Raw genomic sequence first — 45594 nt, 5'->3', positions numbered from 1 at the left:
TTAGAGAGCCCTGTTTGAAATAGTCTCTTTATTTTAAAGCCTTTATACTTACTTTTACAGATTAGGGACACGCCCTAATAGTACGCAACAACCCCACGTAAATATCAATAAAGACGCTAGCAATAACGATATTAATAATGTTCAAGCAAGCAGCCATAGAACAGATATGCAAGCTGCTAGTACCAAGCAGGACTCTACAAACATAGCTCTCCTAAACTGGTTAGGCTGTTTGTTCTTTGGATTTATTCCACCACTCATTATTATGCTAGTCAAAAAAGATGATGCTTATGTGCAAACACAAGCTAAAGAGGCGCTGAACTGGTCGATCACTTTCGTTATCGGCTATATTGGCTTATGGATTGTGGCAATGATACTTGGCTTTATTCTAGCCTTTATATTTGCGCCTTTAGCGATGATTCCAATGCTAGCGCTGGTATTATTTGGCTTCTCGCACTTAGTGTTTTGCGTAATGGGAGCAATCAAGTGCTCTTCTGGTAAAGATTTTAGAGTGCCTTTTAATATTCGTCTGATCAAGTAACATCAATTTAGTGGTGAACGTTAAAAAAGTATACTGATATAAAACAACCCCATAAGTTGCTTAACACTTATGGGGTTGTTTTATAGAGTAGGCTTTCTATTAATACTACCTAATCAAACTAACGCATTGTCACAAACTCTTCTGAGCCAGTTGGATGAATGGCAACCGTATTCTCAAAGTCCGCTTTAGTCGCTCCCATTTTGATGGCGACGGCAAAGCCCTGAATCATCTCATCGACACCAAAGCCAAGACCGTGTAGACCAATGACTTTTTCCTCATCGCCCAAGCACACCAGTTTCATCATACATTTCTGACGATGCTGGGTCACCGCGCTATACATAGAGGTAAATGTTGAGTTATAGCATTTGATATTGTCCTTGCCATAGCGCTCAACCGCGTCGATTTCAGACAATCCAATCGTACCAATAGCAGGATGGGTAAAGATAACCGTTGGTATCAACGTATAGTCCAAATGCTCATTAGGTTTGTTGTTAAACAAGCGCTCGGATAAACGGCGACCGGCGGCAATCGCTACTGGCGTCAAATCAACACTGTTTTCGATGATATCGCCTACTGCATAGATGTTCTTAACATTGGTATTTTGGAACTTATCGACTTTGATTTTGCCAATTTCGTTCGTTTCCACACCCGTCACTTGCAGGTTGATATTGTCTGTCGATGGCGCACGACCAATCGCCCAAATCAAGCAATCTGTCGTGTCTAGGCTGCCATTTTCGGTACACAAAGTCAGGCTACCATCTTCGTTTTTATTGACTTCCGTGAGCGTGGTATTGGTATGCAATTGAATACCGTCTTGCTCCATCTCTATCAGCAATGCCTCTACTACACTGTGGTCAAAGGAGCGTAGCGGTGAGTGTTGGCGTACGTATAAATGCACCTCAGCGCCCAAACTGTTTAACACGCCTGCGATTTCAACAGCGATATATCCAGCTCCCACAATCGCCACGCGTTTTGGCAAATGATTCAACGCAAAAAAGCCATCAGAGTCGATGCCGTATTCTGCGCCTTTGATATCTGGCTGAATCGGGTGACCGCCGGTGGCAATCAAAATATGGTCAGCGGTAATCAGTTCGCCATTCACTTCTACAGTATTGGTATCGACAAATTTGGCAAAGCCTTTGATCACTTCTACACCATTTTTGGCCAAGTTATTGTCATAAGAGCGATGAATATTTTCGATATATTGTTGACGGCTCTGCACCAGTTTTTGAAAGTCAAAACCTTTAACATCCACATCAAAGCCATAGTCTGGGGCATATTTATGAATAGCCTCGGCAACTTGCGCGCCATACCACATCACTTTTTTGGGAACGCAGCCCAAATTCACACAAGTGCCGCCCAATTGATTGGCTTCGATAATGGCGCATTTTTTGCCATAGCTCGCCGCACGGTTGATTGAAGCAATGCCACCGCTGCCGCCGCCAATGGCGATATAATCATAATGTTTTGTCATGGTTAAGTCTCTTTAGTCAATGCATGTTGGTGCAATTTTGCCGTCTATTATTTTTTAATTCTGTTGTTTTGAACTCTATTGTAATGGGTATCATTATTAATCTTACAAGGTTTTGCTTATGAGGATGTACCAGCTAGCATCAGAATATAAAAGCATTTAGGCGAAAATAGCCTGACATCTAATAATGCTATCTAAACCCATTTAAACCCAACTGGACCCATCTAAACTTACTTAAACAATGGCACGTCGTCTATAAAATAACAGTCCCGGAATGGATAAGCCAAGCACCAATCCTGAGGTGACAAACAACGCTTCAAACAAATACACCATCATTTGGCTAAATAACTCGTCTGAAAAACCAAAATAACCAATCTGTACCATACTGACCATCGCCTTATACGCGGCGATACCGGGCATCATACAAATGACACTAGGCGAGATAAGTGCTTTGGGTGGTAAGGTATATTTCTTAGAAAAATACACGCCCAAAAAGCTGGCAAGCATTGCCCCAAAAAAGCTGGCAACCACGAGATGTACATGCTGATAAACGAGAGCAGTCTTTAATCCGAAGCCAAAAGCAGTCATCAGCAAACAAGGCAAAATATAGCGTTTGGGTACGCTGAACATGAGCGTCCAACCAAGGGTAATAATACATGACAGCACAACAGTTTCAATGAACCACATCTCAAAACCCCCAATGCTGTATGCGTAGTAAAACCAGCGCCATCACAATACCAACGCACGCGGATAGGGTGAGCATATAGGTAAATACCGCACGCCCAACGCCAATATTGACATAGCCTTTTAAGATATCTGAGAACGAGTTAATCAAAGGAAAGCTGGGCACCAGTAGCAAGACGCTAGAGGCAACCGCAATATCGGCATTATTACCAATATCAAAATAGTAGGTCGTCGCTCCAATTAAAGAAGCAATAAAAGCCGTCACAATGACGGTGATAAAGGGATTAAAGTGATGCTTGGACAGATAAATACGGGTGAACATCGCCACCATACCTGCGATAAATGTCACGGCGGTAATCGACCAGCTGCCACCATTTAGATACGCAAACGCTGCGCAAGACGCACCAACAAACATGCTGACTAACCATGTTGGATAAACGGTCTTATCCAACTCATCAAAGGCGAGGGTCGTGCGGTCAATTAAATCGGTACTGTCTACGGTAGCTTCAGTTTTATTGACGATTTGCTGAATTTGTACCAATAAATTGACATTGATGCTTTGATTGATCGTGTCTCTGGTGGTGGTGATACAGCGCTCGTCACAGATGGTCGTAAGGGTGATGGCGTTAAAGTTCAGCGAACATTCGACGCTGTTCATCCCCAACGCAAGCCCTAAGCGTTTGGATAAGTCCACGACTACGGCAGACTCAGCGCCATACTGCATAAGGAGTAAGCCGCAGCGCACGCATAGTCGAGTAATGCGTTGCTGCTTTACGTAGCTGATAGAGGTCATGGTGAGACACGCAGGTTGGTTGGTATGGATACACTATTATAAAGGGTCTAGGTGCTGACGCGCAGACATTATCGGACATTATGTTTGATGCTACGATAAATTATAAACTTTTTCGACAAAGAGAAAGTAGAACGTACGGTAGCTGCGCGAGTGATAAATGTGATTCGAGCGTTTATTTAGGTGGAATCTATTGCAGGATGCTCTCTGAGCAGCGATTTTAATTAAAGGAATAAAGTTGTAGGCGTCAAATGGAGGCTGGCTGGGGTTTGTGATATCAAACAAATAATAGATTATAAAATTAATAGACTTTTGTTTTCTATAGTGATAATCTCTTCCTCGATAATTCAGACACATTACTTACATGGTAATTACATATTAATTGCATTTTAGTTACGTTCTCAATTATATATCGCTCTCAATTAGTGTATTGCATGACATAGATTTCGACACTGGAATTTTAAGTCTATCAATTTATTGCCTTTAGCTTAGCTATTTAACTTAATTGTATCTCTCAACTAGGACGTCTAATGACCAGTTTTCATAAAATAAAAAATGCGCTATTGCTGACTACTATTACTACTTTAGCAGGGTGTACTACGGTCGCCGATATGGCAGGGTACGATACGGCTACATTAAATACCGATGCGGCTAAAAGTTACTCTCAAGTGGTCTCTAAAGCCAGTAGTCAAGGCGCGGTAGATAATACTTCTGCTACCGCCATTCGAGTTAAAAACGTCTTTAATCGTATGAAGCCCTACGCCGTTCGCGCTAATACAACAGGCGTTCCTTTTGATTGGCAAGTCACGGTTATACGGTCACCTGAATTAAACGCTTGGGCAATGCCGGGTGGTAAGATGGCTTTTTATACCGGTATTGTAGAAAAGCTACAGTTAACAGATGCAGAGATCGCTGCGATCATGGGACACGAAATGACCCATGCGTTATCTGAGCACAGTAAAAAAGATGCTGGGCAAAAAATCCTGACTGGCTTAGCGCTGCAGTTAGGTGGTGCCGAACTACAGTCAAGAACAGGGTTAAGTGATGATGCGTTGGGTTTGATTAGTGACTATGGACTTGATAAGCCATTTTCTCGTAGTCAAGAGTCACAAGCCGATGCGGGTGGTTTACGCTTGATGGCGCAGGCAGGCTACAATCCAGAAGCTGCCGTTGCAGTATGGCAAAAAATGGAGGCTGCCAATGGTCGTAGCAACACCATAGCTACTTTAATGTCTACGCATCCAAACTCTGGGCAGCGTATCGCTAAAATTCAGGCACTTTTACCTGAGGTTACGCCCGTTTATCAAGCGGCTGCGAAAGCACCTGCTAACGCAACTAGTGGGGCAACGACTGGAGTAACGACTAGAACCATTAAACGTAAATAACTCAGTAAATGCTATCAAATCAGTGAATGTTATCAAAAAAGGTAAGTCAAAAGACTTACCTTTTTTTTGCGAAGAAATATCGAAAAGTGGTTGGTTTGGACTTTATCTGACGTCTGGATATTGGGTGTTGTACATCCAGCTAGCCTACGCTGGCTAACCAAAACGTCTATTGAACTCAGACTCACTCGTAAATAACAATATTATTACTTCGAAAAGAGAAATTATTGCTGGTATGAATGTCCAACAGAACAATAAATACAGAATACCTAGGAAAGCCTGATTTAAATAAAATTTATGTATCCCAAAACCACCTAAGAATAAAGCTAAAAGTATGGCAACGCCTTTGCTTTTTCTACTACTGTTTACCCGCACGATAGTCGTATGATTTTGAGTTGGTAAAGGTGGTGGAACAGCTCTAAAGGGTGCAGGTTTAGCAATAGGAAAGCCACAATTATTACAAGAGGCGCTTTGATTACTAATCGACTCAGAGCATTCAGGACATTGGATTGAGAACCTAATTTTAGAAGTTGGGAGCCCACAGTTGGTACAAGAGACGCTTCGATCGCTAATTTTATGCGTGCATTCAGGACAATTTATTAAAGCCATATTTATTCCTTTATTTCGCTAATAGATGGCTTATCCCTATAGTCAAAATCGACTACATTTGTTCTGTCTAATTCGCTTCTGGGCTTATTTTGATACATTACTTGTAAATAACACCAACTTGTATCCCCTAATTTCACTCAGATGGTTTATCTTACATACAATTGGCACGCTCAATAGCCTTCCACTGACTATATTCTGGGTCGTCCTTCCCAAGGTAAGCACTGTTTACTTTTATAGCTTGTTCACATATTGCTCGTTCATCACTTTTTCTGCGTGCTATGTCCCTTTCTTTTTCATCATCCGCTGCTTTATTAACTACTTTTTCGTTGTAAGGTTCTTTTGTTTTTATTGGTGGTTCCCATACTTTATATTCTTTCTCACTACCCGAAGGGGTATTCGATAATAAAACTTCCCTCGGTATTGCTTGTGCTGATATCTCTGGCTCTGGCTTGAATTGATCCAATGTTACTTTTTCAATTACTCCGTTCTTGGGAGCTTCTAGCGTTACTACTTTCTCAACTACTTCATGATGTTCTATGTTTTTTGACGCTACTCTTTTGATTGAACATATGAAATTAACAATATCTTGATCTGTCCAGTCTGGAGTTGGTGTATACCAATCTCCTAAATCTGCTACTTCTAAGGCTTTAAGATTATCTGAAGATGTTTTTCTTATCGTATTGTTCGAACAGTCAATCTGCATCTCTCCATAAGCATCACTTTCATTTCCTCTACGTGCATATTTAACATTTTCAATACCGTGAGATGCGAAGTGAGAAATGAGAAAGTACCGCCCATCTTCACTTGAACCAGAAAGTAACATTGGTATTTTTTCTAGTGGAGTATCAAATACCGATTCTTCGATTTGTGGTGACTCTTCGTGAAACTCTGACTGTCCTTCACGGTATTCTTCGACCCTCTCTGTATAGCTGTTGTAGCTACTTACAAGCCAATAACCAATAGCAACTATGATAATTAGTAAGAAGATAGTTGCTCCAGAACAGCCGCTATTTTTTTGTCTTTGACCACTACTTGCTGGAGAATTATTGTCATCTATCTGTTCTGAAGGCGTAGGGAAACCACAACTAGGACAAGCAGTACTTTGATCACTAATTCTTTTAGAACATTCAGGACAGTTAATTAAAGCCATTTTTTTCTACTTTATCTTCATGTGTAATATCATCAGCACATTTCTGCAAGGGTAAGTACTACAAAGTTGTTTAAATTGTTGGTAAATAAGATAAAGATTATAACTTATCAGTAATTTTTGAGCAACAAATGTCAAGATTTTATACTTTTTAAAATAGAGTTTTTAAAGTCTATTTTATATATCACCACCAACAAAAAAGCCACTCCCTAAAGAGTAGCCTTTTCTTAACAATTAACTAGTTTCTACTAACTCACTTCTTTCATCGTTTGCTGAAGCATCGGCTTCAAGAACTCACCAGTATACGAGCCTTTCACTTCTGCCACTTCTTCAGGCGTACCTTCCGCGATAATCAGTCCGCCACCTTTACCGCCTTCAGGGCCAAGGTCAATCACCCAATCCGCCGTTTTAATGACGTCAAGATTGTGCTCGATGACCACGATGGTATTACCTTTATCGCGTAGAGTATGCAGGATATTGAGCAGCTTATCGATATCATGAAAATGCAAACCAGTGGTTGGCTCATCCAAGATATAGAGCGTCTGTCCCGTATCGCGTTTGGCCAGCTCACGCGCCAGTTTGACACGTTGCGCTTCACCGCCTGATAGCGTTGGCGCAGACTGACCTAAACGAATATAGCTAAGACCAACATCCATCAAAGCTTGCAGACGACGATAAATCGCTGGAATGGCTGAGAAGAATTCAGTGGCATCTTCGACGGTCATATCTAGGACATCGGCAATATTTTTACCTTTATAGTGAATCTCTAAGGTCTCGCGGTTATAGCGCTTACCTTCACAGGTATCACATGGCACATACATATCAGGTAAGAAATGCATCTCAACCTTTATAAGACCATCACCTTGGCACATCTCGCAGCGTCCGCCTTTGACGTTGAAGCTAAAGCGACCCGGTTTATAACCGCGAGCACGCGCTTCTTGCGTTTGCGCAAACATTTCACGTACCGGCGTAAACACACCGGTATAAGTCGCTGGGTTTGAGCGTGGCGTACGACCAATCGGACTTTGATCGATATCGACCATTTTGTCCAAATGCTCAAGACCACTAATGCTGTCATGCTTATCAGCGATAAGCGTTGAGGCGTTGTTTAACTGGGTTGCAGCTAATGGCATAAGGGTACGGTTGATCAAAGTTGATTTGCCCGAACCTGAGACACCAGTCACACAAGTCATAATACCAACGGGAATGGTCAAATCTACATCATGCAAGTTATTACCTGAGGCACCTTTTAGCTCAATCGTCATCGGAACTTGTTTGGGCTTGGCTTTACCTTTGACTTCCATATCGATCGTTTTGGCTTTATGACGAATGGCTGGAATCTCGATTCTCTTCTTACCAGACATATATTGTCCAGTCAGCGATTCTTTGTTTGCCATAATGTCATCGACCGTACCCTGAGCGATAATATGACCGCCATGTACACCTGCACCGATACCAATATCGATGACGTGATCCGCTTGGCGAATGGCATCTTCATCATGCTCAACGACCAGTACGGTATTACCCAAATCACGCAAGCGCGTTAGAGTTTTTAGCAGACGGTCGTTGTCGCGCTGATGTAGACCAATCGATGGCTCATCAAGTACATACATCACACCCATTAGTCCTGCGCCAATTTGGCTAGCCAGACGAATACGCTGTGCTTCACCGCCCGATAGCGTTTCAGCAGAGCGGGCGAGTGATAGATAATCAAGCCCGACACTGACAAGGAAGTTTAAGCGCTCATTAATCTCTTTAAAGATTTTTTCCGCGACTTCGCCTTTGTGACCGCCAATTTTTATCGTTTTATAATAGTCAGCGGCATCACCGATAGACAGCTTGACGATTTGAGCAATGGTTTGATCATCAACACGCACGTTACGTGAAATCTCATTGAGACGCGCACCATCACAGACATTACAAGTTGTATCGGCTAAGTATTTCGCCAGCTCGTCACGCACGAGGTTACTTTGCGTCTTCGCATAACGGCGCTCTAAATAAGGCAGCACCCCTTCAAATGGCACAGTCTTGTTGGTTTTACGCCCGCGCTCATCAGTAAAGTTAAAGGTCAGCTTCTCTTTACCAGAGCCTTGCATAATCAGATCTTGCTGCTCTTTGGTCAGATCTTGCCACGGCGCATCCATGTCAATTTTAAAATGCTTGCAGACAGTGCTCAGTAAACCAAAGTAGTAGGCATGACGTTTATCCCAACCATTAATCGCGCCTTGATTCAGCGATTTTTCATGATGGGTAATCAGCTTTTCGGCAGAAAAATATTGACGTTTACCGAGACCATCACAGCTTGGGCAAGCACCATATGGGTTGTTAAAACTGAACATACGTGGCTCAAGCTCAGGCACGGCACGGTCACAGACAGGGCAAGAGTGCTTAGCTGACATGACTTGATTGTCATCGCCGCCTTCTTTTGGATTGCCATCCATAAAGTGTAGCGTCACCAGCCCTTGACCCAAACGCAGAGCGGTTTCTAAGCTTTCAGCGACGCGATTGCCTAAGTCATCACGAACTTTAAAGCGGTCAACCACCACTTCGATGGTATGTTTTTTCTTTTTATCGAGTGTCGGTAGCTCATCGGTATCGTAGACATCACCATCGACGCGCACACGAACAAAGCCTTGACCAATTAATTGCTCAAGCAACACCGTATGCTCACCTTTACGCTCACGAATCACTGGAGCTAAGATCATGATTTTGGTGTCATCTGGTAACGCCATAACCTGATCAACCATTTCGGTGACCGACTGCGCCACCATTGGTTCACCATGCTCTGGGCAAAAGGGCGTACCAATACGCGCATAGAGCAGGCGTAAATAGTCATAAATTTCGGTAATCGTCCCGACGGTAGAGCGAGGGTTATGGTTAGTCGATTTTTGCTCGATAGCAATCGCAGGGGATAAGCCTTCAATACTATCGACGTCTGGTTTCTCCATTTGTGAGAGGAACTGACGTGCATACGCCGACAAGCTCTCGACATAACGACGTTGCCCTTCGGCATATAAAGTATCGAATGCTAGTGAAGACTTACCAGAGCCGGATAAACCTGTAATCACCACGAATTTATCTCGTGGAATGTCTAAATCGATATTTTTTAGATTATGAGTGCGTGCGCCGCGAACCTTAATATACTCGTGTGCCATCGGTGTTAGGTTTCCTATTTGCTAAAAGGGGATTGAAAATATCTCAAATTAAAAGCTAAATACAGATCAATTAAATGGTTGGTTAAAAACGTGAATATTTTGTAAGTTTATAATGTGGTTATAAATAGTTTTATTATCAAAGATTTTGCTATAAATAATATTTTTGTAAAGTGTTCATACGTTGATGAAGTGAGAGCTATAGATGCCTAATTTACTGTTTTAATTTTTATTGCTGAGCGGTATGCTACTTGGCGTTCATTTTGCTGTTTTCTTATTCTACAGCCTTTGAGGTGATTGGTTTTCGTATGACTAAGCAAATCTAAATCAAATCAATGTTAAGTAGTAGTCATCTTTTGTCATGGTTTTGACCAAAATGTCGTTTTATAGAGGAGTTTGTCATCTAAGCGATCGCTCTAGCTGACGAGTAATAATGTTTATGACGCCTTACTTTATTGTCATGGCGACCGCATTATTCAAGGTGTGATTGCGCATCCGATGCAGTTGGTAACAAAATAATCGCGTAATATGAATGGCTTGGGTTGAGACGGTATAGGAGGCTGCACCAATAAGACAAAAGTCTCGGCAAGCAAACGGCGAATGTCTTATACTAGTGGGCTTAATTTGTAGCTAAAGTCTTGATAGCATCACAATAGTATAAGCAGCGCAGTAGTGATAAATCAGCAATGACGAACCAGTGAGGCAAGTATGAATAGCGTAGAGAAACGGGCAATCCTCGGGGTCGGTGGTATATTTGCTTTGCGGATGATTGGTCTGTTTATGATTGTGCCTGTGTTTTCTGTATATGGTGACAATTATGCGCACGCGACGCCGTTTTTGATTGGCTTAGCCGTTGGTATTTATGGCTTAGGGCAGGCGATATTTCAGATTCCCATGAGTTTGGCTGCGGATAAATTCCCGCGTAAGCCGATTATCTTTTTAGGACTCATCTTATTTGCTCTCGGTGGTATCATTGCGGCAAATGCGACGGATATTTACGAGGTTATCATTGGTCGGGCGCTGGCAGGTAGTGGCGCGGTTTCTGCGGTATTGATGGCGTTATTGGCTGATGTAACGCGCGAAGAGATGCGTACCAAAGCAATGGCGACGATGGGCTTGACCATTGCGACTTCTATCATGCTCGCTTTTGCCTTTGGTCCGTTATTGGTTGGCTCGCTGGGTATCTCTGGTTTATTTTGGTTGACCTCAGGCTTTGCCGTATTGGCAATGCTGTTATTGTTGTTTGTGCCGACACCGTTACGAGTACTTAAACACAATTTAGACAATAAATCGATTGGTCAACAATTAGCGACCGTCCTAAAAATTGGCGATTTAAACCGCCTACATATCGGTATCTTTGCTCTGCATCTAACCATGACGGCGATATTTGTGATATTGCCGCATCAGCTTAATGAAGTGATGGGTTTATCGGTACGTCAGCAAGGTTTAGTATATCTGCCTTTATTATTTATCGGTTTTGCTGTCGCCATTCCTTTTATTATCATCGCTGAAAAGAAACGCAAAATGCGTCAAGTATTCTTAGGCGCGATTGCGTTAATGACCGCTGCTTTAGCGATATTGGCCATTGGCAGTCAGGTTGGCGTTGGTATTATATTAGGTCTGTTGTTGTACTTTATGGGCTTTAACTTGCTTGAGGCAACGATTCCTTCATGGATATCTAAGCGCGCCCCAGTCGCCAATAAAGCAACAGCGATGGGGCTAAATTCATCGAGTCAGTTTTTTGGTGCGTTTGTTGGCGGCGCGATGGGTGGTTTGTTATTAAGTCAGCCGAATTTGCTGGCATGGGGTATTTTAGCCGTCATTATGGCCGCTGCTCTGCTCATTATCATTCCGATTGCACAGCCCCCTTATTTATCAAGTACCACTGTTACGATTCCCAAGGATATCAATATCCAAGACTGGTCACGGCAAATGCTGGCGGTAGATGGCGTGGATGAGCTGGTCGTGATGGCAAAAGAACAAGTGGCCTATCTCAAGCTAGACAAGACACAATTGACAGATGACTCGCGGATGCAGTTATCGAGTTTGGCACAGAGTCCGCTAGATATTTAACAAACGGTATAGACAACGTACTTAGGCGAGTAGAGGTAAGGTTGAATAGGCAAAACCTGAGTAGACAACGACTAGATAGACAGCCATTATTAATAAGTGAACGATAAATCTTTATCTCTATTTAAAAGGAATTAATATGAGTAAGTTTACGATGTTTTCTGGTGGTGTTAGGAAAAATATTGCACCTCGAGTCATGGCCAAGCTGGCAATAGGTGCTGGTCTATCAGCCACGTTACTACTCTCAGGTTGCGCCACACAAAACATTCAGGCCTATCAGCACAGCACGCCGACGCTCGATATGCATGAGTTCTTCTCAGGTCAAATCGATGGTTGGGGCATGTTTCAAGGTCGCAATGGCGAGGTCAAAAAACGCTTTTACGTCGATATTGATGCCACTCACGAAGGCGATAATGTCATCGTTTTAGATGAGAAGTTCGCATGGGCAGATGGATCAAAATCACAGCGTATATGGCGATTGATCAAACAAGCTGATGGTAGCTGGAAAGGCACAGCAGGCGATGTCATTGGCGAGGCAACAGGGAAAGTGGTTGGCAATACCTTGCATTGGAATTACTTGTTAGAGCTACCCGTTGAGGATAAAACCTACAAAGTAAATTTTGATGACTGGATGTATCTGGTTGATAAAAACGTCATGCTCAATCGCTCAGTCATGAAAAAATTTGGCGTAGAGCTGGGTAGCGTCACCTTGAGTATGCATCGCAATAACGAGAGCAATGATTCTAAATAAGTTTATAAAGGGCAGAGTGAGTTGATAAGTCAGTAACTGGTAATAGTATTAATTCGCTTAATAAAATGGCAAAATAGCAATATCATGGTTTTTTAAACCCAAAAATTATAATATATATCTAAACGACATAGATTGTCGTATCTAATAGATAGCTTGTAGATATTTCAATAAAAATTGATTACAGTAAAATCATTAATGAATGCGCTTAGCTGCACAGTCATTAAAGCGATTCATAAAATTATTCATAAGTAAGAGGACGGTATCATGCGCGGAGTTAATAAAGTTATCATCATCGGTAACCTTGGAGCAGACCCTGAGGCACGTCAATTTAATAACGGCGGTAGCGTGACCAATATCTCGGTTGCAACGTCAGAGCAGTGGACCGACAAGCAAAGTGGCGAAAAAAGAGAAGCGACTGAATGGCATCGTATTTCTCTATTTAATCGTTTGGGTGAAATTGCCGCGCAGTATTTGCGTAAAGGCAGTAAAGTTTATATCGAAGGCAGTTTGCGTACCCGTAAATATCAAGATCCCAATGGTCAAGACCGTTATATTACTGAGATTCGCGCTGAGCAAATGCAAATGCTAGATGGTGCGACTGGTGGTCAAAGTGATAATAGCTTTGGCGGTCAAAATCAGGGTCAAGGTGGTGGCTATGGCAATCAAGGTAGTCAAAGCAATCAAAACAACTTTAACAATCAAAGCGCACCTGCTCAGCAGAATCAGTTTAATCAACCTGCTCAAAAGCCTGCACAGTCAAAGCCGACAGCAATGCCAGACGGTCCTGTCGATGATGATATTCCGTTCTAGGATATACCTTAGAGTTATCTGTTAAGAATAATCTATAGAAGACCCTGCAATTGCAGGGTTTTTTTTATGGCTAGTGATAAATGACTTAAAAAAATAAATTTTCTATAGTGCGCATAAAGGTTGTATGAGAGTGAGCGCGTTAAGAAAGATAGACTTTGTCAATTGCGATATTATCTCGCTAAAAAAGTAAAACGTTTGTTGGTTTTTAAAGTTGCGCCTTGATGGTTATTTGAAAAAATAGAAAATTAATTATCGGTTGGTAAACGATTTAGTAAGAAGATAAAACGGATAAATATTAGCCTGCGTTATTGAGTTTATCGATTTTTTTATTCTCATTATTTTATCAAGTTTTATATTGAAATTTATGAAAACTACCTTTCATATCCTATATAGACCGTCTGTTCTATTGGATTTAATTAATGCTAACGGTTCATTAAATGGGTTGATATAATCCACTCGAATCAATAATTCAAACAATATTAAATGTGGGGCTTTGATTTAAAGCAATTTTTATTAGCCACTGAAAAGTCAAAATCTGACTGTTCAATGGCTGAAATAATAAAAATTCATCTGGTCGACCGCTTACGATAGGGTTGGTTCAATGTGAAAGGTTAAAGCTGTCACGCTTTTATAATCAATTGACTATAAAAGTGCCCACCTTACTGCTATTGCTGAGTACAAAGAATGAAAGATGGTGATGTGTTTCAAAAAACTGATTTGGGCAGAGAAGAGATTAAATCTCAGAGTCTCGGCATATTGCCGCGTGAAGCGAGAACATTGCTCATTATGATCGATGGCAAACGCACGTATCAAAGCTATCTTGATACGCTTGACCGTAGCAAAATGTTTGCCGATTTTGGCGGTGTTGCACCACTATTTGAGTTGCTGTTAGGGCTTGAGTGCATAGAGATAGTGGGCGCTGATAATGCTGCCTCCCAAACATTCACTGCGCCGCAAGCACCGACGGCTGATCAGTCTCAATCATCGTCGTCTGAACGAAATATTGAGACAGAGTTTGATCGCACCTTTAATGATAAAGGTCTCAATAAAATGGCAGCATTAGGCAAGAAATCAATCAGTAGTATTTTCAAGGCTAGGTTATCTGGTGCGAGCTACGAAACGATAAAGTCAGAGTTGGCTAACTATATTGAAAAAAACGCACCACCAGTAGAAGCTTGGGGTTACTTGTTGAGTTTAGAACAATGCGCGGATAGCTCGCAATTATTGAGCTTGGTCAAAGAAATACAGAGCACTAGTAGCAGTAATTTATCACGCGGCATGAATGATTTTATCAAAAAAATTCAACGTTAATATATACGCGACTTATGTTATAAAAAAATGACTTATACCACAAATACTTGGTTATAAAAGACAGTAGCTGGGTGGGGATAAATGAAAAGTTTAGCAAACTAATTGGAGTGTTTTGTGGAATCAGCTGAGCTTTCAGAATTAAATCGTCTAAAAATGCATCATGGCGAGCATATTATTCTACGTTTAACTTATATTAGCCGTTATAACACCGACAATCCTAAAGGTGAAGTAACGCGCATCCTGGCACAAGCTCAGCAAAACAATGAGCGCAATGGTATTACGGGTGCTTTGGTGTTCAATCACAATTATTTTTTGCAAAGTATTGAAGGGGCGAGACCCGTCATTAATGAATTGCTCAGAAAACTGGTTAAAGATGATCGGCATCATGCCTTACAAGTCATTGAATGCCGTGAAGTAGAGCTGCGCCATTGGAGTAAATGGTCAATGAAGTATTTGATTCCGAGCGATGAAAACAAAGGACTTGCGCTCAAGTTTTCGACAGGTACTCAGTTTAATCCTTATTTGATGAACACCAATCAAATCATGATGTTGATTGAGATGTTATCAGATCTTCAAGAGCAAGAAGCAGCGCGCGCCGCTACGAAAAAGAAACCATGGTTTTCTATTGGCTAATTGACTGATATTTATAAACGCTAAAAAACCATCACATCCATGATTTTTTATAAGAGATAAGATATGACATCAGCAATGGAAGATGCACACATTTTGATGAGCATGACATACGCTAGCCGTGCCAACCCAGATGTATCGGCCAACGACTTCAACGAAATCTTGCAGCAAGCACAAGTAAATAATGCCGCCAATGGCATCACTGGTATGCTGACGTTTAATAAAGATTATTTTTTGCAAACCATTGAAGGGCCAAGAGCACAGATCAATCGTCTGTTATATAGTTTAATTGCTGATCCGCGTCATCATGACTTACAACTTATTGAAACACGTGAATTAAAGCATCGAGCATGGTCTAAATGGTCTATGAATTATGCTTCCCCGACTGAAAAAAATGCGGCGATTTATTTAAAATATTCGACAACGATTGATTTTAATCCCTATTTATTGAGCGCCGAAGCAGCCTATAATTTGATGAATGAGCTTAGTGATCAGCATGATTAATCAATGGCGATTTTAACTAATCGGTAGGTATATATGGAAACAATCGGTTGCTATTTTTTATGGATTTATGTTTGCTGAGTTATTCGTTTAACCGTTTTTAGGATACTGTTTATAAAGACTGGTTTTATCTTAAAATTAATAACTGTTTACGAATAACTATTAAATAAATAGTAGTTTTTCATTTACCCGATTTTACTATTCACTGACTTTTGTTATAGAAGATATAATAATCTACTGTTGTGATAGCAAGGTTTTTTGTTTATATTATCTATGCCCTTAGGTATTGTGTCTAACAATATTTTATTTGGTTGAAAAAATATCGATTTGTGACATTCATCGTTGTATTTAATGATGAATACGTCATTCTTAGTTCTTAATAGTGAATAATATCTATTAAGGTTATATTTTTTATCTTACAGTTGGATTTATTATGAGCAAAAATACCGCCATTGATTTAGAAAACCTGAACGTTGATGAGCTACGTGCCATCACTGAAAATGCCCAGCAGCTTATTGCCAAAAAACAACATCAGCGTTTGTATGACGCTTATATGCAGTTTGAGAAAATTGCAGAAGACAGCAATGCCTCTATCGAAGAGATTCTAAAAGCTGGTGAAACGCTAGAGAAAAAACGCAGCATCAAGTATCGCAATACTGACAATAACGAAGAAACATGGACTGGCCGTGGTCGCAAGCCAACGTGGTTGGTTGAAGCGCTAGCAGCAGGTCGTAGTATCGAAGATTTTGCTATCTAAATAGTGTAGTGGCTAACAAGATGATGTCGGTTTAAATTTAGCAAGGTACAATTTTTATTAAAGGCTATTTAAAATAAGCGCTCGTCTAAATAAGCGCTTGTTTAAATAAGTTCTGTTTTAAAAAAGCGCCATGTTATATCTACTCTGATCATCGGGCTTGTTTCTCATGATTTGTGTGTAATGATAGCGTTTGATCGTGATAGTCCTTTCGTCTTAGAAGCTGATAAAAGCCAGTATCTTTATTGCCATTATGTTGGTAAAAAGATACTGGCTTTTTTTCTGTCATCTGTATGCCATTGTTTGTTATGATAATGACGTTTTTGTCTTATATAAGAGTTATGCAACCGTGCCCCAAGTATCTGCGTCGTCTCATAAGCGCCCTCGTAAGCTGTGGTGGCTGGTTGGGTTTGTATTATTTGCATTATTTGCTGTGTTGCAAATGCCAGCGGCGTGGCTGCTTGAAAAGTATGCTCCCGAAACGCCTTATGTACAGCATGTGTCGGGTAATTTATGGCAAGGCTCCGTTATCTGGCAGATGCCTTTAGCAGCGACACCGCTCACAGGTACGGCAGAATGGTCGTGGCAGCCATGGCATTTGTTATTGGGTAAGATAAGTGCAGAGGTCGATATCAATTCAGCACAAACTCGCCTCAATGGACAAGTAAAAATAGGCACCAGCTCATGGCAAGTGGATAATATGAGCGGCAAGATAGCACCTGAGACGTTGGCAAGTTTGGTTGATTGGCAATTGCCCAATACACCGATTCAGGTCAATAATGTCTCGCTCAGCCGTCAGTCTGGCTCAATTGCCGCCGCAGAAAATGCTTCAACAAAAAATCCATCTGGTTTTACTCAAGCCGATGGTCAGTTGACATGGGTCGGCGGTGAGATAGGCTATCCTAGCGGTGGCAAGGTTTTTTATCTGACCATGCCTACGATGCGTGCTGAGTTAAGTGCCGAGCAAAAAAACAATAAAAACCTACTCCATATCAATTTATTAAACAATCAAGATAAGCGCTTGGGCGACTTATATATCGATGGCGATAATATGTTGGATGTCAGTTTGACGCAGCGTTTATTAGAAAGTATGCCTGAGTATAAAGGGCAAGCACCCCAAGATACGCCAGTTGTTAGTGTGCGTCAGCCGTTGCTAAATGGGCTGGGGACACGCTAGATGATGAATGTTTCTACAACTTTAAAATCTGTGCTTAACACCCTTAATCGATTCTCAGGTTGGGTATTGTTATTGGCTGTTGCTTGGTTATGCTGGACAGCGGCTCGATTACTATGGTTGTTGCTCGCAGCACCATTGGCACCGATGTTGCCACCAGCAGCTTTGCAAAATACATCGGCATCTGGCAAGGACTATAGTGGATTATTTGCTATTTTTGCAGACCCTGATCCTATTGCAGCAGCAGTGCAGCCACCGCCCAATGTCAATCTAAAAGGCGTTCTGTTAGCAATGCCAGAGAGCATGTCCTCGGCACTACTGGATGTCAATGGTGAAGTGAAAAACTATCGAATCGGTGACGCGCTAAAAGACAGTGGCTATACCCTTGTCGCTGTCGATTGGAACTCGGTTGTCATCGCTGATGCTAGTGACAAGCAAACCGTCATTAGCATGCCAGCCGCGATGCCATTAGACCAAAGTGACATGATCGCAGGTGCCGTCAGTAATCAGCGCTTGCCAGATAACAGCATGTTGCCAAACGCCCCTCAGCCTACACAAAATACTGAGGAAGAGTCCGCTGCGACAGGCAGTGACAGTAGCCCGCAATCTGCTATCGATGAGGCGGTCACAGAATTGCAAGAAAACCCCGCCAGTTATTTGAGTAGGATGGGGGTTATGGCAGCAGGGGAAAACTATCAAGTAACGCCTGCAATGCCAGCAAAGCTGCGTAATCGCCTAGGGCTTGAGCCAGGTGATAAAGTGCTAACGGTTAATGGTCAAAGCGTGGGTAGTAATCCTGCCCAAGATGCTAGTGTGCTGCAACAGGTACAGCAATCAGGTGAGGCGCAAATAGAGGTGCAACGCGGCGATCAAGTCATTACCATTCGTCAGCAGTTTTAAGCAAATAAGTTTTAAGTAAACAAGTATTTAGATAGTGCCACTTAAATAATGCCATTGTGGGCAGAATATTAAGTGAGCAAAGCAATCATTGAGCACCTTAGCACACAATAAATCCAGTACATACTAAGCGACATCACTGTAGGTAATCATCAATATGGTAAGTTTTCATAATTTTTCAGTCACGCCTCTGTACCATGTTTTGCAGCGCCTGATGCGCCTGTGTCGTCCTCTTTGCCTCGCCGTACCATTATGGGCTGCCAGTACGGGTCTTGCGAGTGCTGAGAGCTGGAAAGTCAACTTACAAGATGCCGATATCAAAGCCTTTATTAATGAGGTGGCAACCATCACTGACCAAAACTTTGTCCTTGATCCACGTATTAATGGCAATGTGACGGTGATTTCTAACAAAGCCTTGTCGCGTGACGAAATATATCAGCTGTTTTTGAGTGTGATGCAAGTCAACGGTATTGCAGCGATTGACTCGGGAACGACCATCAAATTGGTGCCAGATAATGTCGCCAAACAATCTGGCGTGGCTGTTGATTTACGCGGTGACAGTGTTGGTGAGGCGTTAGCTACTCGTGTTATTTATTTAACCAATACCCAAGCCGCAGAAGTGCTGGGTGTCATCCGTCCGCTTATGCCCCAATCAGCTCATGCCGCTGCCGTGCCTGGTGTCAATGCCTTGGTATTGTCCGATCGTGCAGATAGTCTTAATCAGCTGACGTCGCTCATCCGCGATTTAGATAGCAACGTCAATGACAGTTTGCAAGTGATACCACTACGTCACGTCGATGCTGAACGTATGATGGAATTGATTAGCGCCTTGGTTGCAAGCGCTGGTAGCGGGCAAGCACAAGGTGGTAATAACCAGCTTAAAGTCATCGCTGATACCTCTAGTGATAGATTGTTGGTGAAAGGCAGTCCGGAGATGATTGCTAAAGTCAAAGAGATGGTCAATCAATTGGACACCACGCCTACAAGGCGTTTGAGTGGTCTGCGTGTCTTTCGATTAAAATATGCCAGTGCAGGTCATATTGCAGATATGCTACGCGGATTGCTCGCCAATCAATCTATTAATAGCGCTGGAGCAACGTCCTCGTTAGAGTCTGCATCATTGAACGATTCCAGTAGCACGGGCGCTACCTTGACTAATGAGTCTAGTGGTAGCACGACTAACAACGCGCCGACCTCAGCGACCTCTGGTGCCAATTCGAGTAGTACTGGTACAGGTGTTGGCGGGCGACCTTTTAGTATTATCGCTGATGAAACCCAAAATGCCGTTATCGTTAATGCGGCACCTGAGCTGATGTTTGAGATTGAAGATGCGGTCAATCAGTTGGACAGTCGCCGCGCGCAAGTATTGATTCAAGCGGCTATTGTAGAAGTGTCAGGTGATGATGCGACCCAGCTTGGTGTGCAATGGGCGCTTGGCAATGCCAATAGCGGCTACGGAGTCGTAAACTTCAATAACGTAGGCGCGAGTGCTACAGCACTTGCTGCCGCGGCGTTGGGTGGCGGTGCCGCCAGTATCAGTGCAGCAGCAGGATCGATAGCTGGTGCTTTGATTGGTATTGGTGATAGCAGCAAAGACAGTCAGGGAAACACCCAGTTTTATGGGGCTATCTTGCAAGCGCTTGATTCTTCTACCAGTGCCAATCTGCTGTCTATGCCATCAATTTTGACATTGGACAATGAAAAAGCCAGTATTTTAGTGGGTCAAAACGTGCCTTTTGTGACAGGTTCCTTTACCACCAGTGGCAACGATTCTAGCAACCCCTTTCAAACCATTGATCGTCAGGATATTGGTATCAACCTAAATGTCATTCCTCATATTGGCGACAATGGCACCGTACGCTTGGAAGTCTCACAAGAAGTCTCATCGGTGGTACCGGGCAGTACGGGTAACGCCAGTGGTTTGATCACCAATAAAAGCCTCATCAATACGACGATTCTGGCTGATGATCAGCAGACCATTGCTCTTGGTGGCTTGATGCGTGAAAACAGCACTACGCGCCAACAAAAAGTCCCTGGCTTGGGTAATGTACCAGTCATTGGTCGACTGTTCCGCTCTGACAATGACACAACGCAAAAAAGCAACTTGATCATATTTTTACAGCCAACCATTTTACGTGATGGCAGGGCAGTCGCCAGTGTCACCGAACGCAAATTTAACCAAATGCGCGTCCTACAATTGGTCATTGATAAAAACGGTACCATCAAACAGCTGCCATTGAGCGGTACGGAAGGTTGGAATGGCGATGTTAGCGCAGATTATGAATTGATGCCGCTCAATCCCCTTGTTCCTAAGCGCGATCAGACACCAAAGTCTCAGTCTCAAGGTTTTACCAAAGTAGACAGTCCTAATAATGGTATGACAACTTATCCTTTAAACCGTTAAGAACTCAAAAAAGCGCTTTATTAATGATAGGTTAATAAAGCGCTCGCCTCCTATTCTTATAGCATGTAGAGACACGGTGTAATAAATAGACTACGCCGTACATTAGCTTGCGTATTCATAACACAGATAAACATAGCAGTTTGTATATCGCAGTATACTAATGAGTAATTGAGTAGTAAGTATGAACACTTGCTGATAAATATTGTAGATGATGATATAAAGGTAGGGGTGGAAGCAATGACAAGTCATACAAACGCTAAAAAGTGGTTTTTATTAGCAGTCGCTGCCACCGCCTTATTGGTGATTCCTCGGCGTAGCAGCCGACAAGCTGCTACCAGAGAGTTAGATGGTAAAAATGTATCAGATGAGCATTCATATGAGCACAATGCAAAAGCCAATCATGATAATACTAATAGGGCGTGTTGAAGGTCTCTTTACTTATCAAATGCTCTTTTGTTGATTGGCATTTTTTAACTGTAGAAATCATTTTAAATAAAGTTGCCATCCTAAAGTGTTCATTGACGTGATAATTGCTACAAAATGACAAATAATGTCTATTGAATGACAAATCACGGAATGCCTCGCTGAAAACTATTAATTTTGGAGTCTATCAATGACCCCTATCGCTTCACCTAAGATGATCAAACAGCCCTTACCTACTATTTATCCTCTCATTGACACGCATACTCATTTTGATGCCCCAATCTTTGATGATGATAGAGAAATACTGACGCAGCAGGCTCACAATCAGGGGGTACGCCATCTGGTATTAGTGGGTTATCTATATCAGCATTTTGAGCGGATGTATGAGACTGAGCGCCTGTTAAATACGCTGTCATTACCTACGATAGCCAATGTCGATAGACAAAAAGTGTCAAATTTTAGTATCCATATTGCGGTCGGTTTGCATCCTTTTTATATTAAACAACATACTGACGATCATTTAACCGCCATGGCAAAAAGGATTGCTGATAAACGCCCATTAGCAATCGGCGAGATTGGTTTGGACACCTTTACTGAGGCGATGAAAGCGCCTGACATATTTGCCAAACAAGTACGATTTTTTAAGGCACAATTGGACATGGCGGTAACTCATCAGCTGCCAGTGATGCTACATATTCGTAAAGTACATGCAGAAGCATTGGCCATACTAAAAGCGCATGACTACGATGCGCACAAACTTGGCGGTATCGCGCATAGTTTTAGTGGTGGGACGCAAGAAGCCAAAGCATTTGTTAAGTTGGGATTTAAGCTTGGGGTTACCGGTCAAATCACTAATCCCAATGCTAAGAAACTGCGCCGCGCCATTCAAGCAGCGGTTGATAGCTATGGCGTTGAATGTTTGGTAATAGAAACGGATTGCCCTGATATGACGCCTATCATGTGCCAAATATCTGACCATGATTCATCAGTGCCAAATCAAAACTCAGACAGTGCACGGAGGAGTACAGCCGTACATAATAGAAATGTACCTGCCAACTTACCATGGGTATTGCTAAGCTTGAGTGAGTTGCTCAATGTACAACCCGCCAGTCTTGCTAAGCAATTGTGGCACAACAGTTGCAGTGCTTTGCAAACAAAATGGGATTATCCGTCGTAGTAGTGCCACATATTTTAATCACTGACGGTTTATTGTATGGCTAGCCATTGATATGATAGTGAATGATATAGCCGTGAATAAAGAAATTGACGTAATATAAGCGCCACCAAAATAATTTAAAAGAGCATTTAATCAGTTATGATTGAAATACAACCATTTGAGCAAACAATGACAGAATCCATTGGCACCGAAGACGTTACAAGAACGGAAGAGCTTAGCGAAGACAATGTGCAGTATGAACGCCGTTTTCAAGGCACGCGCACTCTTTATGGTACGGCAGCTGTCACTACTTTTGCCGATGCGCATGTATACGTTATTGGCGTTGGAGGCGTTGGTTCTTGGGCAGCTGAGGCTTTGGCAAGAACGGCAGTGGGCACTATTACGTTGATCGATTTGGACGTATTGGTTGCATCCAATGTCAATCGGCAGTTGCCTGCACTAGACAGCACCTTTGGTGAGAGTAAAATTGCAGCGATGGCCACCCGTATTCGTGAAATTAATCCCAAAGTAACGCTAAACTTGATCGATGATTTTTTAACTGTAGAAAACGTCGCCACTTTATTGCCAAGTCGCGGTGAAGCAAAAGCCGCTATCGCTCAAGGCAGACCTATGGTTATTTTGGACTGCGTAGATGATATGAATGCCAAGCTTGCCATCGCGCTACATTGTCGTTTTAATAAATTAAAACTGGTGTGTGCAGGCGGCGCAGGCGGTAAGATAGACCCTAGTCAGATTAGGGTGAGCGACTTGCGTGATAGTTACCAAGATCCTTTACTTGCCAAATTACGCAATAAGCTGCGCCACGAAAAAGGCATTAATAGTACACTAAAAGAAAAGTTCGGGATCAAATGTGTCTACTCTACAGAGCCACCACGGGTAGATAAAAGCTGTCAAACAGGTGGGTTGCACTGTGGTGGCTATGGCTCAGCAGTTGTCGTTACATCAGTCGTCGCGATGATTATGGTCAGTGAAGCTTTACAATTATTAATAAAGCAGACGGGCATCAAGCCGAGCGTCTGATCTTATTTAATGGAGTCTATCTTGTCTATATTGAACGCACCTAAACACAGCTACCCAGTGGCGGCAGATGAAGTAGAACGCATCAATAAGCTTAGGAAGTATCAGGTGCTCAACGACAATGATGAGCCTGCATTTAAGCGTCTAATTGATCTGGCAAAGCTATTTTTTGATGTACCAGTTGTGACCATCACTTTCATGGATGAAGAAACACAGTATCTAAAATCTGTCCAAGGACTGGGCGGTGTTTGCCGCACGACTCGTGAAGTGGCTATTTGCAATTATACCGTGCTCTCTAACGACGTCTTTGTAGTACCGGACTTAGCCAAAGACAGCCGCTTTAGCCACAATCCCCTAGTGACAGAATCGCCGTACCTACAGTTTTATGCTGGTGCGCCAATTATTTTGCATGAGGACAATAAAAGCTATCGTTTGGGCTCGCTGTGTGTGATGGATATGAAGCCCAATCATGACTTTGATGAGCAAAAAGCAAAGGTGTTGGCTCAATTTGCGATGATGGCGGCAGATGCCTTGCAGCTACAGGATAAGCAGCGTGATGCCAAACATGCTAATGAGATGAAATCAGACTTTTTGGCCAATATGAGTCATGAAATCCGTACACCGATGAATGGCATTATTGGTATGGTGGAGATGCTTGGTGAGACTAAACTTAGCAGTGAACAACAAGAATACGTGGACAATATCAAAGTTTCCAATGAGCATTTGATGGCGATCATTAACGGGATTTTAGATTTATCGAAAGTAGAATCTGGGAAAATGACCATTGATTCTATTCCTGTTAACTTATCTGCATTATGTAATGAGGTAGTCAGCCTCTTTGCTGTCAAAGCACGTCAGCGAGGGCTCATTTTAGACTACCATTATACCGAGTCGTTATCGCCCTATGTACAAGGCGATCCAGTACGCCTCAAACAAATTTTAGCAAACCTTGTTAATAATGCGATTAAATTCACTCGTGAGGGTGGGCGAGTCACTATTGATGTCAAACATGTACCCAATTGTCATTGTGATGGTTTTGACGATGACAGCGCTGACCAATATCGCGCTCAAGGTATTTCGGCAAGTGATCTCAGCAAAATAGCGGCTCAAGAAGCTATCAGTAATACCATCTATCATGAAGTCATGACCTTATGCATTGAAGTTACAGATACGGGTGTCGGCATCAAAGCTGAGTCATTGGATGCGATATTTGATGCTTATGACCAAGCAAACAAATTCACCCACCGTCTTTATGGTGGCACAGGTCTTGGACTCTCGGTTTGTAAGTCTTTGGTTGATTTGATGGGCGGTTATATCGATGTGGATAGCGAAGTAGGTGTGGGCACTACGTTCAGTGTTTTATTACCGCTACCGACTATCGATGAAAACCAGTATGAGATGTGGCAAGAGTCAAATGACTTTACGATGATTGAGCCGACCCATGAGCGTGCTGGTCATATATTGTTGGTTGAAGACGATACCGTCAATGCCATTATCGCTAAAAAAGCCCTGAATAATAGTGGTCATACGGTCACGCATGTCACTGATGGGCAGCAGGCTATTGAGATTTTTGCGCTCTCACCTGAGCGTTATGATGTCATTTTAATGGACCATCACATGCCTATTTTAGATGGCGTGCAGGCCACTATTAAATTGCATGAACTCTATGATCCTCAGTCATTACCACCTATTATTGCGTTGACCGCCAATGCAATGGACGGTGAGCGCGAAAAGTATTTAAAAGTTGGGATGCAAGATTACTGTACCAAGCCTTTTAAACAAGAGCAGTTGAATGCATTGGTACAATATTGGCTGATACAGAAACATTCATCAGCAGAAGAGTAGTGGTTTGGTAGGTATTTATAGAAGGTTATTTATCATCGCTGTCATCAATGGCGACAGTTCATCCACTATAAAAAAACCACAGCGCTGACCTTGTTTGACATACCCCATATCGACTTTTACTCGGTTGTTTTGGAATACTTTTCAATCAAATTAACTACAGAGACAGTATTAAAGACAATATTCATAAATAAAAAAAGCTGAACCGCTTTATCAGTGGTTCAGCTTTTTTGTGGAATAACAGCTAGAGGCTAACTGTTAAGTTCTATTATATAAGTCCTATTATGTCGAGCGCTATAATTTTTACATGCTATTGGCTAACGCGAGTTTGATAGTCACCTGTACGAGTATCAACACGTACGACTTCGTCTTGTTGTACAAACAACGGCACACGGACGACAGCACCTGTCTCTAACTTGGCAGGTTTACCGCCACCACCTGAAGTATCACCACGCACACCAGGATCTGTTTCAGTGATTTGCAACTCAACAAAGTTAGGTGGTGTTACTGAAAGAGGAGTGCCATTGAATAAAGTGATGGTACATAGTGCATTACTGTTTTCTTTTAGCCACTTTATTGAATCGCCCATCGCTGTTTTGTCCGCTTGAATCTGCTCAAAACTTTCAGGGTGCATGAAATGCCAAAACTCACCATCGTTATATAGATAGTTCATTTCAGTGTCCATGACATCAGCAGCTTCTAAGCTATCGCCTGACTTAAAGGTTTGTTCCAATACTTTACCACTACGAAGGTTGCGCAATTTAACACGGTTAAAGGCTTGACCTTTACCTGGTTTGACAAACTCGTTTTCAAGAATGGCACAAGGGTTGCCATCGAGCATGACTTTTAGACCAGCTTTAAATTCATTAGTAGAAAAACTTGCCACAAGAAACTCCTAGGGGTTATAAATAGGGTGGTAGATAAGGGAATGAATAGCTTGCTGCGTTAAAATCGCTTATTACGCTAAGTGTTTAAAGGATAGGTCGTATGCTTTGATAGGCTACGCACTAAGCGCGTATAATAGCGACTTTTGGGCACAGGTATTAGGTTGTCATGATAAACCATTTAATCACACAAAAAAACTGGCAAACGCAATTATCCGAGGCCATTACGTCTATCGATGAGCTGTTAAGCATCCTAAGGCTAGAATCATTGCGTGCAGAGGTTTATGTACCTAAGCATTTTGAGCTGCGCGTACCACGTGGATTTGTGGCAAAAATGAGTATCGGCGATAGCAATGATCCTTTACTGAGACAAGTATTGCCTGATCAACGCGAGCAAATCAAGGTAACGGGCTATGTGGCAGATCCCTTGAGCGAGAATACGCAAAATCCAGTCAAAGGTATGCTGCATAAGTACCAATCCAGAGTATTATTGACCGTGACAGGTGCTTGTGCCATTCATTGTCGTTACTGTTTCCGTCAGCATTTTGACTATAGTGCCAATATGCCGACGGCTGAGGCCAAAGAAAATATCATTGATTACATTACTGCACACCCCGAGATTAATGAGGTGATTTTGAGTGGCGGTGATCCACTGAATGTGACAAATAGACGCCTGTTTGCTTGGCTAGATACTTTAGAGTCACTCCCGCAATTGACCACTATTCGATTACATACGCGCTTGCCGCTGGTCATACCAGCGCGTTTGGATGATGCGTTATTGACCAGACTGTCTCAAAGTCGCTGTCATATTGTGATGGTCATCCACTGTAATCATGCCAATGAAATCGATGCCTTAACAGCAGAGCATCTGCAACGTGCTCGAGCGGCTGGCATCACTTTATTAAATCAAGCGGTGCTATTAAAAGGCATCAATGATAGCGTTGAGGTTCAGACGCAATTAAGCCAACGTTTATTTTCTGCTGGTGTGTTGCCTTATTATTTGCACGTACTGGATAAAGTGGCTGGAGCCGCACATTTCGATAATGATGAGCGCTTCGCAATTGAGCTGTATTGGTCATTGTTGGCAGCACTCCCTGGTTATCTGGTACCCAAGCTGGTCAGAGAGCTACCAAATAAACCTTTCAAAGTACCGATTGATATTTACAATGATCGTTAATATAGGCACTATGGTATATTGAAAAATTAGTGAACAAAGCGTGGTTTTTAGAAGATGGGCGTGCGGTTAGATGATGCTATAGAACTTAATCGTTACTAAAAATGGGTGCTGTCGATTTCGATGGTTGCTGCTGATTTGTATCTTTTATCTTGTGTTGTTGCATACGGCATGGTTGAATATTTGCCTCCTGCCAAGTTACTCAAGGTTACTAGGAATACTGATGATAACTTTATCGACGTTTCAAGAGCACCTATCTTCTACAGAGGCATTGCCACTAGTTTCTAAGCGATCCGCTAATGGCCAAGAAGGTTATTTGCTAAAGTTGTTGGCAGCGTTACCTTCGCAAACGCAAGCACAGCAAGCTGAACAATTAGCAAAAATACTTACGGTACTACGTGTGGCCAATATCGATGATTCGCAACGTCTTACCCTTATGGCGACGGTGATAGACGCCTCAGATCAGTTAATTGCCACTTTGCGACAGTCTTATATTTATGAGACAGGTGCGCTTAGTGACATTCAAATGGGTTATGTGGCTCAAATAAAGTCGCTATATTATTCAATGATTATGGTCTATGACAGAGTGATACGTCATAAAACTTCATTGCTCAATAATCAGCGAAAATACGCTGCAAGTAATGGCTGGCAGCGCTATTTTAATGGTGATAAGTCCTCATCAACGACACTCGCCATTGCTATTTACCAGACGCTGCTGATGTACCAGAAGCTATTGGGCGAAGAAGCATTGTGCTATCAAAAACCCTCATCTTACTTATGGCACAAAATCAATCAGCTGTATTACCTTGCTTATCAGTATCATGCGGCTGAGATTAATATGAGTGTTACGGCAGGCACCCAGCGTGCCAAGACGGTTCATCAGCTGTATTGCCAAATTTGTTTATACAGTCTATTAAATGTACGTGCCATGCGTCGTCCCAATATTCTGCTCGTCCAACGTTTGTTACCTGAATGGGCTAAGCATATCGTTGCGACGATTGAGCCAACCACTGAGACCCGCGTGTTCGTTGATTTACAAAGTGACAATCCGCCAACTTACCTGACGGCCAGCTCTACAATTAACCCATACGACGATCGCTATCACTGTTTATTTATAGAAATTGCCCCGCTGGTTGAGTATCTTAAACGACGCAAACAGGCTTTAGTTAAGGAAGGGGGTGACGGCGTTGAGAGTCATTTGCTTAATAAAATAGCGATGACGCTCAATTACCGCTATTTACAGCCGCCGCTCACCCTAGCGACTAAACATAGTGCGAAAGAAGACGCTGTTTTGATTACAGGTTTTAATAATATTCATTATCGGGTGAGCCATTCACATAGCTTTACCAGTTTAATCGCTATAAAAGAGTTACCAGATGAGCAGCGTCCTCGTTATGATACCGTGAATAAAAAACAAGACAGCAGCCACGTATTAGCCAGTGAAACCTTTGATCGTAATGATGATTTGTCGCTATTTCGCACCCTGCGACTATCACCAACAGTAGATACTTTAAATAAAGACCACTTTCATAAAGATCGCTTTCATGAAGAAAGTGTTCATGAAAATAGCCTTAATATAGTAGCTGATGATAATGCATCTGCGACGACTGCACCGCCAGCATTACATATGATGAGCCTTTTTTTAGTCTGTCGATCTGATACAATCACGCCGCCTGATTGGTCGATGGGCGTGGCGCGCTGGCTTGATTTTGATAGCAAAAACCCAGAGATCGAGTGGCAAGTACTCGGACATCAGCTAGTGGCTTGTGGCTTGCGTTTAGAAGGTAGAGAAACGCGTAGTCGCCATTTTGTGCCAGCATTTATCCTTGGTAGAGATGAGCGACTACAAACCACTGGTACTTTGATTGTACCGACTTCTTACTTTCAGACCGATGATAGAGTCATTATGCGTATTAATAGCAAACAAACCCCTTTACGTTTGGGACAGAGGTTGCTGATTACGGATGAATTCAGCCAGTATGAGGTGGTGCAGCTGTAGTTTGTTTGAGCGTCTATGGGAAAGTTGTCAGATCGTAATGTCAATAAATGCTGGTTTAAAGGTTACTTTATTGAATTTTTTTATTCGATAATAGCAGTGAATAAATGTACTGAATAATGATGATAAGTTAGTCTGCAATCAGTCAAGTTATTGTCTATAATGATTGATACAGTTATGTTCGTTTATACGATGTTTTTGCTTCGCCAAGATGTCGCCTTGATTCGAAAGACGATGCCAATCTACTAAAAATCGCTAAGCCTATCCCTGATAGTATTCTCCTTGCTGGGTTAATGCTTGGAAAAGGTGTAGGGTATCAAACATAAAAACAAGATCCAAAAGGCTTCTTATGCGTACTCAGTCCATCTTAAACCTCTTAGTCATTGATGACGATCAGCTCTACGCTGAGCGCCTTGTGCACTTACTAGGTTGCTATTATGACACCATCAATTTAGGGTTTTTGGACGATAAAGAGGAGCTGTTAAAGTCACTTCGACAACCGTGGGATGTCTTGGTGTTTGGCAATGCTTATGATATGAGTTTCACCGATGTGGTGGGCGTCGTTCAAGAGCAAAGTATTGATTTGCCTATGATCTGCCTATTCAATGAAGAGATGGTAGCGTCCACCAATAATGATGAGGGGCTACCTGATATTATTAGCGGCACGATGGTCAAATCGCTCAAAGTAGACCAAGAAATGGCAGTAGTGATGTCTATCTGTCTACAGCATGATAATTTACGCAGTCGTCGTGAGCTTAGAACGTTGCGCCATGTTCTCTCTGAAGCAGAGCAACGCGCCAACGTATTGATTAAAAACTCTAAAAGTGCGGTCGCCTATATTGATCAGGGTATCCATATTTTTGCCAATGACCCTTATCTTCAGCTTTTTGGTTTTGAGTCGATGAATGATGCCATAGGCGTGCCTGTTGTTGACCTGATTGCAGGCGGTGATAACGTTAAGGGTTTCAAACAGTTCTTACGTCAATTTGATAAAGGTAGCCGCCAAGAAGTCGAGTTCAATTTTGAAAGTAAGCGGATGGATGGCAGTACTTTTGAGGCAAAGCTACAATTGGCAGCCGCGACCTTAGATGGCGAGCCAGTGACGCAGGTTATTATCCAACAAAACCATAATAATAGTGCGGAAGTCGCCAAGCGTTTGGCAGCCGCTGAATGCAAAGACAGCCTGACAGGAATCAACAACCGCCGCGGCTTTGAAGAACAACTGGCAATCGTGTACCAGCAAGCACGTCAAGGCTTAATGACGGCTGGGCTTTTATATATTCAACTCGATAATGTCGGTAAAATAAGAAGCAGTCTAGGTTTGCAAGGGGTAGATGCGACCGTCAAGCAAGTCGCCTATGCGTTAGATGAGCTGATATCAGACGGGCATGTGAGTCGTTTTAGTGATACCGCCTTTACCATACTGGTCGAGGATAAGAGCACCACAGAGCTTGAAACACTAGCTAAGCAAATTGGTTCACGTATCAGTGATATGCTCATTGAAGTAGATAAGCGTACGACCAGTACGACTGTCAGTATTGGTATTGTCAAAATCGAAACCAATACAGCAGAGCCAAGTATCGTGCTCGAACGTGCGATGGATGCCATCAATCAGATTATGATAGAGACCTCTAATCATGGCGGCACTTATCATTTATATGATCCAAGCGAGCATGCCAATAGTGATGATCATGCGCTTGCCGAATCTTTAGTTGATGCCATTGCCAATAGCCGTTTTGAGCTGTCATTCCAGCCAATATATGATATTAACAATGACCGAAGCGACTTTTTTGAAGTATATCTGCGGTTGCCATTGGCGGATGCGGACAATACGATATTGACGCCTGATCAATTTATGGCAGTCGCCAAGACGCATAAATTGCTCGAAAAAATAGATCGTTGGGTGCTCATCAATGCCTGTAAAAAGGTCAATGAGGTACGTAAAACACATCCTGAAGCCAGATTGCTAGTGCAATTGACTAGTGCCTCATTGATAGACAAAAAACTGCCTAGTGTTGCCAGTCAGCTTATAAAAGCGGTGGGCGGTGCAGCTGGCGTACTCACCTTGCAGTTCAACGAAAAAGACGTCTCAGACCATCTTACAGTGGCAAAAACACAGTTTGCCGCCCTTAGCCAAGTCAGCTGTCAGATGGGCATTAATAACTTCGGTTCTTCTGCTAAATCCATAGAGATTGTCAGTTTTGTGCAGCCAGATATGGTGCGTTTAGCACGCAGCTATGTGGATGGCATTGACTCAGCAGACAATTTAGAAACTGTCAAATCACTTATTATGCGTACTAATGAAGTCAATGTGGACGTATTGATGCCTTATATTGAAGATGCGGCAACCATGTCCGTTGCTTGGAGCGTGGGCGCGCGCTATTTACAAGGCTATTATTTAGAAGAACCCAGCAGTACGATAAAGGTTGCGACCTAAAGTTATTTAGGGTGCGTTTGATACGCAACTATCAACAGCGCCTATTTATGGAATACTCTACACGGCTTAATCGTTCATAAATTCTTTATCGTCATACATTACAAAAGTTTTACTCAAACTGTCCTATAAGCGTTGTTTATTGGCTTAATATGCCCCAATAAATAACGTTATGTTTTTAAAAGCAGCTATTTAGACGTGAAGAGGGTTCCACTTTGCATTTGTTTGACCCTACCTTATTATCTATATTGTTCATCTATAGCTGATATTCCTTAACCAAAGATTGCCGAAAATGCCCATCATTAATAAATATCAAATAAGCAGTATATTTTTTGCTGTTTTATCGCTCAGCGCTTGCGGAGAAAGTACGCCACCGGATCATCGTGCTGCTGTGACATTGCCGCTCTATACGGAAGGTGATGCTGATAACGGCGCGATCATTTATCAAGACGCTTGTGGTCAATGTCATCAGTTGAATGCGGGGCTCAACAAAAAAGGTCCGCAGCTGATGAATATATACGGTGCGCCCGCCGCTGAGCTAGAAGATTACACCTATAGTAACGGGCTAAAAACATCAGGTTGGGTATGGGATGCGCAAACGCTCGACCCTTATATTGCGGATGCAGAAAAAGCCATGCTAGACTCAAAAATGCTATCAAACCCGATGCCCGATGCGCAAGAACGCGCAGATGTCATCGCTTATCTGTCAACGCTTCGTGCCGCCGCGCCGATAACTGAAGATGACTCAAAGCAATAGCCAGTTTATGGCGTGTCCTTAAGCTAAACGAAAGCGACTAAATGGGCTAAAGATGGTTGAGTTTTGCTAAACCACGTCAAACAACTGGTTAATATCTTGATATTATCAGCGCTATTTTCCTTGTTTGGCTGCCATTTATCTCATTTTTATCACCATTTTTAAAATAAGAACACGCCCTAGAAACACTAATTCCATAAGAAATGAGCCAATAATTGACTATGACCCACGCAGCTATCGATAGAGCCATTACAACACCACATCCATCAGCAGCAGAGGTGATTCATAAGTCGACCTTTAGCGCTGCCGACTATCGTCACAATCAGCAAAAAATTGCCCAACTTATGGCGCAGTTAAATCAAATAGTGCTGGATAAGCCGCAAGTGGTTAAGCTTGCGCTGAGTGGTATTTTGGCAGGTGGACATTTGTTACTGCAAGATCTGCCGGGTATGGGCAAGACGACGTTGGCGCAAGGCTTGGCGCAATTATTAGGCTTGAGCTTTAACCGTGTACAGTTCACCAATGATATGCTGCCAGCAGATATCTTAGGCATGAGCATTTATGATCAAAAGAAACAGCAATTTGAGTTTCGAGCAGGTCCTATTTTTACTCAGCTGCTACTCGCTGATGAGATTAATCGCTCTAGCCCTAAGACGCAAAGCGCATTACTAGAAGCGATGGAAGAACGGCAAGTCACCCAAGATGGGCAAACCTATCCTTTGCCGCAGCCGTTTTTTGTCATTGCGACCCAAAATCCTTTGCAGCAATCAGGTGTCTATCCACTTCCTGAATCGCAGTTAGATAGATTCTTATTATGCTTGTCGCTTGGTTATCCGTCGCCTACCGCAGAACGTGAGCTATTAAAAGGTCAGGATCGCCGCGAGCTACTAAAAAATTTAGATGCGGTGCTTGATACCGAGGCGGTCTTATTAGCACAGCAAGGTGTTAAACACGTTTATGTCGCGGATGTGGTCTTGGATTATCTGCAGCGATTGGTCGCAAAGACACGAGCAAGCTCCGAGTATCATGGCTTATCACCGCGTGGAGTATTGTCGCTACAGCGTGCCGCGCAGGCTTATGCGTATGTATCGGGGCATATGGAAGTGACACCTGAGGATATCCAAGCGGTGTTTGCAGCGGTCACAGATCATCGTCTCGGTCAGCGTTTTGTCCCAGCGCATGTGACTGGTGGGCAGGCGACGCAGACAATCGCGCAACGTATATTGGCAGAAGTGGCTGTTATCAGTTAAATGATGGTTATTTAAATAGTTGTTATTACAATCACTGTTATCTGAGTATTTATTTTTCAGCTGCTTGTTGTTTCATAGCGTATTTGTTTTTAAAGCTATCACCAATTATGAATTAGAGTATCAATTTTATGGTAAGGATAGGGTAGTCATGAGCTTTTTGCCAAAAGCCTTAACCGTACCAGCCACTTCAGCATTAAGCCGTTGGTTTGCCTCGCGTGCGCCCAAAAGTGATAGTGCCACCCTCAATTTGCGTAACGTCTATATCTTTTTTAGCCGTGAAGGGACTCTATATGCGGTGTTATTAATCATCACCTTTATCGCTGGTATTAACTATGGCAATAACTTGGTGTTAGGTTTATGTTTTTATTTGGTCAGCGTCTGGCTGATCAGCTTTCATGTAACCTTTGCCCATATCTCAGGTCTTAAAGTACAGTTAATAGAAGTAACCATGGCAGAAGCGGGCGCGCCTGTTTGGGTGACTTTACAGTTGCGCAGTGCGAGCCGTCAACCGAGACGACAGTTGTTATTTAGCTTCGAGCAGGCTAATAGCAAGCTTAATAGTAAGACAGATAAAAAAGCCCATAAAAAAATCAAACATAGCGCTGATAATAAACAGTCGATACTGGTGACACGACTGCAAGGCGAGAAAATTATTCGCTTGCCAATACCGACGCAGAATCGTGGGCAGTTTGAATTACCGCGCTTAAAAATAAAAACGGTTTATCCTTTGGGCATTATGCGGGCGTGGTCCTATGTTTATTTTGCCCGTACTGCTTGGGTGTATCCAAAACCTGAAGTATTTGATTGGCAATCGCAATATGCCGTTGCCAGTCAGGAGGATTTGCCAACAGGTGGGCAATATCGGCAAGGTCAAGATGATTTTGAGCGGCTAGATAACTACGTTGAAGGCGAGTCGCTGGCACGGGTGTCGTGGGGACATGTAGCACGTGGTCAAGGCATGCTGACTAAGCACTTTGCTGATCCAGTCGGTCATGAGCAAACGTTGGATTATGCTGATATGCCAGCAGCACATCATGAGCAAAAACTGGCACAATTGGCGTATGGGGCGATGAAATTAGGTGAGCTGGGCGTGACATTTCATATGCGCTTACCCAATGATACCCAGTCTACTGCACCAATGGGTGAAGGCGACAGTTTTGCACAAGCGTGCTTGCTAAAATTGGCGAAAACGCCATGAACAACTCTGAACGATTCCCTACAAATGACGCTGAAAACACATTTATAGGTTTTCCTGAAACAAGTCCCACAAGCTTTGAGCAGTTGGCACTGGGTCAAAACGTCACTGATCGTGTTCTACAGGATAGCGCTGCAAAATGGACTCGTAAGCTATTCGCATTGCCTGCTTATTATTGGGTACTAATTGCTCAAATTACCGTTATTTTACCTCATGCGGCGCATCTGCCGTTTTGGTTGATAGGTTTTGCGGTGGTCAGCATCGCCGCACAGCTACCGTCTATAAAAGCTAAGTTTAAAAAAACAGCGCATTTAAAACGTGTCTATCAAGGCATGCAAATGCTCGGCTTTTTATTGGGGCTGGCAGGTCTATGGCTGACGTACAATACAGCGTTTGGACTGGATATGGGCGTGGCGTTTTTAGTGCTATGTCTCATCAGCAAGCTGTGGGAGATGTATAAACGGCGTGATGCTTATGTGGTCCTAAATTTATCACTGTTTGTTCTTGCTGCGCTGTTTTTGATGGATCAAGGTCTTGTTACGACTTTGGAAGTGATTGTTGGTGCAGTTATCATTTTATTGGCATTTATTGCGCTTAATGATGACGGCAACACTCGCGGTGATGGTCGCTTGCGTACTTTAGGTGTGTTGGGTATCGGGGCGTTACCATTGTTAGTCGTGCTATTTTTGTTCTTCCCGCGCTTGCCACCACTATGGTCAGTACAGCTATCAGGTCAGCAAGCAACCACTGGCGTATCCGACAGTATGTCACCCGGGGATTTTGCCAATTTGGGACAATCGACTGAGCTGGCGTTTCGGGTAGAGTTTGCAGATAATCGCCCGCCGCAACAGCAGTTATATTGGCGTGGTTTGGTGTTTAGCGACTTTGACGGTATTACATGGCGTCCTAGCCCTCAGCAACGACAATGGCGACCTGCACCGCAAATGCCATCTTGGATTGAGCACGCCTTTGCAACTGTCCCTGATGAAGTAAAGGTTGCGCCTACCAGCTATGAAATTATCCTAGAGCCGACGCAGCAAAACTGGCTATTTGGACTTGATTATCCTTTTGCCCAGCGCCAAGATGTCAGTATTACTTCAAACTTTACCTTATTAAAAGATCAGCCCGTCACTCAGCAGTTACGTTATGAAGTATTGCAATTTGCACCGATGCGTATTGATCCTGTTCTTTCGGATGAGTTGCGACGTCTGAATCTTGCCTTGCCAGCCGACGGAAATCCGCAAGCAAGAGCACTGGCCCAGCAGTTATTTGCGCAATCAGGATCAGATCCAGTGCGCTATATGGCGGCTATTGAACGCTGGATTAATCAAACAGAATTTCGTTATACGTTATCACCGCCACGGCTGAGTAATAACCGTATTGACGAGTTTTTATTTGAGACCAAAGCTGGGTTTTGTGAGCATTATTCTTCTAGTTTTACCTTTATGCTGCGCGCCGCTGGCATACCCGCGCGCGTCGTCGCCGGCTATCAAGGTGGTGAGCTGAGTCGCGGTGGTAATGTGTGGGAGGTGCGGCAAAAGGATGCGCACGCTTGGACGGAAGTTTGGCTTGAGGGTCAAGGCTGGGTACGTGTCGATCCGACGGCTTTTGTCGCGCCTGAGCGTGTCGAGCAAGGGATGGATGCGCTGACGCAGGCACAAGGAGCGGCAATGTTCGGCGATGGCGCTAGCGCACAAATCAGCTATCAGCAGTATCAAATGCTACAAACCTTACGCCGTCTGTCCGACCAAGCCAGCTACTATTGGCAAAAAGATGTCGTTGGTTACGATCAGGACAAGCAAGCTGACTCGCTACTCAAATGGTTTAACATCCGTTCAATCACGCAGCAAATTATTTGGCTAGCGGCAAGTGCTATTACCGTCATGGTGATTTTGGTCTTTGTCATTTGGCAACGTCGCCGTAAGCGTTGGCATCCAGCAGACCAGCCGCTTGCACAGTTATCAAAACGTATTGGCAAAGCGGATAAATCACTTGCTCGTGATGAAAGTGAAGGTCAGTTGGCTTGGCTTGAGCGTGTGGCAATAGCGGTTAATGACCGAGAAAATGATTCAAAGGCTGATATTAACGCTGATATCAATGCTAAAAGCAATAATAAGAGCAGTAAAGCTAGTAAGCTAACAGATAGCGGTGATTCAGACATTGCCCAAGCAAAAATCATGCAGATGAGGCAGGACTATCGTCAACTGCGTTATGGACGTCTAAGCACGCTTGGAACCAATCATAGCGAATACCAAACTATCCTGAAACAGCTTAAGAAAGATGCACGTGAATTGTTCTAATGGCTGCTCTGTGAAAGCGTTGCTTAACACATGATAAAAAGTTAAGGATAATAAAGGAGACGGTTCTATGGCGATATATGTGGATTTTATGCAGATAGAATTTAAAGGCTATAAGTGGTGCCACATGCTGGCAGATACCCTGCAAGAGCTGCATGATTTTGCCGCACTAATTGAAGTGGATAAGCGCTTATTCCATCGAAACGCCAGCTATCCGCACTATGACTTCACGGTACAAATGCGAGAAATAGCGATTGAATATGGGGCTATTCCTGCTGGTCGAAAAAAGATTATCGAATGTGCAAAGAAGTTAAAAATAGAGCTACACGATCTAAACAGCGCTATATGAGCAAGTAGCACAGTCTGAAGATTGCTAATACGTTAATTTTTTAAAGGCAAATAAAAGGTGGGAGTGCTTTTGCATTCCACCTTTTTTTTGTTCAGGTTTTCATTTATAGCTTATTTTGCAACTGCTGCTTTACTAACGCTATCAAGGGCTTTTGCGATATTCGCCAATTGGGTATCACAACCCTTTATATTATGGCGGTCTTTGAGATATTCAGGATTATTGTACGACAACCAAACTTTTTTATCAGCATCTTCACTGATGAGAATTTTTTGCGGCAAATCGATAGCGACGCTTTGCTCGCAATTCATCAATGGCGTACCCGCTTTTGGATTACCAAACATAATCACTTGCGTCGGTCTTAATGTTAAATCGACACCTTGGGCATTCTTCTGATGATCGACGCGTGCAAATACTTTCATACCTTTGCTTTCAATAACTGCCGCCAGTTTATCAGCAGTATCTTGCACGGAATGATTGCTTTGCATCGTAACCAAGCCTTTTTCGGCATCGATAGCAATCATCGTTGCTGGCGTTGATGGTGCTTTGTCCGGCGCGTTTAAAATATTTTCAACACTGGCGCAGGAAGATACGGCCAATGCTAGGGCAGCGATAGAGATAATTTTAAGCATAAAAAGTCCTTTTATTGTCATTGTTTATTCAGCACATGATGGCTGGCAAGATCGAATATTTAGTGTGAGCCATGATATTCCTTGTGCTTAGTAGCATTGTGCGTAATAAACCACGCATAGTAAAGCCTCGCATTGCAACACACCTTAAAAAATGCCTAAGCCAAAACGCATAGCTAAACCAAATGCTCTGCTAGATAATCAACGAGCAGTCTAATCTTTGGCGATAAATGACGGTTGTGCGGATATATGGCCCAGATACTTTCTTCAGGCTCTCGATAGTTATTCAATAAGCTGACCAGCTCACCTGATGCTAAGTATTTTTGCACATAATAATCAGGTAGCTGGACGATACCCAGACCTTTTAACGCCGCATCGACTAGACTGTGACCGCTGTTATATTGGACACTGCCAGACACGCGCAGGTTTTTTTCTTTATCAGCATTTTTTCCAGAATCTATTTTTCCATCTTCTATAAAGTGCCAATAGTCACGCGTGCCAAGTAAGCAGTTATGCTGACTCAGATCGCTCAAAGAATGTGGTATGCCGTATTTTTCGAGATAAGCAGGCGCGGCACAGACGAAATTGGTACGACGGCTGAGCTTTTTTGCCATCATCGTCGAATCGCTTAATTTGCCGATACGAATCGCCAAATCATAACTGCCATCAATGAGGTCGATTTTTTGATTGCTCAAAAACGCCGTCACTTCGATATCGCGATATTGCACCATGAAATCATTGACCAGTGGCAATAATTGCTGCTCGCCATAAGTGACAGGAGCGGTCAGTTTAATCCTACCTTGCGGCTTTGATTGTAAGTTGCTCACTGCTTGCTCAGCGGCATCCAATCCATCGAGCACACCGCGGCAGTGTTGATAAAACACGCGACCTTCTTCAGTCAGCGATACCTTACGCGTCGTGCGATACAGCAGTTTAATATTCAATCGTTTCTCTAAAGCGCTTATCTGTCGACTGACTTGCGCGGTCGAAATACCCAATTCTTTTGCCGCCCGCGTAAAGCTTTCGTAATCTGCTACATAAACAAATTCGCTAATACCATCCCAGCGCATGATTATTACCACTGTGTAAAAGATATTTGCAAATATAGCACATTGTTATTGCTATAGAAAAAACTATAATAGTCAGTATAAAGCTTTACAGGCTGCTACAACTGCCGCTTGCCTCCATTCAACAAGCAAGATAAGCTGAATAGAGGTCTGCGCTTAATAACCCATAAAATGAATTAAAAAGAGAGATAACGATGTCAGATAAATTTATTAAATCAAAAGCCGCCATTGCTTGGGGCCCAAATGAGCCACTATCTATCGAAGAAGTGGATGTCATGCTGCCCCGTAAAGGCGAAGTATTGGTAAAAATCGTGGCAAGTGGCGTCTGTCACACTGATGCATTTACTTTATCTGGTGAAGACCCAGAAGGGGTATTCCCAGCGATTTTAGGTCATGAAGGTGGCGGTATCGTTGAGCAAATCGGCGAAGGCGTCACCAGTGTGCAAGTTGGCGATCATGTCATTCCTTTATACACAGCAGAATGTGGCGAATGTAAAATGTGCCTATCAGGCAAAACCAACTTGTGCTCAGCGGTACGCGAGACCCAAGGTAAAGGCTTAATGCCAGACGGCACCACGCGTTTTTATAAAGATGGTGAGCCAATTTATCATTATATGGGCTGTTCAACCTTCTCTGAATATACGGTGTTGCCTGAGATTTCTTTAGCGAAAGTGAACAAAGAAGCCCCACTAGAAGAAGTCTGCTTATTGGGTTGCGGCGTCACCACGGGTATGGGTGCGGTCATGAATACGGCAAAAGTTGAAGAGGGCGCCACGGTTGCTATCTTTGGTCTCGGCGGTATTGGACTGTCAGCAGTCATCGGTGCGGCAATGGCAAAAGCCAGTCGTATCATTGCTATTGATATCAACGAGAGCAAATTTGAGCTGGCTAAAAAGCTTGGCGCAACCGACTGCATCAATCCAAAAGATTATGACAAGCCAATTCAAGAAGTCATCGTTGAATTGACCGATGGCGGCGTCGATTATTCATTTGAGTGTATCGGTAACGTCGATGTCATGCGTTCAGCGCTTGAGTGCTGCCATAAAGGGTGGGGCGAGTCGGTCATCATCGGTGTCGCTGGTGCTGGACAAGAAGTCTCTACGCGCCCATTCCAGTTAGTGACTGGTCGCGTCTGGCGCGGTTCAGCATTTGGTGGCGTAAAAGGTCGCAGTGAATTACCAGGTTATGTTGAGCGTTATTTGGCTGGTGAAATCCCACTACAAGACTTCATTACCCATACCATGCCATTAGAAGACATCAATGAAGCGTTTGATTTGATGCATAAAGGCGATAGTATCCGTACGGTTATTCATTTTTAAAAATCATTATTAATAATAGTGATTATAGATTTAGCCTTATAAAATAGCAGTATGCTAAACCAAAAACGCCGTCCTTATATAGGGCGGCATTTTTTTTGCATTGGCAATTATTTTTTAGTGGAAAAAATTATTTGTTCGGCAAGCGTGGTTAGATCTGCTGCGACAAAGTCCGGCGCTGGAAGGTTTGGCGCTGATAGTAAAGCATTGTGCGGTCGCGTGAGAAACGCCCCTTGGCAGCCAGCCGCTTGCGCGCCAATCGTATCCCAAAGATGACAAGCGACTAGGCATAAATCTGACAACTCAACAGACAGCTCCTTAGCGACCATTTGGTAGGTTTCAGGCGCAGGCTTGAACTTTGCAACCTGCTCAACACTAAAGTGCTGTTCAAAAAAATGGCTGATGCCGGCTTTTTCAAGCGGGGTCGGGGAAGCGCTATTTGCTGAGTTGGTCAACGTCACCAGTCGAAACCCTGCCTCACGCAGCTTGGTTAATGCTGGAACTACATCAGGGTGAGCAGGCATTTTGCTCATACGTTCTTTTAATTCGTCGACATCACTATCTATCAGCCTAACGTTATGAATATCAGCGGTCATCTGTAAGGCACTGACGCCAAGCTCGCCAAAAGGCGTATAAAGTCCTGATAACGTCATGGTTTGCGAATATAGCACCAATTGCGCAAACCATTCTCTTAGTAGTATTTTATTGCCAAATAGGCGAGAAAATAATGGCTCAAGAATGGTAATGTCGAGTAGCGTCTCATTGACATCAAACACGATAATAGGGAGAGACTTATCAGAGAACATAATAGATCCTTTTTTGAACAGCTAAAGAAACCTTGCCAAAAAACCTCGTCAGGAAAACTAGTCTGGCATGTTAGCCAACTGCTGCAAGATATTTTTGAAATTTTCTACGCCTTGTGCACCACTAACCAGATGACGCTTATTAAAAATTACCGCTGGTACGCTTTGAATGCCTTGTTGTTGCCAATGTTGCTCTTCTGCGCGCACCTCTTTAGCGAACCTCTGGTCTGCTAATACGGCTAGCGCCTCATCACGATCTAGTCCAATCTCTGCTGCGATATCAGCAAGCACGGCATTGTCAGAAATATTGCGACCATTGGTAAAATGAGCGATGAATAACGCCTGCTTTAAGTCATGCATGCGACCTTGCTGATCTGCCCAGTGCAGCAATTGATGCAAGTTGAACGTATTGTGCATACGCGTGTCATCGTTAAAGTTAAACGTAAAGCCAACCTCATTACCCGCTTCCATTAATCGAGCACGGCTAGCATCAGATTCTTGCTTACTCGAACCATATTTCTCCATAATATGTTCACGCATATTTTGTCCTGCGCTTGGCATATTTGGATTAAGCTCAAACGGATGCCAGTGAATCTCGTGTTCGGTGTTGGTTTGCTTGAGAGCTTCTGTCAGCTGGCGGTAACCAATGACGCACCAAGGACAAACAACGTCTGAGACGATATCTATGCGTAGTGGCTGCTCTGAGGATAACTGCTTTGAATGTTCCATATCTATCTGCCTAATTCAGTATTCATTTTTTATATAAGCTGTCTGTGGTCGACCGCCTTATAAATCAATGTTCATTATCAATGCTAATTAACTAATGCTAATTAACTAATGCTAATTAACTAATGCTAAGAGAATGAGGGAACAATTACAATATTGTCTAAGTTACTGTTTAATGAGTGTCCGTCTAATAAGTATCTGCTTAAATAACTGTTCAAATGGCGGCTCAAATAACTCAGCGATGCACTGAATTATCAGCAACTTAATAACAAAATAAGTGACTACTTAACCAATCTGTAACGGTCATCAAACGGGTTTTTGCTTAAAGTGGCGGTACTAAAAATCTTGGAGTCATAAATGAAAAATATCACTGAAGCCATGAACTGGCGTTACAGCACCAAAGAGTTTGATGCCAATAAAAAAATATCAGCAGCAGACTTTCAAAGTTTAAAGGATATCCTACGACTTAGCCCATCAAGCACCAATATCCAACCTTGGCATTTTGTGATCGCTGATGATGAGGCTGGCAAGGCACGTATCGCAAAAGGTACGCAAGGGATGTTTGATTTCAACACAGCAAAGGTGAAAGATGCCTCTCACGTTATCATTTTCTGTAGTCGTATCTATGCTGATGATGAATTTTTGCATGAGGTATTGGATAAAGAAGAGGTGGATGGCCGCTTCGCAGAACCAAAATTCAAAGAGCAAATGCATCAAGTGCGCAAAATGTTTTTGGACATTCGCCGTTATGAGCAAAAAGACGAGCCACATTGGCTGGTCGAGCAAGTGTACCTAAATATGGGCGCATTATTACTGGGTGCTGCTACTTTAGGCATTGATGCCGTACCTATGGAAGGCGCTGATCTAAAGGCACTCGATGAAGAGTTTGAGCTACGTAGCAAAGGCTACACAGCTGTTGCCGTTATCTCACTGGGTTATCGTAGTGAAGATGATTTTAATGCCGATTTGCCAAAATCTCGATTGAGTGAAGCGAGCATAATTACTAAAGCGTAATGCTCGACTGGTATTTTTAACTGACTATATTGAACTCAAATAGCGTTATAAACGGCATGTTTATAGCGCTATTTTTTTGCTAATAAAATGAGTTTTTGAGTTTCATTTATAAAATTGATGGTGAATAAGCGAGATAGAATAGTGAGAAGTAAAGTTTTCATAGATTAAAAACTACACTGTAATAACTACAAAGTGAAAACAAATCGACATTTCTAATAAGTCATAATAAATCGATTGGCGCGACTTTTAAGGAGCGTTTAACCCTATTTTTTATGATTATCTGCCAGCGAGAAGCCAGCATGTCTACCTTGAACTTAACCATTAATAAGCAAGATTATCAGCTCGACAATCTTGATTCACGCACGACCTTACTCGATGTCTGTCGTCAGCACCTTAAAATTACGGGGCCTAAAAAAGGCTGTGATCATGGTCAATGCGGCGCTTGTACCATACTTATCAATGGGCGTCGGGTCAATGCCTGTTTGACCTTGGCAGTTATGCACGATGGTGATGACATTACCACGATTGAAGGTATTGGCATGCCCGAATCATTATCGGAGCTACAACAAGCCTTTAAAGATAATGATGCGTTTCAATGTGGTTACTGTACCCCTGGGCAAATTTGTTCAGCAACAGCGCTGATCGATGAGATTAAACAAAACTGGCCCAGTCATGTCACTACAGATTTGCAAAATCCTGATGGATTGCTGCTTCAAGAAATCGCTGAGCGTATGAGTGGCAATATTTGCCGCTGTTCTGCTTATCCCAATATTATTAAAGCCATCTCACAAGTACTAGAAAATGAAATGAATGATTCATCTAAAACTGACGCAGTACAAAAATCAGAGGTGACGGGTATTTGGTCGCCACCACCTAGTGAAGCGCAGCTAGGTAGTCAATCTATGAAGAATAAGGCGGCAACTAGCAGGTTAGGAGATCGCTCATGAAACGTTTCGAGTATAGCCGTGCTACCGCGCCAAAGCAGGCAGCCCAATCTGCTAGTGTAAAAGACGCCTCATTTATCGCAGGGGGTACCAACCTTTTAGATTTGATGAAGTTAGAGATTGAAACGCCAATTAAGCTGGTGGATATCACTCGCTTAGCATTAGCTCAAATTGAGAAGACTACAGATGGTGGCCTACGCATCGGTACGCTAGTGACCAATAGCGACTTGGCCGCGCATCCTGAGGTTATTGCCAATTACCCAGTGCTATCACGGGCGATTTTGGCAGGTGCGACGGGACAGTTGCGTAATAGAGCGACGACGGGCGGTAATCTATTGCAACGTACTCGTTGTTATTATTTTTATCAGACAGACAGCGCCTGCAATAAACGCAACCCAGGTTCTGGTTGCCTAGCGATAAATGGTGAAAATCGTACCTTGGCAATTTTAGGTACTAGCGAGTCCTGTATTGCCCAGCATCCATCTGATATGGCCGTCGCGATGCGCTTATTAGATGCCACTATTGAGACGTTAAAAAGGGATGGTTCAACGCGTAAAATCGCGATTAAAGACTTTTATTGTCTACCAAAAGATACGCCACATATCGAAAACGTTTTAGAGTCTGGTGAGCTTATCACTCATGTTGTGTTGCCAGCGCTCATCAAAGGCATGCACACTTATGACAAAGTGCGTGATCGCGCGTCCTATGCTTTTGCCTTAGTGTCTTGTGCATCAATCATAGACGTGACTGATAATGGGCGTTTGGACACAGTGCGCTTAGCATTCGGCGGTATTGGTACTGAGCCATGGCGCAACGAAGCCGTTGAGGCATTGCTGACGGGTACTGATGGCAATGAAAATGTCATCAAACAAGCAGCGGAATTATTATTAAAAGAGGCTAAAGGTAGTGGTCAAAATGATTTCAAAATACCGCTGACTCGTCGTCTACTTAAACAAGTTATTCAACGCGCATTAGCGGGCAAGGGAGCATAATCATGTCGTTATTGGATTCAATATTACCAGCAGAACCGACCAAAAAAATGATGATGAATGCGCCTGTCGAATCACTTTTTGATAAAACAGCGAGTAAATTGGTGGGTAAGCCAATCAACCGTGTTGAAGGGTCACTAAAAGTCAGTGGTCAAGCACCTTATACGGCAGAGATTTATTTAGACAATCAAGCCTATGGTGTCTTGGTGAGTGCAACCATTGCTAAAGGGCGCGTTAAGCAA

40 protein-coding genes (1 of these 40 running past the window's edge) are annotated in these 45594 nt (G+C 42.9%); 29 read left to right on the top strand and 11 right to left on the bottom strand.

Going from position 1 to position 45594, the window contains the following annotated elements; all coding sequences use genetic code 11:
• Positions 1 to 166: 166 nt before the first annotated feature.
• Positions 167 to 538 carry a DUF4870 domain-containing protein gene (locus JMX82_RS08980; RefSeq protein ID WP_201540272.1) on the top strand — a complete coding sequence of 124 codons (372 nt, stop codon included), beginning with the start codon at positions 167 to 169 and terminating at the stop codon, positions 536 to 538.
• Between the two features lie 118 nt (positions 539 to 656).
• Here JMX82_RS08980 and gorA read toward each other — a convergent pair whose 3' ends face one another.
• From gorA to JMX82_RS08965, 3 genes are all read right to left on the bottom strand, one after another.
• Entirely contained in the window at positions 657 to 2012 is a 1356-nt protein-coding gene (gene gorA / locus JMX82_RS08975) for a glutathione-disulfide reductase (protein WP_201540271.1), read from the bottom strand.
• 231 nt (positions 2013 to 2243) lie between these two features.
• A complete protein-coding gene (locus JMX82_RS08970) occupies positions 2244 to 2696 on the bottom strand; it encodes a threonine/serine exporter family protein (protein WP_010201359.1) in 453 nt (150 codons plus the stop codon).
• A 1-nt stretch (position 2697) separates the two neighbouring features.
• Positions 2698 to 3486: a threonine/serine ThrE exporter family protein gene (locus JMX82_RS08965; RefSeq protein ID WP_201540270.1), complete on the bottom strand. Its 789-nt coding sequence runs from the start codon at positions 3484 to 3486 to the stop codon at positions 2698 to 2700.
• A gap of 527 nt (positions 3487 to 4013) precedes the next feature.
• Between JMX82_RS08965 and JMX82_RS08960 the strand changes: the two genes are divergently transcribed.
• Positions 4014 to 4868, top strand: coding sequence for a M48 family metallopeptidase (locus JMX82_RS08960; RefSeq protein ID WP_201540269.1), 855 nt, complete (start codon positions 4014 to 4016; stop codon positions 4866 to 4868).
• Between the two features lie 153 nt (positions 4869 to 5021).
• Here the strand turns inward: JMX82_RS08960 and JMX82_RS08955 are convergent, their stop codons facing one another.
• From JMX82_RS08955 to uvrA, 3 genes are all read right to left on the bottom strand, one after another.
• Positions 5022 to 5474 carry a TM2 domain-containing protein gene (locus tag JMX82_RS08955; RefSeq protein WP_227676511.1) on the bottom strand — a complete coding sequence of 151 codons (453 nt, stop codon included), beginning with the start codon at positions 5472 to 5474 and terminating at the stop codon, positions 5022 to 5024.
• Between the two features lie 151 nt (positions 5475 to 5625).
• On the bottom strand, positions 5626 to 6624 hold the full coding sequence (locus JMX82_RS08950) for a hypothetical protein (RefSeq protein WP_201540268.1): 999 nt from the start codon (positions 6622 to 6624) through the stop codon (positions 5626 to 5628).
• A 245-nt stretch (positions 6625 to 6869) separates the two neighbouring features.
• On the bottom strand, positions 6870 to 9776 hold the full coding sequence (gene uvrA, locus JMX82_RS08945) for an excinuclease ABC subunit UvrA (RefSeq protein ID WP_201540267.1): 2907 nt from the start codon (positions 9774 to 9776) through the stop codon (positions 6870 to 6872).
• Positions 9777 to 10481: 705 nt separating this feature from the next.
• On the opposite strand from uvrA, the gene JMX82_RS08940 reads away from it, so the two are divergent.
• The 14 genes from JMX82_RS08940 to JMX82_RS08875 all read left to right on the top strand — a co-directional run bounded on the left by JMX82_RS08940 (position 10482) and on the right by JMX82_RS08875 (position 25537).
• Positions 10482 to 11846, top strand: coding sequence for an MFS transporter (locus JMX82_RS08940; protein WP_201540266.1), 1365 nt, complete (start codon positions 10482 to 10484; stop codon positions 11844 to 11846).
• Between the two features lie 136 nt (positions 11847 to 11982).
• Complete coding sequence (locus JMX82_RS08935) at positions 11983 to 12594, top strand: DUF3833 domain-containing protein (protein ID WP_265089313.1); 612 nt, start codon at positions 11983 to 11985, stop codon at positions 12592 to 12594.
• A gap of 264 nt (positions 12595 to 12858) precedes the next feature.
• Entirely contained in the window at positions 12859 to 13404 is a 546-nt protein-coding gene (gene ssb, locus JMX82_RS08930; RefSeq protein WP_201540265.1) for a single-stranded DNA-binding protein, read from the top strand.
• A 699-nt stretch (positions 13405 to 14103) separates the two neighbouring features.
• Positions 14104 to 14715, top strand: a complete 612-nt coding sequence (locus JMX82_RS08925; protein WP_201540264.1) for a hypothetical protein — start codon at positions 14104 to 14106, stop codon at positions 14713 to 14715.
• 114 nt (positions 14716 to 14829) lie between these two features.
• The gene (locus JMX82_RS08920; protein WP_227676509.1) at positions 14830 to 15348 is read left to right on the top strand and encodes a BLUF domain-containing protein; all 519 of its coding nucleotides are present in this window, start codon (positions 14830 to 14832) and stop codon (positions 15346 to 15348) included.
• 63 nt (positions 15349 to 15411) lie between these two features.
• Positions 15412 to 15849: a BLUF domain-containing protein gene (locus JMX82_RS08915; protein ID WP_201540263.1), complete on the top strand. Its 438-nt coding sequence runs from the start codon at positions 15412 to 15414 to the stop codon at positions 15847 to 15849.
• 430 nt (positions 15850 to 16279) lie between these two features.
• Positions 16280 to 16603 (top strand): H-NS family nucleoid-associated regulatory protein, encoded by a 324-nt coding sequence (locus JMX82_RS08910; RefSeq protein ID WP_045453321.1) that lies wholly within the window; start codon positions 16280 to 16282, stop codon positions 16601 to 16603.
• 346 nt (positions 16604 to 16949) lie between these two features.
• Positions 16950 to 17777, top strand: a complete 828-nt coding sequence (gspN, locus tag JMX82_RS08905; RefSeq protein ID WP_201540262.1) for a type II secretion system protein N — start codon at positions 16950 to 16952, stop codon at positions 17775 to 17777.
• Positions 17778 to 18674 (top strand): type II secretion system protein N, encoded by an 897-nt coding sequence (locus JMX82_RS08900; protein WP_201540261.1) that lies wholly within the window; start codon positions 17778 to 17780, stop codon positions 18672 to 18674.
• A 154-nt stretch (positions 18675 to 18828) separates the two neighbouring features.
• A complete protein-coding gene (gene gspD, locus JMX82_RS08895; protein ID WP_201540260.1) occupies positions 18829 to 21075 on the top strand; it encodes a type II secretion system secretin GspD in 2247 nt (748 codons plus the stop codon).
• 237 nt (positions 21076 to 21312) lie between these two features.
• A complete protein-coding gene (locus tag JMX82_RS08890) occupies positions 21313 to 21501 on the top strand; it encodes a hypothetical protein (protein ID WP_201540259.1) in 189 nt (62 codons plus the stop codon).
• 187 nt (positions 21502 to 21688) lie between these two features.
• Positions 21689 to 22675: a TatD family hydrolase gene (locus tag JMX82_RS08885; RefSeq protein WP_227676507.1), complete on the top strand. Its 987-nt coding sequence runs from the start codon at positions 21689 to 21691 to the stop codon at positions 22673 to 22675.
• Positions 22676 to 22843: 168 nt separating this feature from the next.
• Positions 22844 to 23695 carry a ThiF family adenylyltransferase gene (locus tag JMX82_RS08880; RefSeq protein ID WP_227676524.1) on the top strand — a complete coding sequence of 284 codons (852 nt, stop codon included), beginning with the start codon at positions 22844 to 22846 and terminating at the stop codon, positions 23693 to 23695.
• Between the two features lie 21 nt (positions 23696 to 23716).
• Positions 23717 to 25537 carry a GAF domain-containing hybrid sensor histidine kinase/response regulator gene (locus JMX82_RS08875; RefSeq protein ID WP_227676504.1) on the top strand — a complete coding sequence of 607 codons (1821 nt, stop codon included), beginning with the start codon at positions 23717 to 23719 and terminating at the stop codon, positions 25535 to 25537.
• Between the two features lie 307 nt (positions 25538 to 25844).
• Here the strand turns inward: JMX82_RS08875 and efp are convergent, their stop codons facing one another.
• Positions 25845 to 26420 (bottom strand): elongation factor P, encoded by a 576-nt coding sequence (gene efp / locus JMX82_RS08870; protein WP_193012364.1) that lies wholly within the window; start codon positions 26418 to 26420, stop codon positions 25845 to 25847.
• 167 nt (positions 26421 to 26587) lie between these two features.
• Here efp and epmB point away from each other — a divergent pair, with 167 nt between their 5' ends.
• The 8 genes from epmB (at position 26588) to JMX82_RS08830 (ending at position 37867) form a co-directional block, all read left to right on the top strand.
• Positions 26588 to 27595, top strand: coding sequence for an EF-P beta-lysylation protein EpmB (gene epmB / locus JMX82_RS08865; RefSeq protein WP_201540256.1), 1008 nt, complete (start codon positions 26588 to 26590; stop codon positions 27593 to 27595).
• Positions 27596 to 27815: 220 nt separating this feature from the next.
• Positions 27816 to 29591, top strand: coding sequence for a hypothetical protein (locus tag JMX82_RS08860; protein ID WP_201540255.1), 1776 nt, complete (start codon positions 27816 to 27818; stop codon positions 29589 to 29591).
• A gap of 346 nt (positions 29592 to 29937) precedes the next feature.
• Positions 29938 to 32025 (top strand): EAL domain-containing protein, encoded by a 2088-nt coding sequence (locus tag JMX82_RS08855; protein WP_201540254.1) that lies wholly within the window; start codon positions 29938 to 29940, stop codon positions 32023 to 32025.
• A gap of 289 nt (positions 32026 to 32314) precedes the next feature.
• Positions 32315 to 32779: a c-type cytochrome gene (locus JMX82_RS08850; protein ID WP_201540253.1), complete on the top strand. Its 465-nt coding sequence runs from the start codon at positions 32315 to 32317 to the stop codon at positions 32777 to 32779.
• A gap of 218 nt (positions 32780 to 32997) precedes the next feature.
• On the top strand, positions 32998 to 34026 hold the full coding sequence (locus JMX82_RS08845; protein WP_265089312.1) for an AAA family ATPase: 1029 nt from the start codon (positions 32998 to 33000) through the stop codon (positions 34024 to 34026).
• 148 nt (positions 34027 to 34174) lie between these two features.
• Positions 34175 to 35224 (top strand): DUF58 domain-containing protein, encoded by a 1050-nt coding sequence (locus JMX82_RS08840; RefSeq protein ID WP_201540252.1) that lies wholly within the window; start codon positions 34175 to 34177, stop codon positions 35222 to 35224.
• Positions 35221 to 37521, top strand: coding sequence for a transglutaminaseTgpA domain-containing protein (locus JMX82_RS08835; protein WP_201540251.1), 2301 nt, complete (start codon positions 35221 to 35223; stop codon positions 37519 to 37521). Before JMX82_RS08840 ends, JMX82_RS08835 begins: the two co-directional genes overlap by 4 nt.
• Before the next feature lie 67 nt (positions 37522 to 37588).
• Complete coding sequence (locus JMX82_RS08830) at positions 37589 to 37867, top strand: DUF4031 domain-containing protein (RefSeq protein ID WP_201540250.1); 279 nt, start codon at positions 37589 to 37591, stop codon at positions 37865 to 37867.
• A gap of 110 nt (positions 37868 to 37977) precedes the next feature.
• On the opposite strand, the gene JMX82_RS08825 is transcribed toward JMX82_RS08830, so the two are convergent.
• Positions 37978 to 38496 carry a DUF302 domain-containing protein gene (locus tag JMX82_RS08825; RefSeq protein WP_201540249.1) on the bottom strand — a complete coding sequence of 173 codons (519 nt, stop codon included), beginning with the start codon at positions 38494 to 38496 and terminating at the stop codon, positions 37978 to 37980.
• 173 nt (positions 38497 to 38669) lie between these two features.
• Positions 38670 to 39563, bottom strand: coding sequence for a LysR family transcriptional regulator (locus tag JMX82_RS08820; RefSeq protein ID WP_201540248.1), 894 nt, complete (start codon positions 39561 to 39563; stop codon positions 38670 to 38672).
• 191 nt (positions 39564 to 39754) lie between these two features.
• On the opposite strand from JMX82_RS08820, the gene JMX82_RS08815 reads away from it, so the two are divergent.
• Positions 39755 to 40879: an S-(hydroxymethyl)glutathione dehydrogenase/class III alcohol dehydrogenase gene (locus JMX82_RS08815; RefSeq protein ID WP_201540247.1), complete on the top strand. Its 1125-nt coding sequence runs from the start codon at positions 39755 to 39757 to the stop codon at positions 40877 to 40879.
• Positions 40880 to 40986: 107 nt separating this feature from the next.
• On the opposite strand, the gene JMX82_RS08810 is transcribed toward JMX82_RS08815, so the two are convergent.
• Both JMX82_RS08810 and JMX82_RS08805 read right to left on the bottom strand, forming a co-directional pair.
• Positions 40987 to 41682: a haloacid dehalogenase type II gene (locus tag JMX82_RS08810; RefSeq protein WP_201540246.1), complete on the bottom strand. Its 696-nt coding sequence runs from the start codon at positions 41680 to 41682 to the stop codon at positions 40987 to 40989.
• Between the two features lie 57 nt (positions 41683 to 41739).
• Positions 41740 to 42408 (bottom strand): DsbA family oxidoreductase, encoded by a 669-nt coding sequence (locus tag JMX82_RS08805; protein WP_201540245.1) that lies wholly within the window; start codon positions 42406 to 42408, stop codon positions 41740 to 41742.
• Positions 42409 to 42762: 354 nt separating this feature from the next.
• On the opposite strand from JMX82_RS08805, the gene nfsB reads away from it, so the two are divergent.
• The 4 genes from nfsB to JMX82_RS08785 form a co-directional block, all read left to right on the top strand.
• On the top strand, positions 42763 to 43419 hold the full coding sequence (gene nfsB / locus JMX82_RS08800) for an oxygen-insensitive NAD(P)H nitroreductase (protein ID WP_201540244.1): 657 nt from the start codon (positions 42763 to 42765) through the stop codon (positions 43417 to 43419).
• Positions 43420 to 43718: 299 nt separating this feature from the next.
• Positions 43719 to 44366, top strand: a complete 648-nt coding sequence (locus JMX82_RS08795; RefSeq protein ID WP_201540243.1) for a 2Fe-2S iron-sulfur cluster-binding protein — start codon at positions 43719 to 43721, stop codon at positions 44364 to 44366.
• Positions 44363 to 45355, top strand: a complete 993-nt coding sequence (locus JMX82_RS08790; protein ID WP_201540242.1) for an FAD binding domain-containing protein — start codon at positions 44363 to 44365, stop codon at positions 45353 to 45355. The genes JMX82_RS08795 and JMX82_RS08790 overlap by 4 nt, the downstream gene beginning before the upstream one ends.
• A gap of 2 nt (positions 45356 to 45357) precedes the next feature.
• Positions 45358 to 45594 carry the 5' portion of a xanthine dehydrogenase family protein molybdopterin-binding subunit gene (locus JMX82_RS08785; protein WP_201540241.1) on the top strand. It continues 2223 nt past the right edge of the window, so 237 of the gene's 2460 nt are visible here — the first part of the coding sequence; the start codon lies at positions 45358 to 45360; its stop codon lies off the right edge, out of view.

This window comes from Psychrobacter sp. 1044, assembly GCF_904846525.1.
Lineage (GTDB): Bacteria > Pseudomonadota > Gammaproteobacteria > Pseudomonadales > Moraxellaceae > Psychrobacter.
Note: the sequence above shows the minus strand (reverse complement) of the source record. Positions and strands in the feature narration are given on the sequence as shown.

Excerpts from the sequence above, each read along its gene's own strand:
- JMX82_RS08980 (WP_201540272.1), top strand. The coding sequence starts at position 167 with ATGCAAGCTGCTAGTACCAAGCAGGACTCTACAAACATAGCTCTCCTA.
- gorA (WP_201540271.1), bottom strand. The coding sequence starts at position 2,012 with ATGACAAAACATTATGATTATATCGCCATTGGCGGCGGCAGCGGTGGC.
- JMX82_RS08970 (WP_010201359.1), bottom strand. The coding sequence starts at position 2,696 with ATGTGGTTCATTGAAACTGTTGTGCTGTCATGTATTATTACCCTTGGT.
- JMX82_RS08965 (WP_201540270.1), bottom strand. The coding sequence starts at position 3,486 with ATGACCTCTATCAGCTACGTAAAGCAGCAACGCATTACTCGACTATGC.
- JMX82_RS08960 (WP_201540269.1), top strand. The coding sequence starts at position 4,014 with ATGACCAGTTTTCATAAAATAAAAAATGCGCTATTGCTGACTACTATT.
- JMX82_RS08955 (WP_227676511.1), bottom strand. The coding sequence starts at position 5,474 with ATGGCTTTAATAAATTGTCCTGAATGCACGCATAAAATTAGCGATCGA.
- JMX82_RS08950 (WP_201540268.1), bottom strand. The coding sequence starts at position 6,624 with ATGGCTTTAATTAACTGTCCTGAATGTTCTAAAAGAATTAGTGATCAA.
- uvrA (WP_201540267.1), bottom strand. The coding sequence starts at position 9,776 with ATGGCACACGAGTATATTAAGGTTCGCGGCGCACGCACTCATAATCTA.
- JMX82_RS08940 (WP_201540266.1), top strand. The coding sequence starts at position 10,482 with ATGAATAGCGTAGAGAAACGGGCAATCCTCGGGGTCGGTGGTATATTT.
- JMX82_RS08935 (WP_265089313.1), top strand. The coding sequence starts at position 11,983 with ATGAGTAAGTTTACGATGTTTTCTGGTGGTGTTAGGAAAAATATTGCA.
- ssb (WP_201540265.1), top strand. The coding sequence starts at position 12,859 with ATGCGCGGAGTTAATAAAGTTATCATCATCGGTAACCTTGGAGCAGAC.
- JMX82_RS08915 (WP_201540263.1), top strand. The coding sequence starts at position 15,412 with ATGACATCAGCAATGGAAGATGCACACATTTTGATGAGCATGACATAC.
- JMX82_RS08910 (WP_045453321.1), top strand. The coding sequence starts at position 16,280 with ATGAGCAAAAATACCGCCATTGATTTAGAAAACCTGAACGTTGATGAG.
- JMX82_RS08900 (WP_201540261.1), top strand. The coding sequence starts at position 17,778 with ATGATGAATGTTTCTACAACTTTAAAATCTGTGCTTAACACCCTTAAT.
- gspD (WP_201540260.1), top strand. The coding sequence starts at position 18,829 with ATGGTAAGTTTTCATAATTTTTCAGTCACGCCTCTGTACCATGTTTTG.
- JMX82_RS08890 (WP_201540259.1), top strand. The coding sequence starts at position 21,313 with ATGACAAGTCATACAAACGCTAAAAAGTGGTTTTTATTAGCAGTCGCT.
- JMX82_RS08885 (WP_227676507.1), top strand. The coding sequence starts at position 21,689 with ATGACCCCTATCGCTTCACCTAAGATGATCAAACAGCCCTTACCTACT.
- JMX82_RS08880 (WP_227676524.1), top strand. The coding sequence starts at position 22,844 with ATGACAGAATCCATTGGCACCGAAGACGTTACAAGAACGGAAGAGCTT.
- epmB (WP_201540256.1), top strand. The coding sequence starts at position 26,588 with ATGATAAACCATTTAATCACACAAAAAAACTGGCAAACGCAATTATCC.
- JMX82_RS08860 (WP_201540255.1), top strand. The coding sequence starts at position 27,816 with ATGATAACTTTATCGACGTTTCAAGAGCACCTATCTTCTACAGAGGCA.
- JMX82_RS08855 (WP_201540254.1), top strand. The coding sequence starts at position 29,938 with ATGCGTACTCAGTCCATCTTAAACCTCTTAGTCATTGATGACGATCAG.
- JMX82_RS08850 (WP_201540253.1), top strand. The coding sequence starts at position 32,315 with ATGCCCATCATTAATAAATATCAAATAAGCAGTATATTTTTTGCTGTT.
- JMX82_RS08845 (WP_265089312.1), top strand. The coding sequence starts at position 32,998 with ATGACCCACGCAGCTATCGATAGAGCCATTACAACACCACATCCATCA.
- JMX82_RS08840 (WP_201540252.1), top strand. The coding sequence starts at position 34,175 with ATGAGCTTTTTGCCAAAAGCCTTAACCGTACCAGCCACTTCAGCATTA.
- JMX82_RS08835 (WP_201540251.1), top strand. The coding sequence starts at position 35,221 with ATGAACAACTCTGAACGATTCCCTACAAATGACGCTGAAAACACATTT.
- JMX82_RS08830 (WP_201540250.1), top strand. The coding sequence starts at position 37,589 with ATGGCGATATATGTGGATTTTATGCAGATAGAATTTAAAGGCTATAAG.
- JMX82_RS08825 (WP_201540249.1), bottom strand. The coding sequence starts at position 38,496 with ATGCTTAAAATTATCTCTATCGCTGCCCTAGCATTGGCCGTATCTTCC.
- JMX82_RS08820 (WP_201540248.1), bottom strand. The coding sequence starts at position 39,563 with ATGCGCTGGGATGGTATTAGCGAATTTGTTTATGTAGCAGATTACGAA.
- JMX82_RS08815 (WP_201540247.1), top strand. The coding sequence starts at position 39,755 with ATGTCAGATAAATTTATTAAATCAAAAGCCGCCATTGCTTGGGGCCCA.
- JMX82_RS08810 (WP_201540246.1), bottom strand. The coding sequence starts at position 41,682 with ATGTTCTCTGATAAGTCTCTCCCTATTATCGTGTTTGATGTCAATGAG.
- JMX82_RS08805 (WP_201540245.1), bottom strand. The coding sequence starts at position 42,408 with ATGGAACATTCAAAGCAGTTATCCTCAGAGCAGCCACTACGCATAGAT.
- nfsB (WP_201540244.1), top strand. The coding sequence starts at position 42,763 with ATGAAAAATATCACTGAAGCCATGAACTGGCGTTACAGCACCAAAGAG.
- JMX82_RS08795 (WP_201540243.1), top strand. The coding sequence starts at position 43,719 with ATGTCTACCTTGAACTTAACCATTAATAAGCAAGATTATCAGCTCGAC.
- JMX82_RS08790 (WP_201540242.1), top strand. The coding sequence starts at position 44,363 with ATGAAACGTTTCGAGTATAGCCGTGCTACCGCGCCAAAGCAGGCAGCC.